Origin of the sequence: Streptomyces sp. NPDC058307 (assembly GCF_042880295.1) — a bacterium.
Lineage (GTDB): Bacteria > Actinomycetota > Actinomycetes > Streptomycetales > Streptomycetaceae > Streptomyces.
On sequence record NZ_JBHVYZ010000065.1, the window covers coordinates 1 to 47,551 of the forward strand.

The 47,551-nt window shown below is 70.3% G+C and carries 48 protein-coding genes; 32 read left to right on the top strand and 16 right to left on the bottom strand.

The window, feature by feature from the left end; all coding sequences use genetic code 11:
• Nucleotides 1–10: 10 nt before the first annotated feature.
• From ACFVYN_RS33470 to ACFVYN_RS33485, 4 genes are all read right to left on the bottom strand, one after another.
• Entirely contained in the window at nt 11–967 is a 957-nt protein-coding gene (locus tag ACFVYN_RS33470) for a carbohydrate kinase (protein WP_390005552.1), read from the bottom strand.
• On the bottom strand, nt 964–2,142 hold the full coding sequence (locus tag ACFVYN_RS33475) for a LacI family DNA-binding transcriptional regulator (RefSeq protein ID WP_390005554.1): 1,179 nt from the start codon (nt 2,140–2,142) through the stop codon (nt 964–966). Before ACFVYN_RS33475 ends, ACFVYN_RS33470 begins: the two co-directional genes overlap by 4 nt.
• Before the next feature lie 106 nt (nt 2,143–2,248).
• Nucleotides 2,249–3,229, bottom strand: a complete 981-nt coding sequence (locus ACFVYN_RS33480; RefSeq protein WP_390005555.1) for a hypothetical protein — start codon at nt 3,227–3,229, stop codon at nt 2,249–2,251.
• A gap of 519 nt (nt 3,230–3,748) precedes the next feature.
• Nucleotides 3,749–4,375, bottom strand: a complete 627-nt coding sequence (locus ACFVYN_RS33485) for a maleylpyruvate isomerase N-terminal domain-containing protein (RefSeq protein ID WP_390005557.1) — start codon at nt 4,373–4,375, stop codon at nt 3,749–3,751.
• A 110-nt stretch (nt 4,376–4,485) separates the two neighbouring features.
• Between ACFVYN_RS33485 and uvrC the strand changes: the two genes are divergently transcribed.
• From uvrC to pgi, 11 genes are all read left to right on the top strand, one after another.
• A complete protein-coding gene (uvrC, locus tag ACFVYN_RS33490) occupies nt 4,486–6,540 on the top strand; it encodes an excinuclease ABC subunit UvrC (protein WP_390005558.1) in 2,055 nt (684 codons plus the stop codon).
• Nucleotides 6,537–7,496 (top strand): RNase adapter RapZ, encoded by a 960-nt coding sequence (gene rapZ / locus ACFVYN_RS33495; RefSeq protein ID WP_390005560.1) that lies wholly within the window; start codon nt 6,537–6,539, stop codon nt 7,494–7,496. The genes uvrC and rapZ overlap by 4 nt, the downstream gene beginning before the upstream one ends.
• The gene (yvcK, locus tag ACFVYN_RS33500; RefSeq protein WP_390005561.1) at nt 7,493–8,560 is read left to right on the top strand and encodes a uridine diphosphate-N-acetylglucosamine-binding protein YvcK; all 1,068 of its coding nucleotides are present in this window, start codon (nt 7,493–7,495) and stop codon (nt 8,558–8,560) included. The genes rapZ and yvcK overlap by 4 nt, the downstream gene beginning before the upstream one ends.
• Nucleotides 8,551–9,540: a DNA-binding protein WhiA gene (gene whiA, locus ACFVYN_RS33505; protein ID WP_390005562.1), complete on the top strand. Its 990-nt coding sequence runs from the start codon at nt 8,551–8,553 to the stop codon at nt 9,538–9,540. Before yvcK ends, whiA begins: the two co-directional genes overlap by 10 nt.
• 167 nt (nt 9,541–9,707) lie before the next feature.
• Nucleotides 9,708–12,659, top strand: a complete 2,952-nt coding sequence (locus ACFVYN_RS33510) for a M14 family zinc carboxypeptidase (RefSeq protein WP_390005564.1) — start codon at nt 9,708–9,710, stop codon at nt 12,657–12,659.
• 214 nt (nt 12,660–12,873) lie between these two features.
• Nucleotides 12,874–13,884, top strand: coding sequence for a type I glyceraldehyde-3-phosphate dehydrogenase (gene gap, locus ACFVYN_RS33515; RefSeq protein ID WP_007381239.1), 1,011 nt, complete (start codon nt 12,874–12,876; stop codon nt 13,882–13,884).
• Nucleotides 13,885–14,006: 122 nt separating this feature from the next.
• Nucleotides 14,007–15,218, top strand: a complete 1,212-nt coding sequence (locus tag ACFVYN_RS33520; protein WP_390005566.1) for a phosphoglycerate kinase — start codon at nt 14,007–14,009, stop codon at nt 15,216–15,218.
• Nucleotides 15,219–15,224: 6 nt separating this feature from the next.
• Nucleotides 15,225–16,001 (top strand): triose-phosphate isomerase, encoded by a 777-nt coding sequence (gene tpiA / locus ACFVYN_RS33525; protein WP_390005568.1) that lies wholly within the window; start codon nt 15,225–15,227, stop codon nt 15,999–16,001.
• Nucleotides 16,002–16,104: 103 nt separating this feature from the next.
• Nucleotides 16,105–16,335: a preprotein translocase subunit SecG gene (secG, locus tag ACFVYN_RS33530; protein WP_031057628.1), complete on the top strand. Its 231-nt coding sequence runs from the start codon at nt 16,105–16,107 to the stop codon at nt 16,333–16,335.
• A 214-nt stretch (nt 16,336–16,549) separates the two neighbouring features.
• Entirely contained in the window at nt 16,550–16,885 is a 336-nt protein-coding gene (locus tag ACFVYN_RS33535) for an RNA polymerase-binding protein RbpA (protein ID WP_003957010.1), read from the top strand.
• 333 nt (nt 16,886–17,218) lie between these two features.
• A complete protein-coding gene (gene pgi / locus ACFVYN_RS33540; RefSeq protein ID WP_390005570.1) occupies nt 17,219–18,874 on the top strand; it encodes a glucose-6-phosphate isomerase in 1,656 nt (551 codons plus the stop codon).
• Between the two features lie 65 nt (nt 18,875–18,939).
• On the opposite strand, the gene pgl is transcribed toward pgi, so the two are convergent.
• From pgl to tkt, 5 genes are read right to left on the bottom strand one after another with little or no spacing between them, the layout of a single operon-like run.
• Nucleotides 18,940–19,722: a 6-phosphogluconolactonase gene (pgl, locus tag ACFVYN_RS33545; RefSeq protein WP_390005572.1), complete on the bottom strand. Its 783-nt coding sequence runs from the start codon at nt 19,720–19,722 to the stop codon at nt 18,940–18,942.
• Nucleotides 19,719–20,885, bottom strand: coding sequence for a glucose-6-phosphate dehydrogenase assembly protein OpcA (gene opcA, locus ACFVYN_RS33550; RefSeq protein WP_390005574.1), 1,167 nt, complete (start codon nt 20,883–20,885; stop codon nt 19,719–19,721). The genes pgl and opcA overlap by 4 nt, the downstream gene beginning before the upstream one ends.
• A complete protein-coding gene (gene zwf, locus ACFVYN_RS33555) occupies nt 20,882–22,408 on the bottom strand; it encodes a glucose-6-phosphate dehydrogenase (RefSeq protein ID WP_390005629.1) in 1,527 nt (508 codons plus the stop codon). The genes opcA and zwf overlap by 4 nt, the downstream gene beginning before the upstream one ends.
• Nucleotide 22,409: 1 nt before the next feature.
• Nucleotides 22,410–23,528, bottom strand: a complete 1,119-nt coding sequence (gene tal / locus ACFVYN_RS33560; RefSeq protein ID WP_390005576.1) for a transaldolase — start codon at nt 23,526–23,528, stop codon at nt 22,410–22,412.
• A 31-nt stretch (nt 23,529–23,559) separates the two neighbouring features.
• Nucleotides 23,560–25,662, bottom strand: a complete 2,103-nt coding sequence (gene tkt, locus ACFVYN_RS33565) for a transketolase (RefSeq protein ID WP_390005578.1) — start codon at nt 25,660–25,662, stop codon at nt 23,560–23,562.
• 354 nt (nt 25,663–26,016) lie between these two features.
• Here tkt and ACFVYN_RS33570 point away from each other — a divergent pair, with 354 nt between their 5' ends.
• From ACFVYN_RS33570 to ACFVYN_RS33580, 3 genes are all read left to right on the top strand, one after another.
• The gene (locus ACFVYN_RS33570) at nt 26,017–26,970 is read left to right on the top strand and encodes a heme o synthase (RefSeq protein ID WP_390005579.1); all 954 of its coding nucleotides are present in this window, start codon (nt 26,017–26,019) and stop codon (nt 26,968–26,970) included.
• Nucleotides 26,971–27,014: 44 nt separating this feature from the next.
• Entirely contained in the window at nt 27,015–27,347 is a 333-nt protein-coding gene (locus ACFVYN_RS33575) for a hypothetical protein (RefSeq protein ID WP_390005581.1), read from the top strand.
• 230 nt (nt 27,348–27,577) lie between these two features.
• A complete protein-coding gene (locus ACFVYN_RS33580) occupies nt 27,578–28,684 on the top strand; it encodes an amidohydrolase family protein (RefSeq protein WP_390005583.1) in 1,107 nt (368 codons plus the stop codon).
• 187 nt (nt 28,685–28,871) lie between these two features.
• Here ACFVYN_RS33580 and ACFVYN_RS33585 read toward each other — a convergent pair whose 3' ends face one another.
• Genes ACFVYN_RS33585 through ACFVYN_RS33600 form a run of 4 tightly spaced genes read right to left on the bottom strand, consistent with a single transcriptional unit; the run spans nt 28,872 to nt 32,502 of the window.
• Nucleotides 28,872–29,894 carry a heme A synthase gene (locus ACFVYN_RS33585; RefSeq protein WP_390005584.1) on the bottom strand — a complete coding sequence of 341 codons (1,023 nt, stop codon included), beginning with the start codon at nt 29,892–29,894 and terminating at the stop codon, nt 28,872–28,874.
• A 49-nt stretch (nt 29,895–29,943) separates the two neighbouring features.
• Nucleotides 29,944–30,714: an ABC transporter permease gene (locus ACFVYN_RS33590; protein WP_390005585.1), complete on the bottom strand. Its 771-nt coding sequence runs from the start codon at nt 30,712–30,714 to the stop codon at nt 29,944–29,946.
• The gene (locus ACFVYN_RS33595) at nt 30,711–31,634 is read right to left on the bottom strand and encodes an ABC transporter ATP-binding protein (protein ID WP_390005587.1); all 924 of its coding nucleotides are present in this window, start codon (nt 31,632–31,634) and stop codon (nt 30,711–30,713) included. The genes ACFVYN_RS33590 and ACFVYN_RS33595 overlap by 4 nt, the downstream gene beginning before the upstream one ends.
• Nucleotides 31,635–31,644: 10 nt before the next feature.
• A complete protein-coding gene (locus tag ACFVYN_RS33600; protein ID WP_390005589.1) occupies nt 31,645–32,502 on the bottom strand; it encodes an aminoglycoside N(3)-acetyltransferase in 858 nt (285 codons plus the stop codon).
• Between the two features lie 160 nt (nt 32,503–32,662).
• On the opposite strand from ACFVYN_RS33600, the gene ACFVYN_RS33605 reads away from it, so the two are divergent.
• The 8 genes from ACFVYN_RS33605 to ACFVYN_RS33640 all read left to right on the top strand — a co-directional run bounded on the left by ACFVYN_RS33605 (nt 32,663) and on the right by ACFVYN_RS33640 (nt 39,229).
• A complete protein-coding gene (locus ACFVYN_RS33605) occupies nt 32,663–33,406 on the top strand; it encodes a helix-turn-helix transcriptional regulator (protein ID WP_390005591.1) in 744 nt (247 codons plus the stop codon).
• Nucleotides 33,403–34,824 (top strand): Fe-S cluster assembly protein SufB, encoded by a 1,422-nt coding sequence (gene sufB, locus ACFVYN_RS33610; RefSeq protein ID WP_390005593.1) that lies wholly within the window; start codon nt 33,403–33,405, stop codon nt 34,822–34,824. The genes ACFVYN_RS33605 and sufB overlap by 4 nt, the downstream gene beginning before the upstream one ends.
• 61 nt (nt 34,825–34,885) lie before the next feature.
• Entirely contained in the window at nt 34,886–36,067 is a 1,182-nt protein-coding gene (sufD, locus tag ACFVYN_RS33615; RefSeq protein WP_390005595.1) for a Fe-S cluster assembly protein SufD, read from the top strand.
• A complete protein-coding gene (locus ACFVYN_RS33620) occupies nt 36,067–36,387 on the top strand; it encodes a non-heme iron oxygenase ferredoxin subunit (protein WP_390005597.1) in 321 nt (106 codons plus the stop codon). Before sufD ends, ACFVYN_RS33620 begins: the two co-directional genes overlap by 1 nt.
• 7 nt (nt 36,388–36,394) lie before the next feature.
• Nucleotides 36,395–37,159 carry a Fe-S cluster assembly ATPase SufC gene (sufC, locus tag ACFVYN_RS33625; protein ID WP_390005599.1) on the top strand — a complete coding sequence of 255 codons (765 nt, stop codon included), beginning with the start codon at nt 36,395–36,397 and terminating at the stop codon, nt 37,157–37,159.
• The gene (locus tag ACFVYN_RS33630; protein ID WP_390005601.1) at nt 37,156–38,412 is read left to right on the top strand and encodes a cysteine desulfurase; all 1,257 of its coding nucleotides are present in this window, start codon (nt 37,156–37,158) and stop codon (nt 38,410–38,412) included. The genes sufC and ACFVYN_RS33630 overlap by 4 nt, the downstream gene beginning before the upstream one ends.
• Nucleotides 38,413–38,429: 17 nt before the next feature.
• Nucleotides 38,430–38,900 carry a Fe-S cluster assembly sulfur transfer protein SufU gene (gene sufU / locus ACFVYN_RS33635; RefSeq protein ID WP_352390547.1) on the top strand — a complete coding sequence of 157 codons (471 nt, stop codon included), beginning with the start codon at nt 38,430–38,432 and terminating at the stop codon, nt 38,898–38,900.
• On the top strand, nt 38,897–39,229 hold the full coding sequence (locus ACFVYN_RS33640) for a metal-sulfur cluster assembly factor (RefSeq protein WP_390005603.1): 333 nt from the start codon (nt 38,897–38,899) through the stop codon (nt 39,227–39,229). The genes sufU and ACFVYN_RS33640 overlap by 4 nt, the downstream gene beginning before the upstream one ends.
• Before the next feature lie 64 nt (nt 39,230–39,293).
• Here the strand turns inward: ACFVYN_RS33640 and ACFVYN_RS33645 are convergent, their stop codons facing one another.
• Nucleotides 39,294–40,106 carry an AbfB domain-containing protein gene (locus ACFVYN_RS33645; protein ID WP_390005605.1) on the bottom strand — a complete coding sequence of 271 codons (813 nt, stop codon included), beginning with the start codon at nt 40,104–40,106 and terminating at the stop codon, nt 39,294–39,296.
• Between the two features lie 215 nt (nt 40,107–40,321).
• Between ACFVYN_RS33645 and ACFVYN_RS33650 the strand changes: the two genes are divergently transcribed.
• On the top strand, nt 40,322–40,642 hold the full coding sequence (locus tag ACFVYN_RS33650; RefSeq protein ID WP_390005607.1) for a DMT family transporter: 321 nt from the start codon (nt 40,322–40,324) through the stop codon (nt 40,640–40,642).
• Nucleotides 40,642–41,199: a TetR/AcrR family transcriptional regulator gene (locus ACFVYN_RS33655; protein WP_390005609.1), complete on the top strand. Its 558-nt coding sequence runs from the start codon at nt 40,642–40,644 to the stop codon at nt 41,197–41,199. The genes ACFVYN_RS33650 and ACFVYN_RS33655 overlap by 1 nt, the downstream gene beginning before the upstream one ends.
• A 65-nt stretch (nt 41,200–41,264) precedes the next feature.
• Here ACFVYN_RS33655 and ACFVYN_RS33660 read toward each other — a convergent pair whose 3' ends face one another.
• A complete protein-coding gene (locus ACFVYN_RS33660; protein WP_390005611.1) occupies nt 41,265–41,426 on the bottom strand; it encodes a hypothetical protein in 162 nt (53 codons plus the stop codon).
• Here ACFVYN_RS33660 and ACFVYN_RS33665 point away from each other — a divergent pair.
• From ACFVYN_RS33665 to ACFVYN_RS33680, 4 genes are all read left to right on the top strand, one after another.
• Nucleotides 41,418–41,642 (top strand): hypothetical protein, encoded by a 225-nt coding sequence (locus tag ACFVYN_RS33665; protein WP_390005613.1) that lies wholly within the window; start codon nt 41,418–41,420, stop codon nt 41,640–41,642. The genes ACFVYN_RS33660 and ACFVYN_RS33665 overlap by 9 nt on opposite strands.
• 107 nt (nt 41,643–41,749) lie before the next feature.
• Nucleotides 41,750–42,739 carry a 2,3,4,5-tetrahydropyridine-2,6-dicarboxylate N-succinyltransferase gene (gene dapD / locus ACFVYN_RS33670; protein WP_390005615.1) on the top strand — a complete coding sequence of 330 codons (990 nt, stop codon included), beginning with the start codon at nt 41,750–41,752 and terminating at the stop codon, nt 42,737–42,739.
• Between the two features lie 148 nt (nt 42,740–42,887).
• Entirely contained in the window at nt 42,888–43,457 is a 570-nt protein-coding gene (locus tag ACFVYN_RS33675) for a SigE family RNA polymerase sigma factor (RefSeq protein WP_390005617.1), read from the top strand.
• Nucleotides 43,454–44,677, top strand: coding sequence for a WD40 repeat domain-containing protein (locus ACFVYN_RS33680; protein ID WP_390005619.1), 1,224 nt, complete (start codon nt 43,454–43,456; stop codon nt 44,675–44,677). Before ACFVYN_RS33675 ends, ACFVYN_RS33680 begins: the two co-directional genes overlap by 4 nt.
• On the opposite strand, the gene dapA is transcribed toward ACFVYN_RS33680, so the two are convergent.
• Nucleotides 44,678–45,568: a 4-hydroxy-tetrahydrodipicolinate synthase gene (gene dapA / locus ACFVYN_RS33685; RefSeq protein ID WP_390005620.1), complete on the bottom strand. Its 891-nt coding sequence runs from the start codon at nt 45,566–45,568 to the stop codon at nt 44,678–44,680.
• Nucleotides 45,569–45,720: 152 nt separating this feature from the next.
• On the opposite strand from dapA, the gene ACFVYN_RS33690 reads away from it, so the two are divergent.
• The 4 genes from ACFVYN_RS33690 to ACFVYN_RS33705 are packed head-to-tail and all read left to right on the top strand — an operon-like array spanning nt 45,721 to nt 47,509.
• Nucleotides 45,721–45,849 carry a hypothetical protein gene (locus ACFVYN_RS33690; protein WP_390005622.1) on the top strand — a complete coding sequence of 43 codons (129 nt, stop codon included), beginning with the start codon at nt 45,721–45,723 and terminating at the stop codon, nt 45,847–45,849.
• Complete coding sequence (locus ACFVYN_RS33695; RefSeq protein ID WP_390005624.1) at nt 45,846–46,541, top strand: hypothetical protein; 696 nt, start codon at nt 45,846–45,848, stop codon at nt 46,539–46,541. The genes ACFVYN_RS33690 and ACFVYN_RS33695 overlap by 4 nt, the downstream gene beginning before the upstream one ends.
• Nucleotides 46,542–46,592: 51 nt before the next feature.
• Nucleotides 46,593–47,012, top strand: coding sequence for a phage holin family protein (locus tag ACFVYN_RS33700; protein WP_390005625.1), 420 nt, complete (start codon nt 46,593–46,595; stop codon nt 47,010–47,012).
• The gene (locus ACFVYN_RS33705; protein WP_390005627.1) at nt 47,009–47,509 is read left to right on the top strand and encodes a DUF3618 domain-containing protein; all 501 of its coding nucleotides are present in this window, start codon (nt 47,009–47,011) and stop codon (nt 47,507–47,509) included. The genes ACFVYN_RS33700 and ACFVYN_RS33705 overlap by 4 nt, the downstream gene beginning before the upstream one ends.
• The last annotated feature ends 42 nt before the right edge of the window (nt 47,510–47,551 follow it).

Sequence of the window (47,551 nt, forward strand, 5' to 3'; positions counted from 1 at the left end):
GCTCGCTCCGCTACAGCTCGCCCAGCTCGCCCAGCTCGCCCAGCTCGCCCAGCTCGCCCAGCTCGCCCAGCTCGGACGCGTACGGCGGCTGTGCCCCGGCTCGTGAGCAGGTGATCGCCGCCGCGCGTGCCGCGAACCGCAGCAGCCGGGTCCAGTCCTTCACCCCGAGGCCGGCGAGCGCCTCCGGGGACAGCGCGTCGAGGGTGGCCAGGCCGTGCAGCAGGGCGGCGTTCACCGTGTCGCCCGCGCCGATGGTGTCCACGACGTCGACCTTCTCGCCCGGCACCGGCAGCACCGCCCCGTCCCGGGTGAACACGGTCAGCCCGTCACCGCCCTGGGTGATGACGACGGCCGAGGGCCCCACGGCCAGCCACTCGCGCGGGGTGCCGCCCAGCCACCGCGCGTCCTCCTCGGAGAGCTTGAGCAGCGACACCGATGGCAGCCAGCTCTTGAACCGGGCCCGGTAGGCGTCCGCGTCGGGGATCAGCCCGGCCCGGATGTTCGGGTCGAGCGCGGTGAACACACCTTGCGCGGCCGCGGTCCGCAGCAGCTCCTCGTAGGCGCTCGCCCCCGGTTCCAGGACGAGCGAGCAGGTGCCGAAGGACACCGCGCGCGTGCCGGCGGGAAGTTCGGCGGGGGCGGCGAAGAGCCGGTCGGCGGTGCCGTCGACGTAGAAGGAGTAGGCGGCCGAGCCGTTGGTGTCGACCGTGGCGACGGCGAGCGTGGTGGGCTCCGGACCGCGCTGCACGGCGGACACGTCCACCCCCGCCTTCCGGAGTCCGTCGAGCAGGGCCTCGCCGAAGGCGTCGAGCGAGGTGCGCGAACAGAAGGCGGCGGGGGAGCCGAGCCGGCCGAGGGCCACGGCGGTGTTGTAGGGGCCGCCGCCGAGCGCCGGCTTGAGACCCGCGAGGGCACCCGTGCCCTGCGGAACCAGATCGATCAGGGCCTCACCAGCGACGACGATCACAAAACCGTTCCTTTCTGAGAATGCGGGGGCTGCGAGGGCCGCGCCCGCTGTCCGGAGTCGGGGCAGCCGCACGACGTGCGATGCACGAACGTGCAGTCGAGGCGCACGGTCCGGGCAGGACGGTCCGGCGTGTCGAGCCGTTCCAGGAGCACACGGACCGCCTGCGCGCCGATCTCCCTGCTGGGCTGGGCGATGGCAGTGAGCCGGGGCGAGAACAGATCCGCCCAGGCGAAGTCGTCGAAGCAGCACAGGGCGAGGTCGTCCGGCACCGAGAGGCCGTGCTCGCGCAGGGCACGCAGGGTACCGATGGTCATCGCGTTGTTGGCAGTGACGAGGGCGGTGGGCGGCGCGGCGAGGGCGAGCAGGGTGGCCGTGGCCCGTTCGGCTCCGGCCGCCTCGGAGTCGCCGTGGACGACCAGGTGATCGTCGTAGGGGATGCGGGCGGTGGTGAGGCCCTGCCGGTATCCGGTGATCCGCTCGGCGGTGGTGCTCAACCCGGGCAGGCCCGCCACCAGACCGATGCGCCGGTGACCGAGTCCGGCGAGGTGTGTGACCAGCCCGGCCATCGGCTCGGTGTTCTCGGCGCAGACCTGGTCGAAGAGCCGGGGGCCGTCCGCCGGGGCATCGAAAGCACTGCTCGCCATACGGTCAGTACCGTCGGCCATACGGTCAGCAGGGTCGGCCATACCGTCAGCATCGTCGGCCGTACCGTCACTGCCGGTCACCCCGTCGATCACCCGGTCCAGGAACACCGTCGGTACCTGGTGGCGCCCGAGGTAGGACACGAGCTCACGCGGGTCGGCGGAGGGCGCGACGATCATGCCGTCCACGCGCCGTTCGTGGAGCAGCTGGACGACCTTGCGCTCGTGCACGGGATCGTCGTGCGGGTCGGCGATGAGCAGGCTGTACCCGTGTTCCAGCGCCCCCGCCTCGACGCCCTGGAGGATCTCCGTGAAGTACGGATTGCTGATCGCCGACACCGCGAGCCCGATGGAGCGGGTGCGGGAGGTCACCAGGGAGCGGGCGAGGGTGTTGGGGGTGTAGCCGAGCTCGTCTACGGCGTCCAGCACGGCTTGGCGGGTGTGGGGCAGGACCGGCCGGGTGCCGTTGAGGACGTGCGAGACGGTCGCCACGGAGACTCCCGCGCTGCGTGCCACGTCGGCCATGGTCGGCATCGGGTTCCCCTCCCGGAACGGCGGGGCACCGGAACGGCAGCCCACGGCCGGGAAGGTATCCCATTCAGCGGCGCACGTAAACGCTTGCGCAAACGTTTACGTCACGTCACCGGTCCGACGGCACCGCTCCCTGCTCCCAGTCCCACCCGATCCCCACGGCTCCGGACCGTACCCGTGGCTCGACCAGGTGGACCGAGTGGTGGTGGCCGGTGAGGGACAGCTCCTGACGGCCGCTGCGGGGCGCGGCGGGGGAGTGCTGGGCGAAACGGTGGCAGCGCAGCGGCAGGGCGTTCTCGTCGAACCGGACCTGGAGCGCGTACTGCCCGCCGGGCGAGCCGAAGCCGCGGACGTACTCGCGGGACACCCCGGCCGTGCCGTCCTCGATGCCGTAGCGGAACAGGAAGGTGTCCCCGGCGCGCAGCCGGGCGTCGAGGAGCAGCTCGGCCACGAGCACCCCGGTGTCGTGGTGCGAACGGACGCGCCCCGTACGGCAGTTCTCCAGCGCGTGCACGGTCATGCGCTCCGGCACGCACCCCGGGTCGCCATGGTGCACGGCGATGAAGCGGTCGACGCCCTCGCGGTGGGCGCGCACGATGTGGTGGGACTCGCGGCTGCGCAGCTCGCGGCGCGCCCCGATGCCTATGCGCTCGTGGTGGCCGAGGGTGTGCAGCCCGCCGTCGGGCGGCGAGTCCAGGTCGCCCAGCAATTGTCCGAGAATGTCCGAGGCTGCGAGGAGTGAGCGGTACGAACGGGTCGCGGGCCGCTCGGCGGCCGACCGGTCGTCGTCCTCGGCGAGCAGCCGGATCAGCGACTCCTCCGGCAGCTGGAGGATCTCCTCCAGCGCCCGTACGGCCCGCAACGACTCGGGACGCTGCGGGCGCCGGGCGCCCTGCTGCCAGTAACTGAGGCTGGTGACGCCGACCTTGACCCCGTAGCGCGACAGATGGTGCTGGACGCGCTGGAGCGGCAGCCCCCGTGCGGCGATCGCCGCGCGCAGCGCGACATGGAAGGGGCCGCCGCGCAGGGCCGAGTCCAGTTCCGCGTCGGCGACGCTCAGGTCGTCCGCGTGCTGTGTGGCGTGCGGCATGCAGGGGCCTTTCTGTGCAGGTCCGGGCGGCTGGTCAGGCCGTTCGCGAGGGTGTGCCGGGGCCGTCCGTGGCAGTGCCGGGGGAGGCTTCACATCCGTACGCCGTCGTTCCCGGCCCCGAGTTCCCCCGCATTGAAGCGTGTTGACCAAGTCCCGACAACACCTGCCGCCGAACGGTGGTGCACTCCCGGCCGCTCGGCGGCCCGTGCGCTCAGGTGGCGGGGTCCTGCTCGTCGCCGTCCGGCAGCGTCCTGATCGCCCGTGCCGACAGCGCCGACTTGGGCAGGAGCCCGTGCGCCGCACTGCCGGCGATCAGCTCCCCGAAGTCCTCACGCGTGCGTGGAGATCACGAGCTGTTCTCCGCCCAGCGCCGCGACGGCCCCTCGCGCGTCCGAGCGCCCGCGAACGCGAGATTCTCCCCTGATGGCCGAGGGCCGCTCCGACGCCGGCGTCGGCCGCCGCCTGCGGGTCACCGAGGGCACCGAGGACCACCGCCGGTCCACCCGGCGGAGGCGGGCGTCAGAACGCCGCGATCGGAGCGGTGGTCCGTTCCCGGCGGGCGAGGGTGCGCAGCACCGGAAGGAAGCCGTGCCGGGCCACGGCGATACGGGTGAGACAGTCGGTGACCGCGTCGGAGGCCTCGGCGGACACCTCCGGTGTGGGGACCTCCAGACTGACGGCCAGGTCGTCGAGGTGGACCACGAGTTCCACGAGACGGGTGAGCAGGCATTGGTCGAGCGGCAGGACGTGGGTGAACACACCGACGGGCCGGTCGGGCGGCATGGCCGGCAACTGCGCCGCGAGCCGGGCACGAGCGGTGTCGAACGCCTCGGCCAGGGCGTCGGGTCCACCGGCCGCCTCCTGCTCGCCCAGCTCGCGGATCCGCAGCGGCACCGCGTCGTCCGGATCCGGCGCCGGGCCGAGACCGGCCAGGAAGTAGGTGACCGCGTCAACGGGAGTCCGGTCCGCGGGGGGTGGCGAGGCGAGCCAGCGCTCGACGTTGAGGACGGCTCGGGCCAGATGGCCGGCCAGGCCGCTGATCCGGAACAGATCCAGTGCGCTCGGCCGCTCCCAGCGTTCGGCCAGTACCGGCGAACGCAGCAGGCGGGACGCGACCTCGGCGGTGTCGAGAAAGGCGGAGATCATCCCGGGAGGTTAGCGGCCGACCCGGTACCTCGCCATGAGCCGCCGGACGGACTTCGGGCGTTGTCCACAGGCTCGCCGGACTGTCAGCCCTCGCCAGTAGGGTGTGACACATGGCCGACCCCTCCAGCTACCGCCCCAAACCAGGGGAGATCCCGGACACCCCCGGGGTGTACAGGTTCCGCGACGAGCACCGCCGGGTGATCTACGTCGGAAAGGCGAAGAGCCTGCGTCAGCGCCTGGCGAACTACTTCCAGGACCTGGCGAGCCTGCACCCCCGCACCCGCACGATGGTGACCACGGCCGCGTCCGTGGAGTGGACGGTGGTGTCCACCGAGGTCGAGGCCCTCCAGCTGGAGTACTCCTGGATCAAGGAGTTCGACCCCCGGTTCAACGTCAAGTACCGCGACGACAAGAGCTACCCGTACCTCGCGGTGACGATGAACGAGGAATTCCCGCGCGTGCAGGTGATGCGCGGCCACAAACGCAAGGGCGTGCGGTACTTCGGGCCGTACGGGCACGCGTGGGCGATCCGCGACACCGTCGACCTCCTCCTGCGCGTCTTCCCCGTCCGCACCTGCTCCGCCGGCGTCTTCAAGAACGCCACCCGCACCGGCCGCCCCTGCCTCCTCGGCTACATCGGCAAGTGCTCGGCGCCCTGCGTCGACCGCGTCTCCGCCGACGAACACCGCGACCTGGCCGAGGAGTTCTGCGACTTCATGGCCGGCCGCACCGGCACCTACATCCGCCGTCTGGAGAAGCAGATGACGGACGCGGCCGAGGAGATGGAGTACGAGCGGGCGGCCCGTCTGCGCGACGACATCGGGGCCCTGAAGAAGGCCATGGAGAAGAGCGCCGTCGTGCTCGCCGACGCGACCGACGCCGACCTGATCGCGGTCGCCGAGGACGAGCTGGAGGCCGCCGTCCAGATCTTCCACGTGCGCGGCGGACGCGTGCGCGGACAGCGCGGCTGGGTCACCGACAAGGTCGAGGAGATCACCACCGGCGCCCTCGTCGAGCACGCCCTCCAGCAGCTCTACGGCGAGGAGAAGGGCGACTCGGTGCCCAAGGAGGTCCTCGTCCCCGCCCTGCCCGAGCCGGTCGAGCCCGTCCAGGAGTGGCTCGCCGAGCGCCGCGGGTCGGGCGTCTCCCTGCGCATCCCGCAGCGCGGCGACAAGAAGGCCCTGATGGAGACCGTGCAGCGCAACGCGCAGCAGGCACTCGTCCTCCACAAGACCAAGCGTGCCTCCGACCTGACCACGCGCTCGCGTGCCCTGGAGGAGATCGCCGAGGCCCTCGACCTCGACAGCGCCCCGCTCAGGATCGAGTGCTACGACATCTCCCACCTCCAGGGCGACGACGTGGTCGCGTCCATGGTCGTCTTCGAGGACGGGCTCCAGCGCAAGAGCGAGTACCGCCGCTTCCAGATCAAGGGATTCGCGGGACAGGACGACGTCCGGTCCATGCACGAGGTGATCTCCCGCCGCTTCCGGCGCTATCTCGCCGAGAAGGAGAAGACGGGCGAGTGGGTTGACGACCTTCCCGAGGAGGGCACCACCGAGAACGGCCTCAAGGACGACGACGGCCGCCCCAAGAAGTTCGCCTACCCGCCCCAGCTCGTCGTCGTCGACGGCGGACAGCCCCAGGTGGCCGCCGCCAAGAGGGCCCTGGACGAGCTCGGCATCGACGACATCGCCGTCTGCGGCCTCGCCAAGCGCCTGGAGGAGGTCTGGCTGCCGGAGGACGACGACCCGGTCGTGCTGCCCCGCACCAGCGAAGGCCTGTACCTTCTCCAGCGGGTCCGTGACGAGGCCCACCGCTTCGCGATCACCTACCAGCGCACCAAGCGGGCCCAGCGCTTCCGGTCGAGCCCGCTCGACGACGTCCCCGGCCTCGGGGACACACGCAAGCAGGCCCTGCTGAAACATTTCGGGTCCTTGAAGAAACTACGATCCGCCACCATCGACCAGATCTGCGAGGTCCCCGGCATAGGCCGCAAGACGGCCGAGACGATCGCCGTGGCCCTCGCCCAGGCGGCCCCGGCCGCGCCCGCCGTGAACACGGCGACTGGAGAGATCATGGATGAGGAGGAACCCGGCACCACGGGTTCCGGCGGGGACCCCGTGACGGCGGGTGCCCCGGACGAACGACGGGGGCAGGAGACATGAATGTGAACGAGCACGAAGAACAACGGAGCCAGGGCGGAGACGACGCACAGGCGAACACGGGCGCGCCCCTCGACGCGGCCGGGGTCCCGGAGGCGGCCATCCCCGAGCTGGTGATCATCTCCGGCATGTCCGGTGCCGGCCGCTCCACCGCCGCGAAGTGTCTCGAGGACCTCGGCTGGTTCGTCGTCGACAACCTCCCGCCCGCGCTGATCCCCACCATGGTGGAGCTCGGCGCCCGCTCCCAGGGCAATGTCGCCCGGATCGCGGTGGTCGTCGACGTCCGCGGCCGGCGCTTCTTCGACAACCTCCGCGAGTCCCTCGCCGACCTGGAGGCCAAGCACGTCACCCGGCGGATCGTCTTCCTGGAGTCCTCCGACGAGGCCCTGGTGCGCCGCTTCGAGTCCGTGCGCCGCCCGCACCCCCTGCAGGGCGACGGCCGCATCGTCGACGGCATCGACGCCGAGCGCGAGCTCCTGCGCGAGCTGCGCGGCGACGCCGACCTGGTCATCGACACCTCCAGCCTCAACGTGCACCAGCTGCGCGCCAAGATGGACGCCCAGTTCGCCGGCGAGGAGGAGCCCGAGCTCCGCGCCACCGTCATGTCCTTCGGGTTCAAGTACGGCCTGCCGGTCGACGCCGACCTGGTCGCGGACATGCGGTTCCTGCCCAACCCGCACTGGGTCCCGGAGCTGCGCCCCTTCACCGGCCTCAACGAGGAGGTGTCGGCGTACGTCTTCAACCAGCCCGGCGCCAAGGAGTTCCTCGACCGCTACGCCGAGCTGCTGCGCCTCATCGCGGCCGGTTACCGCCGGGAGGGCAAGCGGTACGTGACCATCGCCATCGGCTGCACCGGCGGCAAGCACCGCTCGGTCGCCACGTCGGAGAAGCTCGCCGCGCGCCTGGCGGCCGAGGGTGTGGAGACGGTGGTCGTACACCGGGACATGGGACGGGAATGACCGCACGTAGTCCGCGGCTGAGCAGGCTGCGCCGGGTCGTCCCCGAAGGGCGGGCGACCCGGACCGTCGAGACCCGCGGGGCAAGGCCCCGCCGGCGCGGTGCCCAGCCCAAGGTGGTGGCGCTCGGCGGCGGCATGGGCCTGTCCGCCTCGCTCGCCGCCCTGCGCCGGATCACCGGCGACCTCACCGCCGTCGTCACCGTGGCCGACGACGGCGGCTCCAGCGGGCGCCTGCGCGACGAGCTGGGCGTGCTGCCGCCCGGCGACCTGCGCAAGGCGCTGGCCGCGCTGTGCGGTGACGACGAGTGGGGCCAGACCTGGGCCCGGGTCATCCAGCACCGCTTCCAGTCCAAGGGCGACCTGCACGAACACGCGGTCGGCAATCTGCTGATCGTCGCCCTGTGGGAGCAGCTCGGCGACCACGTCCAGGCACTCGACCTGGTCGGCAGGCTCCTGGGCGCGCACGGGCGCGTGCTGCCCATGTCCGCCGTACCCCTGGAGCTCCAGGCCCTGGTCAAGGGGCACGACCCGGACCGGCCCGAGGATGTGGACACCGTACGGGGACAGGCGACCGTGGCGCTGACCCCGGGCGAGGTGCAGTCCGTGCACGTGGTGCCGAACGACCCGCCCGCCGTCCCCGAGGTGCTGGAGGCGGTCCGGGACGCGGACTGGGTGGTCCTCGGCCCCGGCTCCTGGTTCTCCTCGGTCATCCCGCACCTGCTGGTGCCCGAACTCCTGGACGCCCTCACCCAGACGAAGGCGCGCCGGGTACTCTCCCTGAACCTCGCACCGCAGCCGGGAGAAACCGATGGCTTCTCCCCGCAGCGTCATTTGGAGGTTTTGGGACGACACGCCCCTAAACTCGCCCTGGACGTGGTGCTGGCCGACCAGGCCGCCGTGCCCGACCGCGATTCCCTGACCGATGCCGCCAAGCGGTTCGGCGCCGCGGTCGAGCTGGCGCCGGTGGCCCGGCCCGACGGGACCCCGAGGCACGACCCGGAGCTGTTGGCCGCCGCGTACGACCGTATTTTTCGGATGCATGGAAGGATCGGCCCATGGCGATGACGGCAGCGGTGAAGGACGAGATCTCCCGGCTCCCCGTCACCCGGACCTGCTGCAGAAAGGCGGAGGTCTCCGCCATCCTGCGGTTCGCCGGCGGCCTCCACCTGGTGAGCGGGCGCATTGTGATCGAGGCGGAGCTGGACACGGCGATGGCGGCCCGCAGACTCAAGCGGGACATCCTGGAGATCTTCGGCCACAGCTCCGAGCTGATCGTGATGGCACCGGGCGGGCTGCGCCGCGGTTCGCGTTACGTCGTCCGGGTCGTGGCCGGCGGTGACCAGCTGGCCCGTCAGACCGGTCTGGTCGACGGCCGGGGCCGCCCGATCCGGGGGCTGCCGCCGCAGGTCGTCTCCGGTGCCACCTGTGACGCCGAGGCCGCCTGGCGCGGGGCCTTCCTGGCGCACGGCTCGCTCACCGAGCCCGGCCGCTCCTCGTCCCTGGAGGTGACCTGCCCGGGACCGGAGGCCGCGCTCGCGCTGGTCGGTGCCGCCCGGCGCCTGCAGATCCCCGCGAAGGCCCGAGAGGTCCGCGGTGTGGACCGCGTGGTCGTCCGGGACGGTGACGCGATCGGCGCTCTGCTCACCCGACTGGGTGCCCACGAGTCGGTGCTCGCCTGGGAGGAGCGCCGGATGCGCCGCGAGGTGCGGGCCACGGCGAACCGTCTCGCCAACTTCGACGACGCCAACCTCCGCCGCTCCGCACGCGCGGCCGTCGCCGCCGGAGCCCGGGTCCAGCGGGCCCTGGAGATCCTCGCCGACGACGTGCCCGAGCACCTCGCCGCCGCCGGAAGGCTGCGCATGGACCACAAGCAGGCCTCCCTGGAGGAGCTGGGCGCGCTCGCCGACCCGCCGCTGACCAAGGACGCCGTCGCCGGCCGTATCCGCCGGCTGCTGGCCATGGCCGACAAGCGCGCCTCCGACCTCGGCATCCCGGGCACGGAGTCCAGCATCACCGAGGAGATGGCCGACAACCTGGTCGGCTGACCGTCCTTCACCTCGCCGGTGCCGACGCCCACTTGGGACGTCGGCACCGGCGTTCGCGTGTCCCGCGCAGGCGTTTGCGTATCCGTGAGGCACCCTTGACTGGATCATGAACTGTCATGAGCCTGGCATCTGTTCGCTGCTGTGGCGGACCATCGCAAGGGGGGTTCATGAGACGAAGAGCGAGACCGATCCTCGCCGTTGGCGCACTCCTGCTCGGCGGCGTGGGCATCGCACCCGTCGCCCAGGCAGCGCAGAGCGCCGGTTCTCCTGATCCGAACGAGGTCAAGGTCTTCCGCGCCGAGGTCACCAGCGGGCAGGTACCCCTGCTGCTGGCGGCCGGGCAGGACGGCCACGAACTGAGCGAGCAGGTGCCCGCGAAGGGCACCGCGACCGTCGAGGTCTACCTGACCGACCAGGAGGCCCAGAAGCTCGAAGGGCAGGGCGTCGAACTCACCGAGCACACCCTGACCGCCAAGGCCGAGGCCCGCGTGGACAAGGCCGCCGAGGGCGTGTTCCGGCCGTACAGCGGAAGCGGCGGACTCCGGGAGGAGATCCTCGCGACCGCCCGGGCCAACCCCGGCCTCACCAAGGTCGTCTCCATCGGCAAGACCGTCAACGGCAAGGACATCCTCGCGCTCAAACTGACCAAGAACGCGAAGAAGTCCAAGGACGGCGCCAAACCCTCCGTCCTCTACATGTCCAACCAGCACGCGCGCGAGTGGATCACGCCGGAGATGACCAGGCGGCTGCTCCACTACTACGTGGACGGTTACAAAACCGACAAGCGCCTCAAGAAGATCGTCGACTCCACCGAGCTGTGGTTCGTCCTGTCGGCCAACCCCGACGGCTACGACTACACCTTCCAGAACGACGACAACCGCCTGTGGCGCAAGAACCTGCGCGACAACAACGGCGACGGCACCATCGGCGTCGGCGACGGCGTCGACCTCAACCGCAACTTCTCCTACAAGTGGGGCTACGACAACGAGGGCTCGTCCCCCAACCCCACCAGCGAGACCTACCGCGGCACGGCCCCCTCCTCGGAGCCCGAGACCAAGGCGCTGGACGCCTTCGAGAAGCGGATCGGCTTCACGTACGGCATCAACTACCACTCCGCCGCCGAACTCCTCCTCTACGGCGTCGGCTGGCAGGTGGCCACCGACACGCCCGACGACACCATGTACAAGGCGCTCGCCGGCACCCCGGACAACTCGGCGATCCCGGGCTACCGTCCGCAGGTCTCCTCGGAGCTGTACACCACCAACGGCGAGGCGGACGGCCACGCGTCGAACGTCAACGGCCTGGCGATGTTCACCCCCGAGATGTCGACCTGCCAGACCGCCTCGGACCTCGACCCGAACGACCAGTGGAACGCGGCGGACTGCCAGTCGGTCTTCAACTTCCCGGACGACGAGAAGCTGATCCAGCAGGAGTTCCAGAAGAACATCCCCTTCGCGCTCTCCGTCGCCGAGTCCGCGGCCAGGCCCGATCAGCCGAAGTCCTCGCTCGGCCTGAACGCCGCCGACTTCACCCCCAAGCCCTTCACCACGTCCTACTCGCGCGGCGCCGACCAGGAGGTCTCCGTCGTCGTACGCAAGGCGGTGCGTGACAAGGAGCTCAAGTACCGCGTCAACGGCGGCCGTACGAAGCACGAGGCGCTCAGGGCCTGGAAGGGCGGTGAGACGTACGGCGGTGAGGACAACCTGTACTTCGACGAGTACCGGGCCAAGGTCCCCGACGGCGATTCCGGCGACAAGGTCGAGGTCTGGTTCACCGGCCGGTCGAAGAGCAAGAAGCCCGTCTCCAGCGCGCACTTCACGTACACCGTGGCCGAGCGGCCCCGCGCGGACGTGCTCGTGGTCGCCGAGGAGGGCGCGACCGCCGCACAGGCGCAGACCTACGTGGACGCCCTCAAGGCGGCCGGGCGCAGGGCGATCGTCTGGAACGTCGCCACACAGGGCGCGCCCGACGCGCTCGGCGTGCTGGACCACTTCAAGTCGGTCGTCCACTACACGGGCGCCGGCGTCCCGGGCAATCCCACCCAGCTCCAGCTGCGTGCCTTCCTGAACGAGGGCGGCAAGCTGGTCGAGGCGGGCGAACGGGCCGGCGGCAACGTCGACCTGGGCGGCGGCACCCTGTCGAACGACTTCAGCCAGTACTACCTGGGCGCCTACACCCGTACGACCCTGCCGGGCGCCACGGCCTTCCAGGGCACCGGCAAGCTCGCCGGAGCCGGCGCGAGCCTCGGGGCCGCCCCCGGCAACCCGCTGGACGCGGCCGGATCCTTCAGCGTCACCTCGGACAACCTGCCCGCGGCCACCTTCCCGCAGTTCGCGAGCGCGGGAGCGGGCACCTACCCCGGCACACCCAACCCGTACGGACCCTACGAGGGCGCCTCCATGGCGGCCGTCACGCACAGCGACTACGCCTGGAACCGCCTCACCCGCACCATCGACCTCACCCAGGTCACCGCCGCGCAGGCACCCACCCTGCGCAGCCGGCTGCTGTGGGACACCGAGGAGGGCTACGACCACGCAGTCCTGGAGGCGCACACCGCCGGGGCCGAGGACTGGACCACGCTCCCGGAGAAGAACGGCGCCACCAGCAACGCCGTACCCGCCGAGTGCGAGGCCGGGTTCTTCATCGCGGCCCACCCCGCGCTCAAGCGGTATCTGACGCAGGGCACCGGCGGCTGCACCGCCTCCGGCACCAGCGGCCGGTGGAACAGCCTCACCGGGGCGTCGGCCGGCTGGCAGGAGGTCTCCTTCGACCTCTCCGCGTACGCCGGCAAGAAGGTCGAGGTGTCCTTCAGCTACATCACCGACCCCGGGTCCGGGGGGCGCGGTGTCCTCCTCGACAACGCCTCCGTCGTCGTCGGCGGCCAGGCCGTGGAGACCGAGGGCTTCGAGACCTCGCTCGGCTCGTGGAGCGTGCCCGGACCGCCCGCGGGCAGCCCCGCGGTCGTGAAGGACTGGGGGCGCGCCGGAGAGCTGTTCAAGACGTACGGCGCGGTCACCACGGACGACACCGTGCTGCTGGGCTTCGGCCTGGAGCACGTCACCGCGGCGGCCGACCGCACGGCTCTTCTCACCAAGGCGCTCGCGGCCATCGGCGGGTGAACCCGGGATGACCCGACGCGGTCGTTCCGGGTGACCGGAGCTTTCGGTCCGGGGCGGTCCGTACCCCTACTGGCGGGTACGGACCGCCCTGCCGTGTATGGGGCATCTCGATGTCACTGCGCCGGGCTCAGGGAGGTAGGGTCGGGGGTGGTCGGGGACATCCCATACAGCTCGCCGGATTCGAACCCGGCGTACCAACGAGGAGATCGGTTTCGTGACGATCCGCGTAGGCATCAACGGCTTTGGCCGCATCGGTCGTAACTACTTCCGCGCGCTGCTGGAGCAGGGTGCTGACATCGAGATCGTGGCTGTCAACGACCTGGGTGACACCGCGACCACCGCTCACCTGCTCAAGTACGACACCATCCTGGGCCGACTGAAGGCCGAGGTGTCGCACACCGCCGACACGATCACCGTCGACGGCCACACCATCAAGGTGCTCTCCGAGCGCAACCCCGCCGACATCCCGTGGGGCGACCTCGGCGTCGACATCGTCATCGAGTCGACCGGCATCTTCACGAAGAAGGCCGACGCCGAGAAGCACATCGCGGGCGGCGCCAAGAAGGTCCTCATCTCGGCTCCGGCCAAGGACGAGGACATCACCATCGTGATGGGCGTCAACCAGGACAAGTACGACGCGGCCAACCACCACGTCATCTCCAACGCCTCCTGCACCACCAACTGTGTGGCGCCGATGGCCAAGGTTCTGGACGAGAACTTCGGCATCGTCAAGGGCCTGATGACGACGGTGCACGCGTACACGAACGACCAGCGGATCCTGGACTTCCCGCACTCGGACCTGCGCCGCGCCCGCGCCGCCGCCGAGAACATCATCCCGACCACGACGGGTGCCGCCAAGGCCACCGCGCTGGTGCTCCCGCAGCTCAAGGGCAAGCTGGACGGCATCGCGATGCGCGTCCCGGTCCCGACCGGCTCGGCCACCGACCTGGTCGTGACGCTGCAGCGCGAGGTCACCAAGGACGAGGTCAACGCCGCGTTCAAGAAGGCCTCCGACGACGGCGACCTCAAGGGCTTCCTGACCTACACCGAGGACCCGATCGTCTCCTCGGACATCGTCGGCGACCCGTCGTCCTGCACCTTCGACTCCTCCCTGACCATGGTCCAGGAGGGCAACACGGTGAAGATCCTCGGCTGGTACGACAACGAGTGGGGCTACTCCAACCGCCTCGTCGACCTCACGGTCTTCGTCGGCAACCAGCTCTGATCGACCGATCAGGCACCTAGGTGTGTGAGCAGGGCTCGGGCAGCGTGAGGACGCGTTGCCCGAGCCCTGACTCACGTGATCAGCTTTCCCTCGATCCAGAGCCCTCCTCAGGAGTCCCCTTCATGAAGACGATCGACGAACTCCTCGCCGAAGGCGTGGCCGGCAAGCGGGTCTTCGTCCGCGCCGACCTCAACGTGCCGCTGGACGGCACCACCATCACCGACGACGGCCGTATCCGCGCCGTCCTGCCGACCGTGAAGGCCCTCGCCGAGGCGGGTGCCCGCGTGGTCGTCGCCTCCCACCTGGGCCGCCCCAAGGGTGCCCCGGACCCGGCCTTCTCCCTGGCCCCGGCCGCCGCCCGTCTGGGTGAACTCCTCGACGCCTCCGTGGCGTTCGCGACCGACACGGTGGGCGAGTCGGCCACCGCCACGGTCGCGGGCCTCGCCGACGGCCAGGTCGCGGTCGTCGAGAACCTCCGCTTCAACGCCGGCGAGACCGCCAAGGACGACGCCGAGCGCGGCGCCTTCGCGGACCAGCTGGCCGCCCTCGCCGACGTCTACGTCGGTGACGGCTTCGGCGCCGTGCACCGCAAGCACGCCTCCGTCTTCGACCTCCCGGCCAGGCTGCCGCACTACGCCGGCTACCTGATCGCCACCGAGGTCGGCGTCCTGAAGAAGCTCACCGACGACGTGCAGCGGCCCTACGTGGTCGTGCTCGGCGGCGCCAAGGTCTCCGACAAGCTCGCCGTCATCGACCAGCTGCTCGGCAAGGCCGACCGCATCCTCATCGGCGGCGGCATGGCCTTCACCTTCCTCAAGGCCAAGGGCCACGAGGTCGGCGCCTCCCTCCTCCAGGAGGACCAGATCCCGGCGGTCCTGGAGTACATCGAGCGCGCCGAGAAGACCGGCGTCGAGCTGGTCCTGCCGGTCGACGCCGTGGTCGCCCCCGCCTTCCCGGACCTGAAGACCAAGGCCCCGGCCGACGCCACCACCGTCGCCGCGGACGCCATCCCGGCCGACCGGATGGGCCTGGACATCGGCCCGGCGTCCGGCAAGCTGTACGCCTCGAAGATCACCGACGCCGCCACCGTCTTCTGGAACGGCCCGATGGGCGTCTTCGAGCACCCCGAATTCGCCGAGGGCACCAAGGCGGTCGCCCAGTCTCTCCTCGACTCCTCGGCCTTCACGGTCGTCGGCGGTGGCGACTCCGCCGCCGCTGTCCGCATCCTGGGCTTCGACGAGAACGCATTCGGCCACATCTCGACCGGTGGCGGCGCCTCCCTCGAATACCTCGAGGGCAAGACGCTCCCCGGCCTCGCCGCACTGGAGGACTGACCCCGCATGACCACTCGCACGCCGATCATGGCGGGCAACTGGAAGATGAACCTCAACCACCTCGAGGCCATCGCGCACGTCCAGAAGCTCGCCTTCGCCCTCGCGGACAAGGACTACGAGGCCGTCGAGGTCGCCGTCCTGCCGCCCTTCACCGACCTGCGCTCCGTGCAGACCCTGGTCGACGGCGACAAGCTCAAGATCAAGTACGGCGCCCAGGACCTCTCGGCGCACGACTCGGGCGCCTACACCGGCGAGATCTCCGGTTCGATGCTGGCCAAGCTGAAGTGCACGTACGTGGCGATCGGCCACTCCGAGCGCCGCCAGTACCACGCCGAGACCGACGAGATCGTCAACGCCAAGGTCAAGGCCGCCTACAAGCACGGCCTCACCCCGATCCTGTGCGTCGGCGAGGAGCTGGACGTCCGCGAGGCGGGCAACCACGTCTCCCACACCCTCGCCCAGGTCGAGGGCGGCCTCAAGGACCTCCCGGCCGAGCAGGCCGAGTCCGTCGTCATCGCCTACGAGCCCGTCTGGGCCATCGGTACCGGCAAGGTCTGCGGCGCCGAGGACGCCCAGGAGGTCTGCGCCGCCATCCGCGGCAAGATCGCCGAGCTGTACTCGCAGGAGCTGGCCGACCAGGTCCGCATCCAGTACGGCGGCTCCGTCAAGGCCGGCAACGTCGCCGAGATCATGGCGCAGGCCGACATCGACGGCGCCCTGGTCGGCGGTGCCTCGCTGGACGCCGAAGAGTTCGTCAAGATCGTGCGCTTCCGGGACCAGTGAGTAGGCCCTAGCGGCGATCCGTCGTACTCTTGCGGGGGCATGGCCCTGGAGGCCGTGCCCCCGTCGTTCATCCGAATCCGAGAGAGTTGGTCCAGCCGTGGTTATGGGGTTCTCGATCGCCCTGATCATCTTCAGCGGTCTGATGATGCTGCTGGTGCTCATGCACAAGGGCAAGGGCGGCGGCCTCTCCGACATGTTCGGTGGCGGTATGCAGTCCTCCGTCGGCGGATCTTCGGTCGCCGAGCGCAACCTCGACCGGATCACCATCGTGGTCGGTCTGCTCTGGTTCGCGTGCATCATCGTGCTCGGTCTCCTCATGAAGACGAACAGCTGAGCGGCCACACCACACACAGCACGTCCATTCCGCACGTAAGGCCCCATGTTCGGTACGCGCAGCTGAGCGCGGCCTATCATGGGGCTTGCGTCTAGGTGTGGGAGCTGTAACTCCAATCACTGGACGCGCGTTGGGCCTTACGTAGACTGAGGCGCTCGCAACGAAGCGACACGTCGACTCGCTTCGCGGCACCATCACGCAGGGAGTTACGACCGTGGCAAGTGGCAACGCGATCCGAGGTAGCCGGGTCGGGGCGGGGCCGATGGGCGAAGCCGAGCGGGGCGAGTCCGCGCCCCGTCTGCGCATCTCCTTCTGGTGCTCCAACGGGCACGAGACGCAGCCCAGCTTCGCCAGCGACGCGCAGGTCCCCGATACCTGGGACTGCCCGCGCTGCGGCTTTCCCGCCGGACAGGACCGGGACAACCCGCCGGACCCGCCGCGCACCGAACCGTACAAGACGCATCTCGCGTACGTACGGGAGCGGCGCAGCGACGCGGACGGCGAGGCGATCCTCGCCGAGGCGCTCGCCAAACTGCGGGGCGAGATCTAGGAGTCGAGAGCCGGCCGGGTACCGAGGGGTGCCCGGCCGGAGCGGTTTCACGGCCGCTGCCCGGCCGCCTGTCAGTGGCGGCCTCTCGCACAGCTGCGGTCTGCCGCGTTGACGGTCGATGCGGTACGAGGGCTGCCGACCGCCCACCTCGCGGGTCGCCGTCGTGCTCGGCCGCGCCCGGGCCCCTCTCCGACCTCGCCTCGCTGATACCCGCGCTCCGCGCGCACGTACCTGTGGTTGCGCCGGGCGCCGACGCCGGCACGGCTTGCGCCCCGCGATGATCAACTAGTTTGGAACAGCTGGGACAGGCACGAAAGAAGGCTGAAGTCGGACATGAACGCAGACGGCCGTACCAGGCTCAACCGGACGCCCGCATGGACCGCGCTGGCCGAGCACCGCGAGGAGCTCGGCGAGGTGCGGCTGAGGGAGCTGTTCGCCGCCGACCCCGGGCGCGGTACCGGGTACACGCTGCGGGTCGGTGACCTGTACGTCGACTACTCCAAGCAGCTGATCACCGACGAGACACTGCGGCTGCTGCGTGAACTCGCCGCCGCGACCGACGTCTTCGGCCTGCGGGACGCCATGTTCCGCGGCGAGAAGATCAACACGACCGAGGACCGGGCCGTACTGCACACCGCTCTGCGCGCCCCGCGGGACGCGGTGATCGAGGTCGACGGGGAGAACGTCGTCCCGCGCGTGCACGCCGTGCTCGACAGGATGAGCGACTTCGCGAGGCGGGTGCGCTCCGGCGAGTGGACCGGCCACACCGGTCGGCGGATCAAGAACGTCGTCAACATCGGTATCGGCGGCTCCGACCTGGGCCCCGCGATGGCGTACGAGGCGCTGCGCGGCTTCACCGACCGCGACCTCACCGTCCGCTTCGTGTCGAACGTCGACGGCGCCGACCTGCACGAGGCCACCCGTGACCTCGACGCCGCCGAGACGCTGTTCGTCATCGCCTCCAAGACCTTCACCACGATCGAGACGATCACCAACGCCACCTCGGCCCGCGAGTGGCTGCTCGGTGAGCTGAAGGCCGGTCAGGAAGCCGTCGCCCGGCACTTCGTGGCGCTGTCGACCAACGCGGAGAAGGTCTCGGACTTCGGCATCGACACGGCCAACATGTTCGAGTTCTGGGACTGGGTGGGCGGCCGCTACTCCTACGACTCGGCGATCGGTCTCTCCCTGATGATCGCCATCGGCCCGGACCGCTTCCGCGAGATGCTCGACGGCTTCCACCTCGTCGACGAGCACTTCCGCACCGCCCCCGCCGAGTCCAACGTGCCTTTGCTGCTCGGCCTGTTGGGCATCTGGTACGGCAACTTCCACGACGCGCAGTCGCACGCGGTGCTGCCGTACAGCCACTACCTGTCCAAGTTCACCGCCTATCTCCAGCAGCTGGACATGGAGTCCAACGGCAAGTCGGTGGACCGTGACGGCAACCCGGTCCAGTGGCAGACCGGACCAGTGGTGTGGGGGACGCCCGGCACCAACGGGCAGCACGCCTACTACCAGCTCATCCACCAGGGCACCAAGCTGATCCCGGCGGACTTCATCGGCTTCGCGGAGCCGGTCGCCGAGCTCTCCGACGGGCTCAAGGCCCAGCACGACCTGCTCATGGCGAACTTCTTCGCCCAGACCCAGGCGCTGGCCTTCGGCAAGACGCCGGACGAGGTGCGGGCGGAGGGCGTTGCCGAGGAACTGGTCCCGCACAAGACGTTCAAGGGCAACCACCCGACGACGACGATCCTGGCCCGTGAGCTGACCCCGTCCGTCCTCGGCCAGCTCATCGCCCTCTACGAACACAAGGTGTTCGTCCAGGGCGCGGTCTGGAACATCGACTCCTTCGACCAGTGGGGCGTCGAGCTCGGCAAGGTCCTCGCCAAGCGAGTCGAACCGGCCCTCACCGAGGGCGTGGAGGTGCCGGGCCTGGACCCGTCCACCAAGGCCCTGGTGACGACGTACCGGGAGCTGCGCGGACGGCAGTGAGAACGCGGACGCCGGGCCCCTCCTGGAGGGGCCCGGCGTCGACTGCCGTACGTGGGCGGAGGGTGTTACGCCGAAGACGGCGGATACAGCGACCTCGGCAGCTGGGAGGCCGCCGCCGAGTCCAGCAGCCACAGGGTGCGGGCCCGGCCGCGGGCCCCCGCCGCCGGGGCCTGGATCTCGCCCGCGCCGGACAGGGCGATCGCCGCGGCCTGTGCCTTGTCCTCGCCGGCCGCGAGCAGCCAGACCTCGCGGGCGGCGCGGATCGCGGGCAGGGTCAAGGAGATCCGGGTCGGCGGGGGCTTCGGGGCCCCGTGGACACCGACGACCGTGCGTTCCGTCTCCCGGACCGCCGGGAGCTCGGGGAACAGGGACGCCACATGGGTGTCCGGACCGACGCCGAGCATCAGCACGTCGAAGGTCGGGACCGCGCCATGGTTTTCGGGGCCGGCCGCACGGGCCAGCTCCTCGGCGTAGGCCGCCGCCGCGGCCTCGACGTCGTCCCCGTGGGGACCGTCCGACGCGGGCATGGCGTGCACGCGCTTCGGGTCCAGCGGCACCGCGTCGAGCAGGGCCTCGCGGGCCTGCGTGTCATTGCGCTCCGGGTCGCCCTCGGGCAGGAAGCGCTCATCGCCCCACCACAGGTCCAGGCGGCCCCAGTCCACGGCGTCCCGGGCGGGAGCCGCGGCGAGGGCGGCGAGCAGACCGTTGCCGTTGCGGCCGCCCGTGAGGACCACGGACGCCGAGCCCCGGGAGGCCTGCGCGTCCACGATCTTCGTGATCAGACGGGCCGCGGCGGCCTGCGCCATCAGCTCCTTGTCGTGGTGCACGACCAGCTGGGGGGTGCTCACTTCGCCGCCTTCCCGGACAGCCCGGAAGGGACCGGCTTCAGCGCTGCCGACGGCGCCGCTTCCTGCCCGGAAGCTTTCGCAGGGCCCTCGACAGGGGCTTTGACGGCGACTTCCGCGGAGGCTCCGGCTGTGACCGGCTCTCCGGAGCCAGGTCCTCCTTTGGCGTCTGAACCTTTGTCGCCCGAACCCTTGGCGCCGGCACCTTTGGCACTGGTCCCGGCTTTCGGAAAGGGCACCGACGGGTTCAGCCGTTCCACCCCGAACCGCAGCGCGGAGGCGTACGTGTCGTCCGGGTCCAGCCTGCGCAGCTCCTCCGCGATCAGCTCGGCCGTGTCCCGGCGCTTGAGCGCCACCGCACGGTTCGGCTGGCCCTGGATGGAGAGCGTGGCCAGCGAGCCGTCGGCGCGGTCCAGGACGATCGGACCGCTGTCCGTGTGCATGCGGACCGCCGTGAGGCCGGGACCGTTCGACAGCGACCGCTTCACCGGAACGTCCAGCCGGTCCGCCAGCCACATCGCCAGCAACTCGCAGCTCGGGTTGAACTCCTCGCCCTCCACCTCGACCGCCTCCACCTTGCAGGTGACCTGGTCGAGTGCGGCGGCCAGCATCGAGCGCCACGGTGTGATCCGGGTCCAGGAGAGGTCGGTGTCGCCCGGCGTGTAGGCGTCGGCGCGTGCTGTCAGCTCGCGCACCGGCTGCTCGGAGGAGTACGTGTCGGTGACCCGCCGCTGGGCGAGCGCCCCGAGCGGGTCCCCGGCCGGGTCCAGCGGGGCGTCCGCCGGCCACCAGACGACGACCGGCGCGTCCGGCAGCAGCAGCGGCAGGACGACCGACTGGGCGTGGTCGGCGACCTCGCCGTACAGCCGTAGCACCACCGTCTCGCCGGTGCCCGCGTCCGCGCCCACCCGCACCTCGGCGTCGAGGCGGGACTGGGTGCGGTCACGAGAACTCCGCGACACCCGCTTGATGACCACCAGCGTCCGCGAAGGGTGCTCGCGGGACGCGTCGTTGGCGGCCTTGAGGGCGTCGTAGGCGTTCTCCTCGTCCGTGACGATGACGAGGGTGAGCACCATGCCGACGGCCGGTGTGCCGATGGCCCGGCGGGCCTTGACCAGGGCCTTGTTGATCTTGCTGGCCGTGGTGTCCGTGAGGTCTGTCTTCATGGCCGGCGCCAGCTCCGTCCCTCTCGTGCGAGCATTTCGTCCGCCTCGACCGGGCCCCAGGTACCGGAGGGGTACTGGGCGGGCCTGCCGTGCGTGTCCCAGTACTCCTCGATCGGGTCGAGGATCTTCCAGGACAGCTCGACCTCCTCCGTACGGGGGAAGAGGTTCGAGTCGCCGAGCAGGACGTCGAGGATCAGACGCTCGTACGCCTCGGGTGAGGACTCCGTGAACGACTCGCCGTAGGCGAAGTCCATGGACACGTCCCGGATCTCCATCGAGGTGCCCGGCACCTTGGAGCCGAAGCGGACGGTGACGCCCTCGTCGGGCTGGACGCGGATGACGATCGCGTTGGAGCCGAGTTCCTCGGTGGCCGTCGTGTCGAAGGGGGAGTGCGGCGCCCGCTGGAAGACCACCGCGATCTCGGTGACCCGGCGGCCGAGCCGCTTGCCGGTGCGCAGGTAGAAGGGGACGCCCGCCCAGCGGCGGTTGTCGATCTCCACCTTGATGGCCGCGTAGGTGTCGGTCTTGGACTGCGGGTCGATGCCGTCCTCTTCGAGGTAGCCGACCGCCTTCGCGCCGCCCTGCCAGCCCGCCGCGTACTGTCCGCGCACGGTGTTCAGGCCCAGGTCCTTCGGCAGCTTCACCGCGCCGAGGACCTTGGTCTTCTCCGCGGCCAGCGCATCCGCGTCGAAGGAGGCGGGCTCCTCCATCGCGGTGAGGGCCATCAGCTGGAGCAGGTGGTTCTGGATGACGTCACGGGCGGCGCCGATGCCGTCGTAGTACCCGGCCCGGCCGCCGATGCCGATGTCCTCGGCCATCGTGATCTGCACGTGGTCCACGAAGGACCGGTTCCAGATCGGCTCGAACATGGTGTTGGCGAAGCGCAGCGCCAGGATGTTCTGGACGGTCTCCTTGCCCAGGTAGTGGTCGATGCGGAAGACCTGGTCCGGGGCGAAGACCTCCTCGACGGTCGCGTTGAGCTCCTCGGCCGACGTGAGGTTGTGGCCGAAGGGCTTCTCGATGACCGCGCGGCGCCAGGAGCCGCTCGACTGGTCGGCCAGCCGGTGCTTCTTCAGCTGCTGGATGACCACGGGGAAGGCCGACGGCGGCACGGACAGGTAGAAGGCGAAGTTGCCGCCGGTGCCCTGTGCCTTGTCGAGTTCGTCGATGGTGTCGCGCAGCCGCTCGAACGAGTCGTCGTCGTCGAAGGTGCCCTGGACGAAGCGCATCCCCTGGATGAGCTGCTGCCAGACCTCCTCGCGGAACGGCGTCCGGGCGTGTTCCTTGACGGCGTCGTGGACGACTTCAGCGAAGTCCTCGTTCTCCCAGTCCCGCCGGGCGAAGCCGACCAGTGAGAAGCCCGGCGGCAGCAGACCCCGGTTCGCGAGGTCATACACGGCGGGCATGAGCTTCTTTCGTGACAAATCGCCCGTGACGCCGAAGATGACCAGGCCCGACGGCCCCGCGATACGCGGGAGCCGTCGGTCGGCGGGGTCACGCAGCGGGTTGCTGCTCGACAAGATCTCAGCCCTCCGAAGGGGCGAGGCGCTGAAGCTCCGCCTCGGTCGACTTGAGCAGGTCGTTCCAGGCGGACTCGAACTTCTCGACGCCCTCGTCCTCCAGGAGCTGGACCACCTCGTCGTACGAGATCCCGAGCTTCTCGAGCGCGTCGAGCTCGGCGCGAGCCTGCTCGTAGGTGCCCGAGACGGCGTCGCCGCGGATCTCACCCTGCTCCTCGGTGGCGAACAGCGTCGCCTCCGGCATGGTGTTCACGGTGTTCGGCGCGACCAGTTCCTCGACGTACATGGTCTTCTTGTACGCCGGGTCCTTGACGCCGGTCGAGGCCCACAGCGGACGCTGCTTGTTCGCGCCGGCGTTCTCCAGCTTCGCCCAGCGCTCGCCCGAGAAGACCTCCTCGTACGCCTGGTAGGCCAGGCGCGCGTTGGCCAGACCGGCCTTGCCGCGGGCGGCCTTGGCCTCGTCGGTGCCGAGCGCGTCGAGGCGCTTGTCGATCTCGGTGTCCACGCGGGACACGAAGAAGGACGCCACGGAGTGGATCTTCGACAGGTCCAGACCCCGCTCCTTGGCCTTCTCCAGGCCGGCCAGGAAGGCGTCCATGACCAGGCGGTAGCGGTCGAGGGAGAAGATCAGCGTGACGTTGACGCTGATCCCGAGGCCGATGACCTCGGTGATCGCGGGGATGCCGGCCTGGGTGGCCGGGATCTTGATGAGGGTGTTGGGGCGGTCGACGAGCCAGGCGAGCTGCTTGGCCTCGGCGACGGTCGCCTTGAGGTTGTGCGCCAGGCGCGGGTCGACCTCGATGGACACCCGGCCGTCCTGGCCGCCCGTCGCGTCGAAGACGGGGCGCAGGATGTCGGCGGCGTCGCGGACGTCCGCCGTCGTGATCATGCGGATGGCCTCTTCGACGGACACCTTGCGGAAGGCCAGGTCGGAGAGCTGCTGGTCGTAGCCGTCGCCCTCGGAGATCGCCTTCTGGAAGATCGACGGGTTGGTGGTGACGCCCACGACGTGCTGCTGGTCGATCAGTTCGGCGAGGTTGCCGGACGTGATCCGCTTGCGCGACAGGTCGTCCAGCCAGATCGCCACGCCTTCCTCGGAGAGGCGCTTGAGTGCGTCTGTCATGGAATTACATCTCCTAAGTCGTATGTGAGCGTCAGCGCTGGGCGGCGGCGAGAGATTCCCGTGCCTGCGCGGCCACGTTCTCGCCGGTGAAGCCGAACTCCCGGAAGAGGACCTTGGCGTCCGCGGAAGCACCGAAGTGCTCCAGGGAGACAATGCGGCCGGCGTCCCCGACGTACTTGTGCCAGGTCAGACCGATGCCTGCCTCGACCGCGACACGGGCCCTCACGGACGGAAGCAGGACGCTGTCCCGGTACCCCTGGTCCTGCTCCTCGAACCACTCCACGCACGGCATGGAGACGACACGCGTCGGCACGCCGTCGGCCTGGAGCTGCTCACGCGCCTCGACGGCCACGTGCACCTCGGAGCCGGTGGCGATCAGGATGACCTGCGGGTCGGTGTCCTGCCCGGAGGGCCCTTCGGCCTCGAACAGGACGTAACCGCCCTTGACGGCGTCCTCGTTGGGCTCGTACGTCGGCACGCCCTGACGGGTCAGCGCCAGGCCGTGCGGGGCGCCCTTGCCGAACTTCTTGGTCCAGCGGCCCAGGATCTCGCGCCAGACGATCGCGGTCTCGTTGGCGTCCGCGGGGCGGACCACGTTCAGACCGGGGATCGCGCGCAGCGAGGCCAGGTGCTCGACCGGCTGGTGCGTCGGGCCGTCCTCGCCCAGACCGATGGAGTCGTGCGTCCACACGTACGTCACCGGCAGGTGCATCAACGCGGAGAGCCGGACGGCGTTGCGCATGTAGTCGGAGAAGACGAGGAACGTGCCGCCGTAGATACGGGTGTTGCCGTGCAGCGCGATGCCGTTCATCTCCGCGGCCATGGAGTGCTCGCGGATGCCGAAGTGGATCGTGCGGCCGTACGGGTCCGCCTCCGGCAGCGGGTTGTCCGCCGGGAGGAAGGAACTGTTCTTGTCGATCGTCGTGTTGTTCGAGCCGGCGAGGTCGGCGGAGCCGCCCCACAGCTCGGGGATCACGGCGCCGAGGGCCTGCAGGACCTTGCCGGAGGCGGCACGGGTCGCGACGCCCTTGCCGGGCTCGAAGACCGGGATCGCCGACTCCCAGTCCTTGGGCAGCTCACCCGCGGCGACGCGCTCGAACTCGGCCGCGCGCTCGGGGTTGTTGTTCCGCCACTCCTGGAAGGACTTCTCCCACTCGGCCTTCGCCTGGCGGCCGCGCTCCAGCGCCTGCCGGGTGTGGTTCAGGACCTCGTCGGACACCTCGAAGGACTGCTCCGGGTCGAAGCCCAGCACCCGCTTGGTCGCCGCGACCTCGTCGTCGCCGAGCGCCGAGCCGTGGGCGGCCTCGGTGTTCTGGGCGTTCGGGGCGGGCCAGGCGATGATCGAGCGCATCGCGATGAAGGACGGCCGGTCGGTGACCGCCTTGGCCTTCTGGATCGCCTCGAAGATCGCGACCGGGTCGAGGTCGCCGTTGGCCTGCGGCTCGACGCGCTGCACGTGCCAGCCGTACGCCTCGTACCGCTTGGTCGTCTCCTCGGAGACGGCCGTCTCGGTGTCGCCCTCGATCGAGATGTGGTTGTCGTCCCACAGCAGGACCAGGTTGCCGAGCTTCTGGTGGCCGGCCAGCGAGGACGCCTCGGCGGAGATGCCCTCCTGGAGGCAGCCGTCACCGGCGACGGCGAAGACGAAGTGGTCGAAGGGGGAGGTGCCCTCGGGAGCCTCCGGGTCGAACAGACCGCGCTCGTAGCGGGCGGCCATCGCCATGCCGACCGCGTTGGCGACCCCCTGGCCGAGCGGTCCTGTGGTGGTCTCGACGCCCTTGGTGTGGCCGTACTCCGGGTGGCCCGGGGTCTTCGAGCCCCAGGTGCGGAAGGCCTTGAGGTCGTCCAGCTCCAGGCCGAAGCCGGCCAGGTACAGCTGGGTGTAGAGGGTCAGGGACGAGTGGCCGGCGGACAGCACGAAGCGGTCGCGCCCGACCCAGTCGGGGTCGGCCGGGTCGTGCCGCATCACCTTCTGGAAGAGGGTGTAGGCGGCGGGAGCGAGGCTCATCGCCGTACCCGGATGGCCGTTTCCGACCTTCTGTACGGCGTCGGCGGCCAGGACGCGGGCGGTGTCGACGGCCCGCTGGTCCAACTCGGTCCACTCGAGGTCTGTGGTGGTCGGCTTGGTGCTCACCCTGGGTCAGGGCTCCTCTCCACATGTCACGCATGTCGAAATGCCGGTGCACGGGACGCCCGGCCGTTGTCGAGCCTACCCCCGCAAGTACGTGCGTTTTTTCGAGTCATTCCAGACTGCCGGGCCGGGCGGGGATCCGCCTCCCGACTGGCCCGTACCGGCATTCGGCAAGTGAATACGCAGCCGCTCGTACGAGTGCTCAACCGAGTGGCGCCGAGCTCTTCCGGGGCCGTCCCCGGACACGACCCGACCCCCGCGAATGCCCGGGTATGGGCAACGTCTACAGTGGCGTGGTACGCGCGAGCTTTACCGGTACTTCACACGGGTGGGGCTTGCTGGGATGTCTCTGTAGGGGTGTGCGTGACGGCCGTCGAATCCCGTCCAGCCGGAGTGCTGGGGGAGAGCAAGAGCTCTGGTCACCGGCCGTTCGGGGCCCGTGTCAAGGCATTCGTGGCGCTGACCAAGCCCCGGATCATCGAGCTGCTGCTGATCACCACCGTGCCGGTGATGTTCCTGGCGCAGCAGGGTGTGCCGGACCTGAAGCTGGTCCTGCTGACCTGTGTCGGCGGCTACCTCTCGGCGGGCGGCGCCAACGCCCTCAACATGTACATCGACCGCGACATCGACGCGCTCATGGACCGCACCTCGCAGCGTCCCCTGGTGACCGGCATGGTGTCGCCGCGCGAGTGCCTCGCCTTCGGCATCACGCTGGCGGTCGTCTCGACGCTGCTGTTCGGCCTCACCGTCAACTGGCTGAGCGCCTGGCTCTCCCTCGGAGCGCTCCTCTTCTACGTCGTCGTGTACACGATGATCCTCAAGCGCCGTACCTCGCAGAACATCGTGTGGGGCGGCATCGCCGGCTGTCTGCCGGTCCTCATCGGCTGGTCGTCCGTCACGAACTCCATGGCGTGGGCGCCGGTCATCCTCTTCCTCGTCATGTTCTTCTGGACGCCGCCGCACTACTGGCCGCTGTCCATGAAGGTCCGTGAGGACTACGCGCGTGTGGGCGTGCCGATGCTGCCGGTCGTCGCCTCCAACAAGGTCGTCGCCAAGCAGATCGTCCTCTACAGCTGGGTGATGGTCGGGGTGTCGCTGCTGCTGCAGCCGCTCGGCTACACCGGCTGGTTCTACTCGGTGGTCGCACTGCTCGCGGGCGGCTTCTGGCTGTGGGAGGCGCACGGCCTGCAGAACCGGGCCAGGGCCGAGGTGACGGGCGCGAAGCTCAAGGAGATGCGGCTGTTCCACTGGTCGATCACCTATGTGTCCATCCTCTTCCTCGCGGTGGCGGTCGACCCCTTCCTGAGGTAAGGGTCACGTCGCCGACCCCTCTACCCGTCGGTAGCATCCTGGTCATGGCAGACACGCAGCAGGTTGACGCGAAGGCCGAGCGCAAGGTCGCCCGGCTCGCCAAGCAGATCAGCGCCTTCTCCAAGGAGCACGGCGGCGCCGAGGGCCAGCTGGCCTACGTCGGCGAGCGCGGCGCCCGGATCGTCCTCGTCGGCGAGGACGGCGGCTGGGGCGACCTGATGGCCCCCTCGTACGAGATCGCCGAGAAGGCCGTCGAGAAGTCCGGCATCACCGTGCACGAGGAGTTCGACGGCGAGTTCGCCGCGAAGGTGAAGACCGGGCCGTACGAATGGACCCGGATGGCGGGCATCCAGGTCGGCGGCCCCTCGAACGACTGACCAACGCGCCCCGAAAGGGCGCGGGGCTGTATCGGCGTGCGGTTCCGCCGCGTGGGCGTCTCCAGCCACGACGGTCCCGCAGTCGCGCGAAGGCCGGCGTGGTCCCTCAGCGTGGGCGAACGGCTCAACCCGCGGCGCGCTTCGCACGGGGTGTGTGACAGCAACACCTGACGCCTGGTTCACCCGTTAGGACCTGTAGCAAGCGCACAGTCCTGCCACGGGGAGCCCGGATGATCGAAACGCCGTCCCTCGTGGACCAGTACTGCCACGGCGTACTGCGGACGGAGCTGGGTCTCGGCACCTTCGAGGCCCAGCTGGCCCGCACCGAGGGCCCGCCCGCCCCGGGGACCACGCTGTTCGACACCCAGACGGGTTTCGCCGTACGGCGCTGGTGCCCGCCCCTGCTCGGCCTGGAACCGCACTGTCCGCCCGCCCGCTATCTGGCCCGGCGCCGTGAACTGGGCGTACTGGAGGCGGGCCGCAGACTGCTCCGCGGCAGCGGCATCACGACCTATCTGGTCGACACCGGACTGCCCGGCGACCTCACGGGACCCACCGAGCTGGCCTCCGCCGCGGACGCCGAGGCCCGCGAGATCGTGCGCCTGGAACTCCTCGCCGAACAGGTCGCCGACACCTCGGGCACCGTCGAGTCCTTCCTCGCCAACCTCGCCGAGTCGGTGCACGGAGCCGCCGCGAGCGCGGTCGCCTTCACCTCGGTGGCGGGCGTACGGCACGGACTCGCGCTCGCACCCGAGCCGCCGGGGCCCGGAGAGGTGCGCGGCGCGGCGGGCCGGTGGCTTGCGGGCCGCAGGGTGGGCGGCGAGCTGTCCGACCCCGTCCTGCTACGACACCTGCTGTGGATCGCGGCCGCCTCCGGCCTGCCCCTCCAACTGCACGCCGGGCTCGGCGAACCGGGCCTGCGCATCGACCGCACCGACCCCGTCCTGCTCACCGACTTCGTCCGGGCCACCGCGGGCCTCGGCACCGACCTCGTCCTGCTGCACAGCTACCCGTACCACCGGCACGCCGCCCATCTCGCCGGAGTCTTCCCGCACGTCTACGCCGACTCCGGCGCCGCCCTCGTGCGCACCGGTGCCCGCGCGGCGACCGTCCTCGCGGAGATCCTGGAACTGGCCCCCTTCGGCAAGATCGTCTTCTCCAGCGGGGCCCACAGCCTGCCCGAACTGCATGTCGTGGGCGCCCGCCTGTTCCGCGAGGCGCTGGCCCGGGTGCTGGGCGGCTGGGTCACGGAGGGGGCATGGTCGCTGGCCGACGCGCAGCGGGTGGCGGGGCTGATCGCGGCGGGCAACGCGCGCAGGGTGTACGGGCTGGAGTGAGCTGTCCAGGACGGGGCCGGTGCAGACCGACGTGTTGCTGGACCGCTTCCTGGCCGACCTGGCCCCGCTCGCTCTGTCGCCGTCCGGGCCCACGGTTCGCCGGCCGGCGGCACTGCCAGGACGGCCCCCGCCTGCCGCACGCGCGGCCGACGGGTGGGCGCAACGCCGGGCCCGGGGTGACGCGGAGCTACCTGGGACCGGCGATCGACGAACCGGTGGCGGCGTACGACTGGGCGGGAACCTCGGACGGTTCCCCCTCGGACCGCTCCCGCAGGGACAGCAGGACGCGCAGGACCCCGATCCACACCAGGGCCGAGCCGAGCATGTGCAGGCCGACCAGGAACTCGGGCAGGCCGGTGAAGTACTGGACGTAGCCGATGACACCCTGGGACAGAAGGATCAGGAACAGGGCGCGGGTGCGGTGCAGGGGGGCCTTGGGGGCGTCGACCGCCTTGAGGATGAACCACAGGGCGAAGGTCAGCGACACCACGATCCAGGCCAGCACCGCGTGCACCTTGGCCACCGTCTCCCAGTCCAGGTGCATCCGCTCGACCTCGCTGGAGTCACCCGCGTGCGGTCCGGCGCCCGTCACGACCGTGCCCACCAGGATCAGCAGGGCGGCGGCGGCCACCATGAACCACACCAGCTGCTGCACCGGCCTGCCGACCAGCGGACGGGGTGCCGAGTCGCCCTCGCGGGTGCGCTGCCACATCACCGCGGCGACCGTGATCAGGGCCGTCGTGGCCACGAAGTGCGCCGCGACGGTGTACGGGTTGAGACCCACGAGCACGACGATGCCGCCGAGGATCGCGTTGCTCATCACGATCCAGAACTGCGCCCAGCCCAGCCGGGTCAGGCTGCGCCGGTACGGCTTCTCGGAGCGCGCGGCGATGATCGCCCACCCGACGGCGGCGCACAGCACGTACGTCAGCATCCGGTTGCCGAACTCGATGGCGCCGTGGATGCCCATCGCACTGGTGGTGGTCAGCGAGTCGTCCGTGCAGGTGGGCCAGGTCGGGCACCCGAGTCCCGACCCGGTCAGCCGCACCGCCCCGCCGGTGACCACGATGACCACCGCCATGACGAGCGCGGAGAGAGCCGCCCGCTGAACCGTCCGGGAAGTCGGGGTCCAGCGTGCGGCGATGAAGGCGAGCGGGTTGCGGACGGCCGCTACGGCGTCGGCGCGGGTCAGGTTCGGCACGCTTTCCATCGTAGGGGGCCGCTTGTGCACGCGTTCACGAGGGCCCCCTCTCTCACCCCTACTCCCAGCGGAAGAAGCGTCCCGCCAGGGCCAGACCCGCCGCGGCCCACACCGCCAGGATCCCCAGGTCGCCCCAGGGCATCCCGGTCCCGTGCTGCAACACGTCCCGCAGGCCGTCCGACAGGGCCGTGATCGGCAGCAGGCTCAGTGCGTCCTGGGCGCCTGAGGGGAACTTGGACAGGGGGACCACCACTCCGCCGGCCACCAGCAGCAGGAGGAAGACCAGGTTGGCCGCGGCCAGGGTCGCCTCCGCCTTCAGGACGCCGGCCATCAGGAGGCCGAGGCCGGAGAATGCCGCCGTGCCGAGGATCAGGAGCAGCAGGACGGCGAAGGGGTTGCCGTGCGGGGACCAGCCCAGCGCGAAGGCGATCACCGTCAGGAGGATCACCTGGAGGATCTCCGTCACCAGGACCGACGCCGTCTTCGCCGTCATCAGGCCCCAGCGGGGCAGCGGGGAGGAGGCCAGGCGCTTCAGGACGCCGTAGCGGCGCTCGAAGCCGGTCGCGATCGCCTGCCCTGTGAACGCCGTGGACATGACCGCGAGGGCGAGGACGCCGGGGGTGAGGAAGTCCACGGCCTTGCCCCGGCCCGTGTCGATGATGTCCACCGAGCTGAACAGGACCAGCACGAGGGTCGGGATCACCACCGTCAGCAGGAGCTGCTCGCCGTTGCGCAGGAGCATCTTCGTCTCCAGGATCGCCTGGGTCGCGATCATGCGTCCCAGAGGTGCCGCGCCCGGCTTCGGGGTGTACATACCGGTGGCCGTCACGCGCGCAGCTCCTTGCCGGTCAGTTCCAAAAAGACGTCTTCCAGGGTGTGCCGTTCCACCGAGATCTTCTCCGGCATCACGCCGTGCTGGGCGCACCAGGACGTCACCGTCGCCAGCAGCTGGGGGTTGACCTTGCCCACGACCCGGTAGGAGCCGGGCGTCAGTTCGGCCGCCGAGCAGTCCGCCGGGAGGGCCTTGAGCAGCGAGCCCACGTCGAGCCCGGGGCGGCCCGTGAAGCGCAGGGTGTTCTCCGCGCCGCCCCGGCACAGCTCCTCCGGGGTGCCCTGGGCGATGACCTTGCCACCGTCGATGATCGCCACGTCGTCGGCGAGCTGCTCGGCCTCGTCCATGTAGTGCGTGGTGAGGACCACCGACACACCGTCCGCGCGCAGGTCGCGGATCAGGTCCCAGGTCGCGCGGCGGGCCTGCGGGTCGAGCCCGGCGGTCGGCTCGTCCAGGAACACCAGTTCCGGCCGGCCCACGACGGCCATGGCGAGAGCCAGGCGCTGCTGCTGACCGCCGGACAGCCTGCGGTACGTCGTCCTGCCGCAGCTGTCCAGGCCCAGACGCTCGATCAGCGCGTCCACGTCGAGCGGGTGCGCGTGCAGTCTCGCCATGTGCCGCAGCATCTCGTCGGCCCGGGCGCCCGAGTACACGCCCCCGGACTGAAGCATCACGCCGATCCTCGGGTGCAGCTCACGGGCCTGCCGCACCGGGTCGAGGCCCAGGACCCGTACCGTGCCGGAGTCCGGCTTCCGGTATCCCTCGCAGGTCTCGACCGTCGTCGTCTTGCCGGCCCCGTTGGGCCCGAGTACGGCGGTCACGCCCGGCCCGGTGACCAGGTCGAGGCCGTCCACGGCGGTCTTCGTGCCGTACCGCTTCACCAGGGCGTGGACCTGGACCACGGGCTCACTTCGCATGGGCCCGAGTCTAGGTTCGCCGCCCGCGCCGCAGTCGGGCGGGTGCAGGATCTCCACCCGGCGCATGTCCGGGAACGTCCTCCCGTGAGCGGTGCAGCGCCAGCCAGCGCTGCGCGTACCGCACGGCGTCCGCCACCGGGAACAGCCGTACGTCGGCCGCGCCCGCCTTTCCCCGTACGACGACGCCGCTGTCCCGCTCGAAGTCGTACCCGAGTTCGTCGAAGCGGTCCGAGGTGATCGAGACCTCGGTGACCACCTCCCAGCCGTCCGGTCCGGGGCGGCCGACCCTCACCAGGGGGGTCGGGACGCGGTACTCGGCGAGATGGAAGCTCGTGCAGGTGTCGTAGCCCGCGCCGAGGAGCAGCACACGCGCGTGGAGGGCCTCCAGGCGGGCCAGCGGGCTCTGCTCGCCGAGACGGCAGTCGGGGGCGTGGCCGTCGAGCACGTCACGCGCGCGTGGACCCAGCGCCGCGAAGGAGATCTGCGGGTGCGCGCTGCGCAGGGCGCCGGGCCAGGTGCGGACGGTCTCCGGGATCACGCCGACCCCGCGTGAGGGCGTGACGAGGGGGTCGTAGGCGGGCATGGTCGCCCGGATCGTGTCCCACCAGTCCTCGGGCACCGGCGGGTTGCCCCAGACGGCCGGGTCGGAGAGGTCGCCGGTCTGGGTCGGGACCACGAGCGTGCCGTCCGGCCCGAGGGCGTCGAGCAGCCCTTGAACCACCGCGACCGGGCCCCCGCAGACCCAGCCGAGGGAGCTCAGGGAGGAGTGCACGAGCAGGATCTCGCCGCTTCTGACACCCAGCTCGCGCAGGTGCGCGGCGAGGGTGTCGCGAGTGACAAGTGGGCCGGTGGGAGGTGGTATCGGCATCCTCGCGAGTGTTCCCGACAGGACCGCCGAACGCCACCCGTTTGATCGATCAAAGATCGTTTCCCCAGGTCAGGTTAGGAGTACCTAAGTGACGCAGGGCACCGTGCGTCGCGGTGGACGCGGCTTGCCCGGTCCTGAGGAATTACGCAACAATGGCGTTGTGAAAAACGTCGGCGAGGCTCGGGAGACCCCCACGGGGGCCCCTCAGGAGGAGCTCGCGACCGGTGAGCGGTCCACCCGCAACCGCGTCGCGCGATCCATCCTGGACCACGGCCCGTCGACCGTCGCCGAGCTGGCCGGACGGCTGGGGCTCACCCAGGCGGCCGTACGACGTCATCTGGACGCGCTGGTGGCCGACGACGTCGTGGAAGCGCGGGAGCAGCGGGTCTACGGCGCGCGGACGCGCGGCCGCCCCGCCAAGGTCTTCGCGCTCACCGACTGCGGCCGGGACGCCTTCGACCAGTCGTACGACAAGCTCGCCGCGGACGCCCTGAGCTGGATCCAGGAGCGCTTCGGCGGGGACGAGGCGGTCGTCGCCTTCGCACGCGCGAGGATCGCCGCGCAGGCCGAGGAGTACCGCAAGGTCATCGAGGCCGCGGCCCCCGAGGAGCGCACCGAAGCCCTGGCCAAGGCCCTGAGCGCGGACGGGTACGCTGCTACGGCGCGCAGCGCACCGGTCGGCGAGCAGCTCTGCCAGCACCACTGCCCGGTGGCCCATGTCGCGGAGAAGTTCCCCCAGCTCTGTGAGGCGGAGACCGAGATCTTCTCCCAGCTGCTCGGAACGCACGTCCAGCGACTGGCGACCATCGCGCACGGCGACGGCGTCTGCACGACGTTCATCCCCAAGATTTCCCACATGTCTGATCACGCATCTGCAAGCACGGCCGGGAGGAACCCCGCATGACTCTCCCCACGGAGACTGCCCACCCCGAGCTCGAGGGCCTGGGCAAGTACGAATACGGCTGGGCCGACTCCGACACGGCCGGCGCTTCCGCGCGGCGCGGTATCAACGAGGACGTCGTCCGCGACATCTCCGCGAAGAAGAACGAGCCGGAGTGGATGACCAAGCTCCGCCTCAAGGGTCTGCGCCTGTTCGGCAAGAAGCCCATGCCGAACTGGGGCTCGGACCTCTCCGGCATCGACTTCGACAACATCAAGTACTTCGTGCGGTCCACGGAGAAGCAGGCGGAGTCCTGGGAGGACCTGCCCGAGGACATCAAGAACACGTACGACAAGCTCGGCATCCCCGAGGCGGAGAAGCAGCGCCTCGTCGCCGGTGTCGCGGCCCAGTACGAGTCCGAGGTCGTCTACCACCAGATCCGCGAGGACCTGGAGGAGCAGGGCGTCATCTTCCTGGACACCGACACCGCTCTCAAGGAGCACCCGGAGCTCTTCAAGGAGTACTTCGGCACCGTCATCCCGGTCGGCGACAACAAGTTCGCGTCGCTGAACACCGCGGTGTGGTCCGGCGGCTCCTTCATCTACGTGCCGAAGGGCGTGCACGTCGAGATCCCGCTCCAGGCCTACTTCCGTATCAACACGGAGAACATGGGCCAGTTCGAGCGGACCCTGATCATCGTCGACGAGGGTGCCTACGTGCACTACGTCGAGGGTTGTACGGCGCCGATCTACAAGTCGGACTCGCTGCACAGCGCGGTCGTCGAGATCATCGTCAAGAAGAACGCCCGCTGCCGTTACACGACCATCCAGAACTGGTCGAACAACGTCTACAACCTGGTCACCAAGCGCGCCGTGGCGTACGAGGGCGCGACCATGGAGTGGATCGACGGCAACATCGGCTCCAAGGTCACGATGAAGTACCCGGCCGTCTACCTGATGGGCGAGCACGCCAAGGGCGAGACCCTGTCCATCGCCTTCGCGGGCGAGGGCCAGCACCAGGACGCCGGCTCCAAGATGGTCCACATGGCGCCGAACACCTCCTCCAACATCGTCTCCAAGTCGGTGGCGCGCGGTGGCGGCCGTACCTCCTACCGCGGTCTGGTGGAGATCGGCGAGGGCGCCCACGGCTCCAAGTCCAACGTGCTGTGCGACGCGCTGCTCGTCGACACCATCTCCCGCTCCGACACGTACCCCTACGTGGACGTCCGCGAGGACGACGTGTCCATGGGCCACGAGGCGACCGTCTCCAAGGTCTCCGAGGACCAGCTCTTCTACCTGATGAGCCGTGGTCTGAGCGAGTTCGAGGCGATGGCGATGATCGTGCGCGGCTTCGTCGAGCCCATCGCGAAGGAGCTGCCGATGGAGTACGCGCTGGAGCTCAACCGGCTGATCGAGCTGCAGATGGAAGGCGCGGTCGGCTGACCCCGCCCCCTTTCGGACACAGCTAGCGAAACTGACGTAGGAAGAGAGCAGACCGACAGCCATGGCTGAGGCTACGAATATCCCGGTGGGGTCCACCACCGCCGGCCAGATCGCGGTGGCCGCCGAGTCGACCGTCGCCACGCGCATGAGCGCGCCCCCGTCCTTCGACGTGGCGGACTTCCCGGTCCCCCACGGCCGCGAGGAGGAGTGGCGGTTCACGCCGCTGGAGCGCCTGCGCGGGCTGCACGACGGCACCGCGGTCGCCACCGGCGGCGGCGTGAAGGTCGACATCACGGCGCCCGAGGGCGTGGTGATCGAGACCGTCGGCCGCGACGACGCCCGGCTCGGCAGGGCCGGCACCCCGGTGGACCGCATCGCCGCCCAGGCCTACTCGGCGTTCGAGAAGGCCGGCGTGGTCACCGTCCCCAAGGAGACGGTCCTCACCGAGCCGATCCGCATCGCCGTGCACGGCGAGGGCGGGGTCCGCTACGGCCACCAGGTCGTGGAGCTCGGAGCCTTCGCCGAGGCCGTCGTCGTCATCGACCACACCGGTGACGCCGTACTCGCCTCCAACGTCGACTACATCCTGGGCGACGGCGCCAAGCTGACCGTCGTCTCCGTCCAGGACTGGGACGACAAGGCCGTGCACGTGGCCCAGCACAACGCGCTGATCGGCCGGGACGCCACCTTCAAGTCGTTCGTGGTCACCTTCGGCGGCGACCTCGTCCGGCTGCACCCGCGCGTCTCCTACGCCGGCCCCGGCGGCGAGGCCGAGCTGTTCGGCCTGTACTTCACGGACGCCGGCCAGCACCAGGAGCACCGTCTCCTGGTCGACCACAACACCCCGCACTGCAAGTCGAACGTGGCCTACAAGGGCGCGCTCCAGGGCGAGGGTGCCCACGCGGTGTGGATCGGTGACGTGCTCATCGAGGCCAAGGCCGAGGGCACCGACACCTACGAGATGAACCGCAACCTCGTCCTCACCGACGGCGCCCGGGTCGACTCCGTGCCGAACCTGGAGATCGAGACCGGCGAGATCGTCGGCGCCGGGCACGCGAGCGCGACCGGCCGCTTCGACGACGAGCAGCTCTTCTACCTGATGGCCCGTGGCATCCCGGCCGACGAGGCCCGCCGCCTGGTGGTCCGCGGCTTCTTCGCCGAGCTCGTCCAGCAGATCGGTGTCGACGACATCGAGGAGCGCCTTCTCGTGAAGATCGACGAGGAGCTGGAGGCCACCGTCTGATGGCCGCCTTCGTACGCGCCTGTGGGCTGAGCGAGCTGGAGGAGGACACCCCGAAGCGGGTGGAACTCGACGGCACGCCGGTCTCGGTCGTCCGCACCGAGGGGGAGGTGTTCGCCATCCACGACATCTGCTCCCACGCGAACGTCTCGCTCTCCGAGGGCGAGGTGGAGGACTGCCAGATCGAGTGCTGGCTGCACGGCTCCAGCTTCGACCTGCGCACCGGCAAACCGTCCGGCCTTCCCGCGACGCGCCCCGTCCCCGTATACCCCGTAAAGATCGAAGGGGACGACGTGCTCGTCTCCCTCAACCAGGAGTCCTGAGGCACCCATGGCAACGCTTGAAATCCACGACCTGCACGTCACCGTCGAGGCCGACAACGCCACGAAGGAGATCCTCAAGGGCGTCGACCTCACCGTGAAGCAGGGCGAGACGCACGCCATCATGGGCCCCAACGGCTCCGGCAAGTCGACGCTCGCCTACTCGCTCGCGGGTCACCCGAAGTACACGATCACCAGCGGCACCGTCACCCTCGACGGCGAGGACGTCCTGGAGATGTCCGTCGACGAGCGCGCCCGCGCGGGCCTGTTCCTGGCGATGCAGTACCCGGTCGAGATCCCCGGCGTCTCGGTCTCCAACTTCCTCCGTACGTCCGCCACCGCCGTCCGCGGCGAGGCCCCCAAGCTGCGCACCTGGGTGAAGGAGGTCCGGGAGACCATGGAGCGTCTCCACATGGACCCGGCCTTCGCCGAGCGCAACGTGAACGAGGGCTTCTCCGGCGGTGAGAAGAAGCGCCACGAGATCCTCCAGCTGGAGCTGCTCAAGCCGAAGGTCGCGATCCTCGACGAGACGGACTCCGGCCTCGACGTCGACGCCCTGCGGGTCGTCTCCGAGGGCGTCAACCGCGTCCGCGAGACCGGCGAGGTCGGCACCCTGCTGATCACGCACTACACGCGCATCCTGCGCTACATCAAGCCCGACTTCGTCCACGTCTTCTCCGGCGGTCGCATCGTCGAGTCCGGCGGCGCCGAGCTCGCCGACAAGCTGGAGAACGAGGGCTACGAGGCATACACGAAGGGTGGCGTATCAGCGTGACGCAGTTGCCGGGCCTCCTCGACACCGAGGCGATCCGCAAGGACTTCCCGATCCTGGACCGCCTGGTCCACGACGACCGGAAGCTCGTGTACCTGGACAACGCGGCGACCTCGCAGAAGCCGCGCCAGGTGCTGGACGCCATGAGCGAGTACTACGAGCGGTACAACGCCAACGTCCACCGCGGTGTGCATGTGCTCGCCGAGGAGGCCACGGCACTGTACGAGGGCGCGCGCGACAAGGTCGCCGAGTTCATCAACGCGCCCTCGCGCAACGAGGTGATCTTCACCAAGAACGCCTCCGAGTCGCTCAACCTCGTGGCGAACATGCTGGGCTGGGCGGACGAGCCCTACCGCGTGGACTCCGAGACCGAGATCGTCATCACGGAGATGGAGCACCACTCCAACATCGTGCCGTGGCAGCTGCTGGCGCAGCGCACGGGCGCGAAGCTGAAGTGGTTCGGGCTGACCGACGACGGCCGCCTCGACCTGTCCAACATCGACGAGATCATCACCGAGAAGACGAAGATCGTCTCCTTCGTGCTGGTCTCCAACATCCTGGGCACGGTCAACCCGGTCGAGGCGATAGTGCGCAGGGCACAGCAGGTCGGTGCCCTGGTCTGCATCGACGCCTCGCAGGCCGCGCCGCACATGCCACTGGACGTACAGGCCCTGCAGGCCGACTTCGTGGCCTTCACCGGTCACAAGATGTGCGGGCCGACGGGCATCGGCGTGCTGTGGGGCCGGCAGGAACTCCTCGAGGACCTGCCGCCGTTCCTCGGCGGCGGCGAGATGATCGAGACCGTGTCGATGCACTCGTCGACCTACGCTCCCGCGCCGCACAAGTTCGAGGCGGGCACCCCCCCGATCGCGCAGGCGGTCGGTCTGGGCGCGGCCATCGACTATCTCCAGGCCATCGGCATGGACAAGATCCTCGCCCATGAGCACGCGCTGACCGAGTACGCGGTCCAGCGCCTGGCGGAGGTCCCCGGCCTCAGGATCATCGGCCCCACCACGGCCGAGGACCGGGGCGCGGCGATCTCCTTCACGCTCGGCGACATCCACCCGCACGACGTGGGCCAGGTCCTGGACGAGCAGGGCGTCGCGGTCCGGGTCGGACACCACTGCGCGCGGCCGGTCTGCCTGAGGTACGGAATTCCCGCGACCACGCGAGCGTCGTTCTATCTGTACTCCACTCCGGCCGAGATCGACGCACTGGTCGAGGGGCTGGAGCACGTACGGAACTTCTTCGGCTGACGGGAACGGGCTATCGCATGAAGCTGGACTCGATGTACCAGGAAGTCATCCTGGACCACTACAAGCACCCGCACGGGCGTGGTCTCAGGGATGGCGACGCCGAGGTGCACCACGTGAACCCGACGTGCGGCGACGAGATCACCCTCCGTGTGAAGTACGACGGCACGACGATCGAGGACGTCTCCTACGAGGGCCAGGGCTGCTCGATCAGCCAGGCCAGCGCCTCCGTACTGAACGATCTGCTGGTCGGCAAGGACCTGGCGGACGCGCAGCGGATCCAGGAGACCTTCCTCGAGCTGATGCAGTCCAAGGGCAGGATCGAGCCCGACGACGCGATGGAGGAGGTGCTGGAGGACGCGGTCGCGTTCGCCGGTGTCTCCAAGTACCCGGCCCGGGTCAAGTGCGCCCTCCTCAGCTGGATGGCATGGAAGGACGCGACGGCCCAGGCGCTGGACGCCGGAGCCGACGCCGAAAGGAAGACGGCATGAGCGAGAGCCTTGAGATGAAGCCGGCCTCGGAGGAAGAGGTCCGCGAGGCGCTGTACGACGTCGTCGACCCCGAGCTGGGCATCGACGTCGTCAACCTCGGCCTGATCTACGGCATCCACATCGACGACGCGAACATCGCGACCCTCGACATGACCCTGACCTCGGCGGCCTGTCCGCTGACGGACGTCATCGAGGACCAGGCCAAGTCCGCCACGGACGGCCTCGTCAGCGAACTGCGCATCAACTGGGTGTGGATGCCGCCGTGGGGACCGGACAAGATCACGGACGACGGACGCGAGCAGCTTCGGGCGCTCGGGTTCAACGTCTGACAGACGCCCGCGAAAAGCGGCGGCACCTTCCGGGTGCCGCCGCTTTCCCGTGCTCGGACGCGGCTCAGGCCAGGCCGTCCACCAGCTGGAACGACGAGTCCGACAGGAACTGCGAGCTGTACTCGAAGCGTTCCAGGCGGATCACGAAGTTGTTGTGGCGCAGGAAGTAGCCGGGGTAGTTCACCGACTCCAGCATCTTCGTGCCCGAGTAGGCGGCGTCCCGGGCGCAGAACGTGGCGTCCTGCCGGAAGAGGGAGGAGCCGTCGTCGCGGTCGGCCCGCAGGACGAAGTTGCGGTGGCGCAGGTACTTGCCGTCATGGGTGGCGAAGGAGTAACACGAGGCGTTCGCCAGGCCCTTGACCTGCTTGAAGGTGGAATCCTCGCGGGATTCCGAGCCGCGGACCGGGTCCAGGCCCACATAGCCGTCGTCCACGTGCCAGTAGCGGTCGGGGTAGTTGACCGAGCGGACCGAGCGGTAGGTCACGGAGGGCTTCGGCTTGGACGAACTGCCCTTGGAGACCGTGGGCTTGGGCCGCTTCGGGGTCGCTGTGACCGTCACGGTGGGTTCTGCGCCCTGCTGCCGGGGGCCCCGGGGAGTGGGGGACACCGAGGAGAGGCCGCTGTCGCCCTGCGGGGCGACGGTCGTCGCGGGCTGCGAGGAGAAGGAGATCAGGCCTCCCTCGTCCCGTGCGGTTTTTGACGAATCGTCACCTCTGTTGTCGGTGGCGGCTATCGCCGCGACACAGGCAACGATCGTGGCCACCGCCAGCGCCCCGGCGAGATAGAGCCGTCTGGTGCCGGGCGTGCGGGAGGTGTCCAACGTCCAGCCGTTCTCCCAGGGGCGGTTCTGGGGCGGCCGGGACTTCTCTTCGGGCATGCGCTGTTCCTCCGGCGCGGCGCGAGGCGACGTGCCGCTGCTGTGGTGGCGCGGTATGTGAATGGTGAAACACAAGTGGTTCGGAGGAACACTAGTGGTTACCGGCGGTCCCGAGCAGCCCTTTGAACCGGCCGGTTTCCACATTCCTCGCTCAGCGGGCTCTCGGCCCGCCCGCAAGCGGCGACGGCGACCCGCCGTTATGTACGCTCGTACACATGGGATACCTGCTGCTCGCCGGAGCCATCGCCGCCGAGGTCGGAGCGACCACGGCCATGAAGTACACCGAGGGCTTCAGCCGGCTCGGGCCCTCGCTGCTGACCGTGCTCGGGTACGTCCTCTCCTTCGCGCTGCTCGCCCAGACGCTGAAGACGGTGTCGGTCGGCACCGCCTACGCGATCTGGGCCGGAGCGGGCACCGCGGCCATCGCCGCGATCGGGATGGTCTTCCTCGGGGAGGGGATGACGGTCACCAGGGCCGCCGGGATCGCGCTGATCATCGTGGGCGTCGTGGTCCTGAACCTGGGCGGGGCGCACTGATGGCCCGGCGGCACGACCCCGAGCGCCGGCAGCGGATCATCGACGCGGCCATCCGGGTCGTGGGGGAGAAGGGGCTCGCGGGACTCAGCCACCGCAGCGCCGCCGCCGCGGCCGACGTGCCGCTCGGATCGACGACGTACCACTTCAAGAGCCTCGACGAGCTGATGGTCGCCGCGCTGCGCCAGGCCAGCGAGGGCTTCGCCAAGGCGGTCGCCGCGCACGGCGCCCTGGACGACCCCGGCGGTGACCTGGCCACCGGCCTCGCCCGGGTCCTCGGCGACTGGCTCGGCGGCGACCGCACCGGCGTCGAGCTGGAGTACGAGCTCTACCTCGCCGCCCTGCGCCGCCCCGCCCTGCGCCCCGTCGCCGCCGAGTGGGCCGACGACCTCGCCGAACGCCTCGCCCGCCGCACGGACCGGGTCACGGCACGGGCGCTGGTCGCGCTGCTGGACGGGATCTGTCTCCAGGTGCTGCTGACGGGGACGCCGTACGACGAGGAGTACGCGCGGGAGGTGCTGGCGCGGGTGATCCCGGCGGGGATGCGGGCGAGGCGGTGAGACTGTCGCGCCGTCCGCTCGCCGGGCGAGATGTACCCGGTCCTGGTCGCGCTGCCCGCCGACGCTCAGAAGGCGCTGCGGGCGTTGCGCGAGAAGAACGCCGTCGCCGACCCGAAGAGGGTGCCGAAGGCGGCGAACGACTGCACCGGGACCAGCGTCCTCCGGAGCGCCGACGTGCGCTCTGCCGGGCGCTCGCGACCCTGCCGGGCGGCACGGTGGTGGACCACGTCGTCGAGACCACGGCCGGACGCCGGGCCATCGCGCTCGACCACCACACCCGGAACGGCTGTCCGGGAACCGAGGAGACACTGTGGGGCCAGTGGCTGCTCGACCCGCAGATGTACCGCGTGATCGGGATGCGCATGCTCACCGGCGAGAAGGTCGCCGGCGGCGACTCCCTCATCGCCACAGCCGTCGTCGCCCCGGCCGGTGACCGCGGTTGACCCACTGACCGGCGGCCCGCACCACAGGGCAGTGCTCGCCGCCCACCACCCGAGACGCCCCGCGTACGGGTTCGCGTCCCGCCGCCTGCGCCGGTTAGGTTTCCCCCATGACCGACACGACTGCTCCGCGCACCACCGGCGCCATCGCCGCAGGCCTCGCCACCGTCACCGCCGACGGCACCGTCCTCGACACCTGGTTCCCCGCTCCCGAGCTCTCCGCCGAGCCCGGCCCGGCCGGCACCGAGCGGCTCTCTGCCGACAGGGCCGTGGAACTGCTCGGCGAAGGCGCCGCCAAGGCGATCGGCCCGGACGCCCGCCGTGGCGTCGAGGTGATCGCGGTCCGCACGGTCATCGCCTCCCTCGACGACAAGCCGCTCGACACGCACGACGCCTACCTGCGCCTGCACCTGCTCTCGCACCGTCTGGTCCAGCCGCACGGCCAGAGCCTGGACGGCATCTTCGGCCTTCTGCCCAACGTCGCCTGGACCTCGCTCGGCCCGGTCGCCGTCGACGAGATCGAGAAGGTGCGCCTCAACGCGCGCGCCGAGGGCCTGCACCTCGCTGTGACGAGCGTCGACAAGTTCCCCCGCATGACGGACTACGTGGCCCCCAAGGGCGTCCGCATCGCCGACGCCGACCGGGTCCGCCTCGGCGCGCACCTCGCCGCGGGCACCACCGTCATGCACGAGGGCTTCGTCAACTTCAACGCGGGCACGCTCGGCACCTCGATGGTCGAGGGCCGCATCTCCGCCGGTGTCGTGGTCGGCGACGGCTCGGACATCGGCGGCGGCGCCTCCACCATGGGCACCCTCTCCGGCGGTGGCAACGTCCGCATCACCATCGGCGAGCGCTGCCTGATCGGCGCCGAGGCGGGCGTCGGCATCGCGCTCGGCGACGAGTGCGTCGTCGAGGCCGGTCTCTACGTCACCGCGGGCACCCGGGTCACCATGCCCGACGGCCAGATCGTCAAGGCCCGCGAGCTCAGCGGCGCCTCGAACATCCTCTTCCGCCGCAACTCGGTCACCGGCACGGTCGAGGCCCGCCCGAACAACGCGGTCTGGGGCGGCCTCAACGACATCCTGCACAGCCACAACTGACGCGCCGCGCCACCGAAAGTCGCCGCAGAGGACGAAATTCCTCCGCGGCGACTTTTTTGCGTGGGGGTGGCATAGCGGCGGCTGCCCGCACGCGTCACAAGGGTCGGAGGGGCGGCGCACCGGCGTCGCCGGGGAAGAGAAGGTGACGATGAATGCCGAAGGGCTGGAGAGTTTCCGGGACTTCGTGGACAGCAGGTCGTCCGCTCTGCTGAAGACCGCCGTGCTCCTGTGCGGGGGAGACCGGCACGCCGGTGAGGACCTGCTGCAGAACGCCCTGGTGAAGGCGGCCGGGCGGTGGCAGAAGATCGACGAACCGGAGGCCTACGTACGGCAGGTCCTCTACCGCCAGCAGGTCAGCCGCTGGCGGCTGAAGTGGCCCAGGCGGGAGGTGAGTGTCGCCGAGCCGCCCGAACCACCGGGCACCGGCGAACCCGGCCCCGACACCGCCGCCGCGGCCGAACTGCGCCTCGTCATACGCCAGGCCCTCTCCCGGCTCACCGCACGCCAGCGCACCGTGCTGGTGCTGCGCTACTTCGAGGACCTGCCCGAGGCCGACGTGGCCCGCCTCATCGGCTGCTCCGTCGGCACCGTGCGGTCCACCACCCACCGTTCGCTGGCCCGGCTGCGTCAGCTCGCCCCCGAACTCGCCGGCCTCGGGCCCGCGGAGGCCGAGCGGTTCGACGCCCGTGACTACTCGCCCGTGGAGGTGCGTCCGTGAACGTCGACGACATCGTGCGCGACGCACTGCGCGAACAGGCCGCCCAACAGTCCCCGGCGGCAGCGGGATTCGCCGACCGGGTGTTCGCCGTCCGGCGCCGCCGCAACCGCAGGATCACGGCCGCCGCCGTCACCGCGGCCGCCGTGATCGCCGTCGGGGTGGCGGTGCCGCTGCTGGACTCCGGCAAGCAGGACGTGCGCCCCTCGGGCGGCGGTGGGGTCGTGGTGGAGAAGAAGACCAGGGCGCACCCCGACCAGTCCCCGCCGCGCGAGGAGATCTCCGTCGGGGGCACGACCCTGGCCGGGTACTCCATCCCTGAGACGGTCAGGAAGACCCCGGAGACCGCCGTCTACCGGCGCGCCTACTACCTCCTGAACCCGAAGACCGGCAAGTACGCCAAGGCCGCGGACTGGTCCTGGGTGGCTGTCGCCCCCGGCGCGAAGACCGCCGCCGTCCTCGAAGCGGACCTGCCCGCCTCCCGGATCGGCCTGCTCGACCTGACCACCGGCAAGGTCGAGCGGTGGATCCCGGTCGACCACGGCGTCGGCGGACTCGCCTTCTCCCGCGACGGCCGCAAGCTGGTCGCCACGACGTACACCAAGAACCCCGATCTGCGGATCAAGATGCAGGGCTCCGACGGCTGGGACCAGGACTGGACATCGAGCCGCAGCGGCTTCTACGTCCTCGACGTGGCCTCCGGGGAGGGCGCCTGGAGCGAGGTGAGACTCGCCGCCGGCGACGGCAGGCCCGGGGGCGCCATCCTCAACGCCCGCCAGGACTTCGCCCTCACCGAGGACGGCCGGCACGTCTGGGCCGGGAACCCCATGGGGGACATCGGCAAGGAGTTCTGGGACCTCAAGGGCGCCAAGGTCCCCACGCCTGCGCAGGACAAGTACCTGGAGTGGTTCGTCGACGCGGGCAGGTCGCCGAACGGCGAGCTCGTCGCCGGTGACTTCGCGGGCAAGAAGTGGAAGACCTCCTCCTGGGTCCTCGACGCCATGACCGGCGCCAAGACCGAGGTGCGCGGGCAGCAGCTGCTCGCCTGGGTCGGCAACAAGCAGCTCATCGCCTGGGACATCGGCAGGAACGACAAGAGCGAGTTCCATCAGCGGCTCGTCCTGGTCACCCTCGGCAGCGAGAAGGAGGTCCCGCTCAGCGGGTTCCGCGAGGGCAACGACGGGGACGCCGGGCGCTGGGAGCCGCTGTTCGCCCAGCCCTGATCAGGCGGCCACGAGACGTTCGTACTCCGCCAGCAGCCCGTCGGCCGTCTCCCGGTCGGCTGGCCGCAGCGGGGCACGGACCGGGCCCGCGGGCAGACCGAGCGCGTCGAGGAGGGCCTTGGCGGTGACCGTGCCGGGCAGGCCCGCCGACATCATCGCCTCGATCAGCGGCGTGGCCCGTTGTTGGAGGCGGGCGGACACGGGGGTGTCGCCCGCCTCGAACGTGTCCAGGATCGCGCGGAGTTGGGCCGGGACCACGTTGGCCACCGTGCTGACGTACCCCGTCCCGCCCACCGCGTACAGGGCGAGGATGTGCTCGTCGCAGCCCGCGTAGTACGCCAGCTCCGTGCGGTCCAGGACCTTCTGGGCGCCCAGGAAGTCGTAGGAACAGTCCTTGACCGCGACGATCCGGGGGTGCTCGGCGAGCCGGATCATCGTCTCGGGTTCGATGCGGGTGCCGGTGCGGCCCGGGATGTCGTAGAGCATGACGGGCAGTGCGCAGGCGTCCGCGATCTCGCGGAAGTGTGACTCCAGCGCGTCCTGCGGCGGCCTGCTGTAGTAGGGGCTGACCACCAGCACCCCGTCCGCGCCCGCCTTCTCGGCGGCGAGGACCAGCTCCACGGTGTGCCGGGTGTCGAAGGTGCCCACCCCCGCCACCACCGACGCCCCCGCGCCCACCGCCTCCCGCACCGCCGTCACCAGGGCCGCCTTCTCCGCGTCCGTCGTGGTCGGCGACTCACCCGTCGTGCCGGACAGCACGAGGCCGTCGCAGCCCTCGGCCACCAGGCGTGCGGCCAGCCGCTGAGCGCCGTCGAGATCGAGGGCGCCCTCCTCGGTGAAGGGGGTGATCATGGCGCACAGGGCGCGGCCGAAAGGGGCTGAAGTCGTCATGGCAGCAGTCTCGGCCCACCGACGGTGAAGCTCCACTTAATTCTCCTACCAGGCAATGTGAAGGCTTGCTACGGCGTCCTGGGTGGCCCTATGGGCATTGCGGCCCTCATGGGTCACCATGGCGAGAAGGACCCCTTTGTGTGGGAGGCGTCATGAAGCTCGGCAAGGCACTGGCCACCGGAGTCGCCGAGGAGCGGCCGCAGAACCAGGACGAGGAGCTCGAACTTCCGGAGGAGATCAAGGAACTGAAGGCCCCCGAAGAGGTTCCGGCGGCCCGATGAGACTGCGGCTTCCGGAGGAACGACCGACGGAGCCGCCGACCGGATACAAGATCGCCCACCCGGTGCTGTCCCAGGACGGCACCCGGGCCGGGTTCACCGGTGTGTCGCTCGGCGGCGCGCGGCCGTACGGAGTCCTGGCCGACGCGTCCTGTGTCTACGGCCTGCGGCACCGGGCACCGAACCGCCGCTGCGACTGCGGCTTCCACTGTGTGCACGACCGCGCGGCGGCCGAGGCACTGCTGTGCACGGCCGAGCACCGCACGGCCGTCCTCCTCGACGTCCTGGTCCTCGGCCGCTACCTCCGCTTCGAGCGCGGCTTCCGCTACGCCCGGCAGCGGGTGCGGACCGCCACCGTCGGCCCCTGCGCCTGCGGCACGGTCGCGGCGGCCCTCGCCGACGCCGGCTGGGGCAGACCCGGCTGGCGGGCCCTGACCCCCTCCTGTGCGGGCTGCCTGCGCGGACGTACGGCCGTCTCGCTCGCCGGGTTCGCCCGGCTGGCCGGTGAGGGGCTGCGGGTGGTGGCACGGCCGGCCGCCGTCCTCACGGAGGGTGATCCGGATCTGCCCGAGGGGCTCGGAGTGCCCGAACTCGCCGCCGAGGCAGCCCTGTTGCAGGCCCGGCTCGACTGGTTCCAGAGCCAGCTGGCCCGGCTCGGACAGCGCGGCCCGGATGGCGGGCCGCAAGGAGGGTAGCGGGGGCCGGGCCGGGTACCCGGACGTTCCGACCGAGAGGAGGCGGAACACGTGACCGGAACCACGGCCCCCAGGCCGGTGCACGACGAACATCACTCCGTGGGCGAACTCGTCGGACAGGCCACCGAACAGGTCTCCCGGCTGGTACGGCAGGAAGTCGCCCTCGCGAAGGAGGAGCTGGCCGAGAAGGGCCGGCGGGCCGGAAAGGGCGGCGGGCTGCTCGGTGCCGCCGGCGCCTTCGCCTACGCGGGGCTGCTCGCCCTGGCCGGAACGGCCACCGCCGCTCTCTCACTGGTGCTGTCGGTGTGGGCCTCGGCGCTGATCGTGACGGCTGTGCTGTTCGTGATCGCGGCGGTGCTCGCCGCCGTCGGCCGCGCCCAGCTGCGCCGTGCCACACCCCCGACGCCCGAGGAAGCCCTCGGCAGCGTCAAGGCGGACGTCGAGGAGATCAGGGAAAGGGCGCACCGATGACCGACAGGACGGGCGGCGAGCCCCCCGTGACGGGAGCGAAGGGACCCGAGGAACTGCGGCAGCAGATCGAGCGGACCCGCAGCGAACTCGGCGACACAGTGGAGGAGTTGGCAGGAAAGATGGACGTGAAGGGCCGTGCGCGGGCCCGTGCGGCGGACCTCAGGGACAAGGCGGGCGCGATGACCGTGCAGCTGCGCAGCAGCGCGGCGCAGGCCGGTCACACCGTGCACGACAAGGCCACGCACGCCGGTCACAAGGTCCAGGACCGGGCGGCGAAGACGGGTCACCGGGTCCAGGACCGGACGCAGCGGGCGGGCCGGATCACCCAGGGCAAGGCCGCTGAGACGAGTGCCGAGCTGGAGCGCAGGGCGGAGCACGTGCCCGGGCCGGCCCGGCCGCTGGTCTTGGCGGTGGTACGGAATCCTCGGCCGGTGCTGATCGTCGGCGCGGCTCTGGCCGCGATCGTCGTCGTGTCGTGGCGGTACCCGAAGAAGTAGGCCCCGAAGAAGTAGGCCTCTGTACGCCGGAGGCCCGACGTG

What these genes read in the sequence shown, in the direction of transcription:
- ACFVYN_RS33475 (WP_390005554.1), bottom strand. Translation starts at nt 2,142, where the DNA reads ATGCCGACCATGGCCGACGTGGCACGCAGCGCGGGAGTCTCCGTGGCG.
- ACFVYN_RS33480 (WP_390005555.1), bottom strand. Translation starts at nt 3,229, where the DNA reads ATGCCGCACGCCACACAGCACGCGGACGACCTGAGCGTCGCCGACGCG.
- ACFVYN_RS33485 (WP_390005557.1), bottom strand. Translation starts at nt 4,375, where the DNA reads ATGATCTCCGCCTTTCTCGACACCGCCGAGGTCGCGTCCCGCCTGCTG.
- uvrC (WP_390005558.1), top strand. Translation starts at nt 4,486, where the DNA reads ATGGCCGACCCCTCCAGCTACCGCCCCAAACCAGGGGAGATCCCGGAC.
- rapZ (WP_390005560.1), top strand. Translation starts at nt 6,537, where the DNA reads ATGAATGTGAACGAGCACGAAGAACAACGGAGCCAGGGCGGAGACGAC.
- yvcK (WP_390005561.1), top strand. Translation starts at nt 7,493, where the DNA reads ATGACCGCACGTAGTCCGCGGCTGAGCAGGCTGCGCCGGGTCGTCCCC.
- whiA (WP_390005562.1), top strand. Translation starts at nt 8,551, where the DNA reads ATGGCGATGACGGCAGCGGTGAAGGACGAGATCTCCCGGCTCCCCGTC.
- ACFVYN_RS33510 (WP_390005564.1), top strand. Translation starts at nt 9,708, where the DNA reads ATGAGACGAAGAGCGAGACCGATCCTCGCCGTTGGCGCACTCCTGCTC.
- ACFVYN_RS33520 (WP_390005566.1), top strand. Translation starts at nt 14,007, where the DNA reads ATGAAGACGATCGACGAACTCCTCGCCGAAGGCGTGGCCGGCAAGCGG.
- tpiA (WP_390005568.1), top strand. Translation starts at nt 15,225, where the DNA reads ATGACCACTCGCACGCCGATCATGGCGGGCAACTGGAAGATGAACCTC.
- secG (WP_031057628.1), top strand. Translation starts at nt 16,105, where the DNA reads ATGGGGTTCTCGATCGCCCTGATCATCTTCAGCGGTCTGATGATGCTG.
- pgi (WP_390005570.1), top strand. Translation starts at nt 17,219, where the DNA reads ATGAACGCAGACGGCCGTACCAGGCTCAACCGGACGCCCGCATGGACC.
- opcA (WP_390005574.1), bottom strand. Translation starts at nt 20,885, where the DNA reads ATGAAGACAGACCTCACGGACACCACGGCCAGCAAGATCAACAAGGCC.
- tal (WP_390005576.1), bottom strand. Translation starts at nt 23,528, where the DNA reads ATGACAGACGCACTCAAGCGCCTCTCCGAGGAAGGCGTGGCGATCTGG.
- ACFVYN_RS33575 (WP_390005581.1), top strand. Translation starts at nt 27,015, where the DNA reads ATGGCAGACACGCAGCAGGTTGACGCGAAGGCCGAGCGCAAGGTCGCC.
- ACFVYN_RS33580 (WP_390005583.1), top strand. Translation starts at nt 27,578, where the DNA reads ATGATCGAAACGCCGTCCCTCGTGGACCAGTACTGCCACGGCGTACTG.
- ACFVYN_RS33585 (WP_390005584.1), bottom strand. Translation starts at nt 29,894, where the DNA reads ATGGAAAGCGTGCCGAACCTGACCCGCGCCGACGCCGTAGCGGCCGTC.
- ACFVYN_RS33595 (WP_390005587.1), bottom strand. Translation starts at nt 31,634, where the DNA reads ATGCGAAGTGAGCCCGTGGTCCAGGTCCACGCCCTGGTGAAGCGGTAC.
- ACFVYN_RS33600 (WP_390005589.1), bottom strand. Translation starts at nt 32,502, where the DNA reads ATGCCGATACCACCTCCCACCGGCCCACTTGTCACTCGCGACACCCTC.
- sufB (WP_390005593.1), top strand. Translation starts at nt 33,403, where the DNA reads ATGACTCTCCCCACGGAGACTGCCCACCCCGAGCTCGAGGGCCTGGGC.
- sufD (WP_390005595.1), top strand. Translation starts at nt 34,886, where the DNA reads ATGGCTGAGGCTACGAATATCCCGGTGGGGTCCACCACCGCCGGCCAG.
- ACFVYN_RS33620 (WP_390005597.1), top strand. Translation starts at nt 36,067, where the DNA reads ATGGCCGCCTTCGTACGCGCCTGTGGGCTGAGCGAGCTGGAGGAGGAC.
- sufC (WP_390005599.1), top strand. Translation starts at nt 36,395, where the DNA reads ATGGCAACGCTTGAAATCCACGACCTGCACGTCACCGTCGAGGCCGAC.
- sufU (WP_352390547.1), top strand. Translation starts at nt 38,430, where the DNA reads ATGAAGCTGGACTCGATGTACCAGGAAGTCATCCTGGACCACTACAAG.
- ACFVYN_RS33640 (WP_390005603.1), top strand. Translation starts at nt 38,897, where the DNA reads ATGAGCGAGAGCCTTGAGATGAAGCCGGCCTCGGAGGAAGAGGTCCGC.
- ACFVYN_RS33645 (WP_390005605.1), bottom strand. Translation starts at nt 40,106, where the DNA reads ATGCCCGAAGAGAAGTCCCGGCCGCCCCAGAACCGCCCCTGGGAGAAC.
- ACFVYN_RS33650 (WP_390005607.1), top strand. Translation starts at nt 40,322, where the DNA reads ATGGGATACCTGCTGCTCGCCGGAGCCATCGCCGCCGAGGTCGGAGCG.
- ACFVYN_RS33655 (WP_390005609.1), top strand. Translation starts at nt 40,642, where the DNA reads ATGGCCCGGCGGCACGACCCCGAGCGCCGGCAGCGGATCATCGACGCG.
- dapD (WP_390005615.1), top strand. Translation starts at nt 41,750, where the DNA reads ATGACCGACACGACTGCTCCGCGCACCACCGGCGCCATCGCCGCAGGC.
- ACFVYN_RS33675 (WP_390005617.1), top strand. Translation starts at nt 42,888, where the DNA reads ATGAATGCCGAAGGGCTGGAGAGTTTCCGGGACTTCGTGGACAGCAGG.
- dapA (WP_390005620.1), bottom strand. Translation starts at nt 45,568, where the DNA reads ATGACGACTTCAGCCCCTTTCGGCCGCGCCCTGTGCGCCATGATCACC.
- ACFVYN_RS33690 (WP_390005622.1), top strand. Translation starts at nt 45,721, where the DNA reads ATGAAGCTCGGCAAGGCACTGGCCACCGGAGTCGCCGAGGAGCGGCCG.
- ACFVYN_RS33695 (WP_390005624.1), top strand. Translation starts at nt 45,846, where the DNA reads ATGAGACTGCGGCTTCCGGAGGAACGACCGACGGAGCCGCCGACCGGA.
- ACFVYN_RS33705 (WP_390005627.1), top strand. Translation starts at nt 47,009, where the DNA reads ATGACCGACAGGACGGGCGGCGAGCCCCCCGTGACGGGAGCGAAGGGA.